The sequence below is a fragment of the Burkholderia sp. MS455 genome (assembly GCF_016899445.1).
In the GTDB taxonomy this organism is placed as follows: Bacteria; Pseudomonadota; Gammaproteobacteria; order Burkholderiales; family Burkholderiaceae; genus Burkholderia; species Burkholderia pyrrocinia_C.
This window is the reverse complement of record NZ_CP041777.1, coordinates 574,965-631,263: the sequence shown is the minus strand read 5'-3', so window position 1 is coordinate 631,263 and position 56,299 is coordinate 574,965. Positions and strand designations below refer to the sequence as shown.

General features: G+C 68.4%; 52 protein-coding genes and 1 pseudogene (2 of these 53 only partly in view). 27 read left to right on the top strand and 26 right to left on the bottom strand.

What is annotated here, in order from left to right; genetic code table 11:
- From FPJ27_RS02495 to FPJ27_RS02480, 4 genes are all read right to left on the bottom strand, one after another.
- Positions 1-430 carry the 5' portion of a GNAT family N-acetyltransferase gene (locus FPJ27_RS02495; protein ID WP_235212566.1) on the bottom strand. It extends 125 nt beyond the left edge of the window, so 430 of the gene's 555 nt are visible here — the first part of the coding sequence; its start codon is at positions 428-430; the stop codon falls past the left edge of the window.
- Positions 431-520: 90 nt separating this feature from the next.
- Positions 521-742: a hypothetical protein gene (locus tag FPJ27_RS02490; RefSeq protein WP_072437911.1), complete on the bottom strand. Its 222-nt coding sequence runs from the start codon at positions 740-742 to the stop codon at positions 521-523.
- 153 nt (positions 743-895) lie between these two features.
- Entirely contained in the window at positions 896-1,159 is a 264-nt protein-coding gene (locus tag FPJ27_RS02485; RefSeq protein ID WP_204420738.1) for an HPr family phosphocarrier protein, read from the bottom strand.
- Between the two features lie 6 nt (positions 1,160-1,165).
- The gene (locus FPJ27_RS02480) at positions 1,166-1,642 is read right to left on the bottom strand and encodes a hypothetical protein (RefSeq protein WP_204420737.1); all 477 of its coding nucleotides are present in this window, start codon (positions 1,640-1,642) and stop codon (positions 1,166-1,168) included.
- Positions 1,643-1,804: 162 nt separating this feature from the next.
- On the opposite strand from FPJ27_RS02480, the gene FPJ27_RS02475 reads away from it, so the two are divergent.
- Positions 1,805-2,149 carry a zinc ribbon domain-containing protein YjdM gene (locus FPJ27_RS02475; protein ID WP_034184663.1) on the top strand — a complete coding sequence of 115 codons (345 nt, stop codon included), beginning with the start codon at positions 1,805-1,807 and terminating at the stop codon, positions 2,147-2,149.
- Positions 2,150-2,246: 97 nt separating this feature from the next.
- Positions 2,247-3,083: a fused MFS/spermidine synthase gene (locus FPJ27_RS02470; protein WP_204420736.1), complete on the top strand. Its 837-nt coding sequence runs from the start codon at positions 2,247-2,249 to the stop codon at positions 3,081-3,083.
- 7 nt (positions 3,084-3,090) lie between these two features.
- On the opposite strand, the gene FPJ27_RS02465 is transcribed toward FPJ27_RS02470, so the two are convergent.
- On the bottom strand, positions 3,091-3,276 hold the full coding sequence (locus tag FPJ27_RS02465) for a ribbon-helix-helix protein, CopG family (protein WP_034184418.1): 186 nt from the start codon (positions 3,274-3,276) through the stop codon (positions 3,091-3,093).
- 157 nt (positions 3,277-3,433) lie between these two features.
- Complete coding sequence (locus tag FPJ27_RS02460; RefSeq protein WP_072437915.1) at positions 3,434-4,201, bottom strand: YoaK family protein; 768 nt, start codon at positions 4,199-4,201, stop codon at positions 3,434-3,436.
- 241 nt (positions 4,202-4,442) lie between these two features.
- Between FPJ27_RS02460 and hyfB the strand changes: the two genes are divergently transcribed.
- The 8 genes from hyfB (at position 4,443) to FPJ27_RS02420 (ending at position 12,327) form a co-directional block, all read left to right on the top strand.
- Positions 4,443-6,446 carry a hydrogenase 4 subunit B gene (gene hyfB / locus FPJ27_RS02455; RefSeq protein ID WP_204420735.1) on the top strand — a complete coding sequence of 668 codons (2,004 nt, stop codon included), beginning with the start codon at positions 4,443-4,445 and terminating at the stop codon, positions 6,444-6,446.
- Positions 6,440-7,390: an NADH-quinone oxidoreductase subunit H gene (locus FPJ27_RS02450; RefSeq protein WP_072437917.1), complete on the top strand. Its 951-nt coding sequence runs from the start codon at positions 6,440-6,442 to the stop codon at positions 7,388-7,390. Before hyfB ends, FPJ27_RS02450 begins: the two co-directional genes overlap by 7 nt.
- Complete coding sequence (locus tag FPJ27_RS02445; RefSeq protein ID WP_072437918.1) at positions 7,391-8,050, top strand: formate hydrogenlyase; 660 nt, start codon at positions 7,391-7,393, stop codon at positions 8,048-8,050. It abuts the gene before it with no gap.
- Positions 8,043-9,506: a hydrogenase 4 subunit F gene (locus FPJ27_RS02440; RefSeq protein ID WP_072437919.1), complete on the top strand. Its 1,464-nt coding sequence runs from the start codon at positions 8,043-8,045 to the stop codon at positions 9,504-9,506. Before FPJ27_RS02445 ends, FPJ27_RS02440 begins: the two co-directional genes overlap by 8 nt.
- Before the next feature lie 3 nt (positions 9,507-9,509).
- Entirely contained in the window at positions 9,510-11,072 is a 1,563-nt protein-coding gene (locus tag FPJ27_RS02435; RefSeq protein ID WP_204420734.1) for an NADH-quinone oxidoreductase subunit C, read from the top strand.
- Positions 11,072-11,587 (top strand): formate hydrogenlyase, encoded by a 516-nt coding sequence (locus FPJ27_RS02430; protein ID WP_072437921.1) that lies wholly within the window; start codon positions 11,072-11,074, stop codon positions 11,585-11,587. The genes FPJ27_RS02435 and FPJ27_RS02430 overlap by 1 nt, the downstream gene beginning before the upstream one ends.
- Positions 11,588-11,767: 180 nt before the next feature.
- A complete protein-coding gene (locus tag FPJ27_RS02425; protein ID WP_072437922.1) occupies positions 11,768-12,118 on the top strand; it encodes a hypothetical protein in 351 nt (116 codons plus the stop codon).
- The gene (locus FPJ27_RS02420) at positions 12,115-12,327 is read left to right on the top strand and encodes a twin transmembrane helix small protein (protein ID WP_006489184.1); all 213 of its coding nucleotides are present in this window, start codon (positions 12,115-12,117) and stop codon (positions 12,325-12,327) included. The genes FPJ27_RS02425 and FPJ27_RS02420 overlap by 4 nt, the downstream gene beginning before the upstream one ends.
- Before the next feature lie 195 nt (positions 12,328-12,522).
- Here the strand turns inward: FPJ27_RS02420 and FPJ27_RS02415 are convergent, their stop codons facing one another.
- Positions 12,523-13,443: an AraC family transcriptional regulator gene (locus FPJ27_RS02415; protein WP_204420733.1), complete on the bottom strand. Its 921-nt coding sequence runs from the start codon at positions 13,441-13,443 to the stop codon at positions 12,523-12,525.
- 139 nt (positions 13,444-13,582) lie between these two features.
- Between FPJ27_RS02415 and FPJ27_RS02410 the strand changes: the two genes are divergently transcribed.
- Positions 13,583-14,548, top strand: coding sequence for an SDR family NAD(P)-dependent oxidoreductase (locus tag FPJ27_RS02410; protein ID WP_072437924.1), 966 nt, complete (start codon positions 13,583-13,585; stop codon positions 14,546-14,548).
- 89 nt (positions 14,549-14,637) lie between these two features.
- Here FPJ27_RS02410 and FPJ27_RS02405 read toward each other — a convergent pair whose 3' ends face one another.
- Positions 14,638-15,942, bottom strand: coding sequence for a HipA domain-containing protein (locus tag FPJ27_RS02405; protein WP_204420732.1), 1,305 nt, complete (start codon positions 15,940-15,942; stop codon positions 14,638-14,640).
- Complete coding sequence (locus FPJ27_RS02400; protein ID WP_072437926.1) at positions 15,932-16,216, bottom strand: helix-turn-helix transcriptional regulator; 285 nt, start codon at positions 16,214-16,216, stop codon at positions 15,932-15,934. The genes FPJ27_RS02405 and FPJ27_RS02400 overlap by 11 nt, the downstream gene beginning before the upstream one ends.
- A 593-nt stretch (positions 16,217-16,809) precedes the next feature.
- Between FPJ27_RS02400 and FPJ27_RS02395 the strand changes: the two genes are divergently transcribed.
- From FPJ27_RS02395 to FPJ27_RS02370, 6 genes and pseudogenes are all read left to right on the top strand, one after another.
- On the top strand, positions 16,810-17,739 hold the full coding sequence (locus FPJ27_RS02395) for a TauD/TfdA family dioxygenase (RefSeq protein WP_072437927.1): 930 nt from the start codon (positions 16,810-16,812) through the stop codon (positions 17,737-17,739).
- Positions 17,740-17,785: 46 nt separating this feature from the next.
- Positions 17,786-18,817 carry an ABC transporter substrate-binding protein gene (locus tag FPJ27_RS02390; protein ID WP_204420731.1) on the top strand — a complete coding sequence of 344 codons (1,032 nt, stop codon included), beginning with the start codon at positions 17,786-17,788 and terminating at the stop codon, positions 18,815-18,817.
- A gap of 67 nt (positions 18,818-18,884) precedes the next feature.
- Positions 18,885-19,862, top strand: coding sequence for an ABC transporter ATP-binding protein (locus tag FPJ27_RS02385; protein ID WP_204420730.1), 978 nt, complete (start codon positions 18,885-18,887; stop codon positions 19,860-19,862).
- Positions 19,859-20,746 carry an ABC transporter permease gene (locus tag FPJ27_RS02380; RefSeq protein ID WP_175961694.1) on the top strand — a complete coding sequence of 296 codons (888 nt, stop codon included), beginning with the start codon at positions 19,859-19,861 and terminating at the stop codon, positions 20,744-20,746. Before FPJ27_RS02385 ends, FPJ27_RS02380 begins: the two co-directional genes overlap by 4 nt.
- Positions 20,747-20,918: 172 nt before the next feature.
- Complete coding sequence (locus FPJ27_RS02375) at positions 20,919-22,136, top strand: acyl-CoA dehydrogenase family protein (RefSeq protein WP_204420729.1); 1,218 nt, start codon at positions 20,919-20,921, stop codon at positions 22,134-22,136.
- A gap of 7 nt (positions 22,137-22,143) precedes the next feature.
- Positions 22,144-22,413 (top strand): annotated as a pseudogene (locus FPJ27_RS02370) (nitrilotriacetate monooxygenase); the annotation flags it as partial.
- A gap of 6 nt (positions 22,414-22,419) precedes the next feature.
- Here the strand turns inward: FPJ27_RS02370 and FPJ27_RS02365 are convergent.
- The 4 genes from FPJ27_RS02365 to FPJ27_RS02350 all read right to left on the bottom strand — a co-directional run bounded on the left by FPJ27_RS02365 (position 22,420) and on the right by FPJ27_RS02350 (position 26,822).
- Positions 22,420-23,607, bottom strand: a complete 1,188-nt coding sequence (locus tag FPJ27_RS02365; protein WP_204420728.1) for an LLM class flavin-dependent oxidoreductase — start codon at positions 23,605-23,607, stop codon at positions 22,420-22,422.
- A 115-nt stretch (positions 23,608-23,722) separates the two neighbouring features.
- The gene (locus FPJ27_RS02360) at positions 23,723-24,247 is read right to left on the bottom strand and encodes a cytochrome c (protein ID WP_204420727.1); all 525 of its coding nucleotides are present in this window, start codon (positions 24,245-24,247) and stop codon (positions 23,723-23,725) included.
- Entirely contained in the window at positions 24,240-25,505 is a 1,266-nt protein-coding gene (gene soxC / locus FPJ27_RS02355; protein WP_204420726.1) for a sulfite dehydrogenase, read from the bottom strand. The genes FPJ27_RS02360 and soxC overlap by 8 nt, the downstream gene beginning before the upstream one ends.
- A gap of 132 nt (positions 25,506-25,637) precedes the next feature.
- Positions 25,638-26,822, bottom strand: coding sequence for a porin (locus FPJ27_RS02350; protein WP_204420725.1), 1,185 nt, complete (start codon positions 26,820-26,822; stop codon positions 25,638-25,640).
- A 487-nt stretch (positions 26,823-27,309) separates the two neighbouring features.
- Here FPJ27_RS02350 and FPJ27_RS02345 point away from each other — a divergent pair, with 487 nt between their 5' ends.
- Both FPJ27_RS02345 and FPJ27_RS02340 read left to right on the top strand, forming a co-directional pair.
- Positions 27,310-27,654, top strand: coding sequence for a DUF3088 domain-containing protein (locus FPJ27_RS02345; RefSeq protein ID WP_072437935.1), 345 nt, complete (start codon positions 27,310-27,312; stop codon positions 27,652-27,654).
- Positions 27,655-27,707: 53 nt separating this feature from the next.
- Positions 27,708-28,718 carry an ABC transporter substrate-binding protein gene (locus FPJ27_RS02340; protein ID WP_204420724.1) on the top strand — a complete coding sequence of 337 codons (1,011 nt, stop codon included), beginning with the start codon at positions 27,708-27,710 and terminating at the stop codon, positions 28,716-28,718.
- A gap of 141 nt (positions 28,719-28,859) precedes the next feature.
- Here the strand turns inward: FPJ27_RS02340 and FPJ27_RS02335 are convergent, their stop codons facing one another.
- From FPJ27_RS02335 to FPJ27_RS02325, 3 genes are all read right to left on the bottom strand, one after another.
- Entirely contained in the window at positions 28,860-30,002 is a 1,143-nt protein-coding gene (locus tag FPJ27_RS02335) for an FAD binding domain-containing protein (RefSeq protein WP_204420723.1), read from the bottom strand.
- A gap of 37 nt (positions 30,003-30,039) precedes the next feature.
- Positions 30,040-30,915 (bottom strand): alpha/beta hydrolase, encoded by an 876-nt coding sequence (locus tag FPJ27_RS02330; RefSeq protein WP_072437938.1) that lies wholly within the window; start codon positions 30,913-30,915, stop codon positions 30,040-30,042.
- Between the two features lie 334 nt (positions 30,916-31,249).
- On the bottom strand, positions 31,250-31,969 hold the full coding sequence (locus FPJ27_RS02325) for a TetR/AcrR family transcriptional regulator (RefSeq protein WP_072437939.1): 720 nt from the start codon (positions 31,967-31,969) through the stop codon (positions 31,250-31,252).
- A gap of 366 nt (positions 31,970-32,335) precedes the next feature.
- Between FPJ27_RS02325 and FPJ27_RS02320 the strand changes: the two genes are divergently transcribed.
- Genes FPJ27_RS02320 through FPJ27_RS02310 form a run of 3 tightly spaced genes read left to right on the top strand, consistent with a single transcriptional unit; the run spans position 32,336 to position 35,535 of the window.
- Positions 32,336-33,073, top strand: a complete 738-nt coding sequence (locus tag FPJ27_RS02320; RefSeq protein ID WP_204420722.1) for a YoaK family protein — start codon at positions 32,336-32,338, stop codon at positions 33,071-33,073.
- Between the two features lie 48 nt (positions 33,074-33,121).
- Positions 33,122-34,063 carry a glyoxalase gene (locus FPJ27_RS02315; protein WP_204420721.1) on the top strand — a complete coding sequence of 314 codons (942 nt, stop codon included), beginning with the start codon at positions 33,122-33,124 and terminating at the stop codon, positions 34,061-34,063.
- 14 nt (positions 34,064-34,077) lie between these two features.
- Positions 34,078-35,535, top strand: coding sequence for an alginate export family protein (locus tag FPJ27_RS02310; RefSeq protein WP_204420720.1), 1,458 nt, complete (start codon positions 34,078-34,080; stop codon positions 35,533-35,535).
- A gap of 22 nt (positions 35,536-35,557) precedes the next feature.
- Here FPJ27_RS02310 and FPJ27_RS02305 read toward each other — a convergent pair whose 3' ends face one another.
- Positions 35,558-36,463 carry a LysR family transcriptional regulator gene (locus FPJ27_RS02305; RefSeq protein ID WP_204420719.1) on the bottom strand — a complete coding sequence of 302 codons (906 nt, stop codon included), beginning with the start codon at positions 36,461-36,463 and terminating at the stop codon, positions 35,558-35,560.
- A 132-nt stretch (positions 36,464-36,595) separates the two neighbouring features.
- Between FPJ27_RS02305 and FPJ27_RS02300 the strand changes: the two genes are divergently transcribed.
- Positions 36,596-37,246, top strand: a complete 651-nt coding sequence (locus FPJ27_RS02300) for a DsbA family oxidoreductase (RefSeq protein ID WP_204420718.1) — start codon at positions 36,596-36,598, stop codon at positions 37,244-37,246.
- 158 nt (positions 37,247-37,404) lie between these two features.
- Positions 37,405-38,391, top strand: coding sequence for an MBL fold metallo-hydrolase (locus tag FPJ27_RS02295; RefSeq protein WP_239483126.1), 987 nt, complete (start codon positions 37,405-37,407; stop codon positions 38,389-38,391).
- Positions 38,392-38,419: 28 nt separating this feature from the next.
- Here FPJ27_RS02295 and FPJ27_RS02290 read toward each other — a convergent pair whose 3' ends face one another.
- Positions 38,420-39,328 (bottom strand): AraC family transcriptional regulator, encoded by a 909-nt coding sequence (locus FPJ27_RS02290; RefSeq protein WP_204420717.1) that lies wholly within the window; start codon positions 39,326-39,328, stop codon positions 38,420-38,422.
- 398 nt (positions 39,329-39,726) lie between these two features.
- Here FPJ27_RS02290 and FPJ27_RS02285 point away from each other — a divergent pair, with 398 nt between their 5' ends.
- From FPJ27_RS02285 to FPJ27_RS02275, 3 genes are all read left to right on the top strand, one after another.
- Positions 39,727-42,618, top strand: a complete 2,892-nt coding sequence (locus FPJ27_RS02285; protein ID WP_204420716.1) for a winged helix-turn-helix domain-containing protein — start codon at positions 39,727-39,729, stop codon at positions 42,616-42,618.
- A 164-nt stretch (positions 42,619-42,782) separates the two neighbouring features.
- Positions 42,783-44,672 carry an amidohydrolase gene (locus tag FPJ27_RS02280; protein ID WP_239483125.1) on the top strand — a complete coding sequence of 630 codons (1,890 nt, stop codon included), beginning with the start codon at positions 42,783-42,785 and terminating at the stop codon, positions 44,670-44,672.
- A gap of 95 nt (positions 44,673-44,767) precedes the next feature.
- Positions 44,768-45,439 (top strand): phosphohydrolase, encoded by a 672-nt coding sequence (locus tag FPJ27_RS02275; RefSeq protein WP_204420715.1) that lies wholly within the window; start codon positions 44,768-44,770, stop codon positions 45,437-45,439.
- 78 nt (positions 45,440-45,517) lie between these two features.
- Here the strand turns inward: FPJ27_RS02275 and FPJ27_RS02270 are convergent, their stop codons facing one another.
- The 8 genes from FPJ27_RS02270 to FPJ27_RS02235 form a co-directional block, all read right to left on the bottom strand.
- Entirely contained in the window at positions 45,518-46,630 is a 1,113-nt protein-coding gene (locus FPJ27_RS02270; protein ID WP_204420714.1) for an alkene reductase, read from the bottom strand.
- Positions 46,631-46,811: 181 nt separating this feature from the next.
- Positions 46,812-48,029 (bottom strand): MFS transporter, encoded by a 1,218-nt coding sequence (locus FPJ27_RS02265; protein WP_072437946.1) that lies wholly within the window; start codon positions 48,027-48,029, stop codon positions 46,812-46,814.
- A gap of 481 nt (positions 48,030-48,510) precedes the next feature.
- Positions 48,511-49,428 carry a LysR family transcriptional regulator gene (locus tag FPJ27_RS02260; protein WP_204420713.1) on the bottom strand — a complete coding sequence of 306 codons (918 nt, stop codon included), beginning with the start codon at positions 49,426-49,428 and terminating at the stop codon, positions 48,511-48,513.
- A 71-nt stretch (positions 49,429-49,499) separates the two neighbouring features.
- Positions 49,500-51,761: a molybdopterin cofactor-binding domain-containing protein gene (locus FPJ27_RS02255; protein ID WP_072437948.1), complete on the bottom strand. Its 2,262-nt coding sequence runs from the start codon at positions 51,759-51,761 to the stop codon at positions 49,500-49,502.
- Positions 51,761-52,261, bottom strand: coding sequence for a (2Fe-2S)-binding protein (locus tag FPJ27_RS02250; protein ID WP_072437949.1), 501 nt, complete (start codon positions 52,259-52,261; stop codon positions 51,761-51,763). The genes FPJ27_RS02255 and FPJ27_RS02250 overlap by 1 nt, the downstream gene beginning before the upstream one ends.
- A complete protein-coding gene (locus tag FPJ27_RS02245) occupies positions 52,258-53,538 on the bottom strand; it encodes a cytochrome c (RefSeq protein WP_072437950.1) in 1,281 nt (426 codons plus the stop codon). The genes FPJ27_RS02250 and FPJ27_RS02245 overlap by 4 nt, the downstream gene beginning before the upstream one ends.
- Positions 53,539-53,937: 399 nt before the next feature.
- The gene (locus tag FPJ27_RS02240) at positions 53,938-55,062 is read right to left on the bottom strand and encodes an FAD binding domain-containing protein (protein ID WP_204420712.1); all 1,125 of its coding nucleotides are present in this window, start codon (positions 55,060-55,062) and stop codon (positions 53,938-53,940) included.
- A 169-nt stretch (positions 55,063-55,231) separates the two neighbouring features.
- A protein-coding gene (locus tag FPJ27_RS02235; protein ID WP_204420711.1) for an amidohydrolase family protein crosses the window boundary here: on the bottom strand, positions 55,232-56,299 show its 3' portion. It continues 66 nt past the right edge of the window; the window shows 1,068 of its 1,134 coding nt (coding positions 67-1,134); its start codon lies off the right edge, out of view; the stop codon is at positions 55,232-55,234.

Here is a 56,299-nt window from a genome sequence, read left to right as displayed (position 1 = left end):
CGCTGCGTTCGAACCGCTGCTGCGCATCGAGCCACGCGAGCGCGGCCGCGAGCGCCTCGGTCGCGTAGCCCTTGCCGTGCGCCCACGTCGCCAGCGCCCAGCCGGCTTCCGGCACACCGCGAATCGACGGCTCGACGAGCCGGTGGAAATCGGCGAAGCCGAGATCGCCGACGTAACGGCCCGACGCCTTTTCGCGAATCGCCCAGTAGCCGTAGCCCAGCAGCGGCCACAGTCCGCGATACGCGAGCAGGCGCATCCACGAGTCGCGCGGCGCGGACGGCTCGCCGTTGAAGATGTGCGCGACGACGTCCGGCTCGGTCCACATCGCGGCGAGCGCGTCGAAGTCGCCGAGCGGATGGCCCTCGAGGACGAGGCGCGGCGTGTCGAGGACGGGCGGGGAGGCGACGGGCGGCGGGACGTTCGACGTCATCGGGCATTCCATGGGCACGAAGGGGGAAGGCGCGCGGGCCGGCCGCGCGAACGTGCCGGTACGATACCGCGGAATCCGCCCGCGCGGCCGCTACTTCAGGCTTTTCAGGAAGGACCGTCCTGCGGACGTGATCGAAATGCCGGAACGGCCGTGCGGCGGATGGCTAGCGAAGCCCGCACCGACGAGTTCCCGCGCGATCGACCAGCCGAGCGCCGGCGCATCCCGGCCGTAGCGAACGTCGGCGAGGCGTTCGAGTGCCCAGACGGCGGACGCCGACAGATTGGGGGCGTTTGACGTGTGTTGGTCGCTCATGACTTCCTCCGGGAATGGGTGTGCGGTGTGGATCGCGGCAGCGCGGCTGCGGAATGCGGCGGCGGGCATTCCGTCATCGGGCGCGTGTCTCGCGGCGTGAGCGCATCGGCAGCAGCAGGTCGACGCGCGACGGGGCGGAGGGCGGCACGCGGGTCAGCCCTCCTGCAGCAACGGCAGCAGCGCCTGAAGCGCCGCTTCCTCATCGGGCCCGGCGGCCAGCACCTGGGCGGACGTGCCGCCGCGCAACTCCAGCGACGCGATCGCGGCGTCGTTTTTCGCGTTGCCGCGGCACCCGTTCACGATCAGCACGATGTCGCTTTCGAAGCGGCGTGCCGCCGCGACGACCGCGTCCCTGGCCGCGCCCGCGCGGGTCCGGTTCCACGCGGCGCCGATTTGAAGGTAGACGACGGTTGCCACGTTTTTTTACGAAAGCCTCTGGTTGAGTCGTCGGGGGCCGTGCGCGGCGCCAAGCCCGCAGTGCGCGAGAAACGCGCGAAACGCGGTTTCCCACGCGGCGTCGCGCAAGTCGATGTCGATGCCGGCGAGTCGTTCCATTTCCGGGTTGACGAACACGGCGCGCAGCGATCGAGGCGGCACGCCGCGCGCGAAGCAATGGTCGTCGGCATCGAGCAGCAGGTGCGGATGGCGCCGGAACCGCACGCAGGCGACCGAGATCGGGTCCGTCACGTGCCGGGCCGATTCCGCCGGATACACGAAAGCCAGGTGGATCTCGGCCGCCGCGAGCTGAGCGCCGACGTCGTGGAAGCGATGAATCAGCTGGAAGCCGCGTTCGACGCCGCGCCCGACGCCCACGACGACGATCGGCCGGTTTTCCGTGATTTCCCGAAGCGTAACGGGGCGCCGATCGGGCCGCAGCAGTGCACCATCCAGCTCGAACATGTCGACATCCTCAGCGAAACCGCCTGCAAGTCCGATGAACGGCGGAAAGCGAGGATTATAGTACAGCGATGAAGAACATGTGTATTGTATTATAATGCCGTGTGCAGCAAATGCTGCACACGCCCGTTTTTTCGACTCGAACCTTACCCGATGGATGCTGCAATGAACGCCGCCCCTGCCTGCCCGCAATGCGCGATGGAAAACACCTACCCGGACGGCACGCTCTACGTGTGCCCGGACTGCGGTCACGAATGGTCGGCGACGGCCGGTGCCGAAGCCGGCGATGAAGCGGCCGGCGACGTCGTCAGGGACGCGAACGGCAATGTGCTGTCGGACGGCGATTCGGTCGTGCTGATCAAGGACCTGCGCGTGAAGGGCTCGTCGATCACGCTGAAGATGGGCACCAAGGTCAAGAGCATCCGGATCGTCGGCGGCGATCACGAAGTCGACTGCAAGACGGACGCCGGCGGCTTCATGCTGAAGGCCTGTTTCCTGAAGAAGGTGTGATTGCGCGCGTGCGCCGCCGCGGCGGCGCTTCGTTCGCGCGGCCGGCCGCCCGTGCTTCGGGCGGCTTCGACTGTTTGACTACCCGGGCATAACAAGCATGGCAGAGGATCGAACCTCCTACGATGCGTTCGTCAGATTCCTGTCGACGCCGTTGCGCGATGGCCGGCCGTTCGTGCTGGAGACGCGCCATGCGGTGTCGCTGCACTTCGATCATCTCGCCACGCAGAGCTTCATGTCGCTGAAGAATCCGGCCGCGCTCGCGCTCGGCTATACGCGCGTGATGATGGGCTTCCTGCTGCTGCAGCCCGCGCCCGCGCGCATCTGCATGCTCGGGCTCGGCGGCGGCTCGTTGGCGAAATACTGCCACCGGCATCTGCCCGATACGGCGATCGATGCGGTCGAGATCAATCCCGAGGTGATCGCGCTGCGCGACGTGTTCAGGATTCCTGCGGACGATGCGCGCTTCAGGGTGGTGTGTGCCGACGGCGCGGACTACATGACGGAGGCGGACGTGCGCACGGACGTGATCCTGCACGACGCGTTCGTCGCCGAAGGCATGCCGGGCCGGTGCACGAGCGCCGCCTTCTTCGCGACGTGCCGCGAGCGGCTGAACGACGCGGGTGTGCTCGCGATCAACTTCACCGACGACGATCCGGCGCTGCCGCTGTACCTCGAGCGGCTGCGCGCCGTGTTCGGTGCGTCGTATGCGCTGGTCCCGTGCGGTGACGACAACAACTTCATCGCGTTCGCATGGAAGGGCGGCGATCGCTTGCCGTCGTTGCGCATCCTGCTCGAGCGCGCGCTTCAGTTCGCCGTTGCCGGCGAACTGAAGCTGGCTTCCACGGCCCGGCGGCTGAAGAGCGGCGCGGGCATCGATCCGGCGCGGCTGGTCTGGCGCGAGCAAGCGCCCGGGCGCTGGGAAATCGGGGCTTGACCCGCGGTTACTTCATGCGCTTGCCGAGCGGGCTCTTGGTCTTGTAGGTCACGCCGTGATGCTCGAGATACTCGCGGATCAACTGACGTACGACTTGCGACGGCGTGAGATCCTGCGCCGCGCAGAGCATCTCGAATGCTTCCTTCTTGGCGGGATCGATCAGGACGGTCAGGCGGGCGGTTTTCGTTTCCATTGCGCGGACAGGTCGGCGGATATGTTAATCAAATTATAATACATCTGCTTTCGGCGTCACGGCCGAAACGGGTTGTCCGGCCGGTTGCCGTGCGGTCCGGTCATCCATCCGGACGGCCCGCCGGGATGCGCCCGCACGGGTCGGGTTTTGCGCCGGCTCAGGGCCGGCGATCGAGCCGGCAGAACCAGGTCAGCACGTCGTCGGCCACGGGCACGATCGCGAGCATGACGAGCATGCCGGCGAGCGGTACCGTCGACACGTAGCCGACATACTTGAAGCCGATCGCGCCGGCCAGGCCGCCGACGAAGAACGACGCCAGCATCGTGGCGTGAATCCTCAGCTTCGCGCGGTTGGCGACAACCGCATGCATGTCCACGTCAATGGCCGAGCGGTTCCAGTAAAACAGCTTGCCCAGTTCGATGCCGAGGTCGGTCACGATGCCGGTCATGTGCGTCGTGCGGATCTCCGCGCCCGACAGCTTCGTGATCATCGCGTTTTGCAGCCCCATGATGAAGCACAGCAGGATCACGGTCACGGGCACGAAGAACGCCTCCCACAGCGCGAGGTGGCTGCCGAGCAGCCCGAACAGCAGGAGCAGCACGGCCTCGACCAGCAGCGGCAGCACGTACTGGCTGTGCAGGCCGCGGCGGCGCCCCCAGTTGACGAGCACCGCCGAGCAGCCGGCGCCGACGAGAAACGACGCCAGCGAACTGATGCCGGCCAGCGCGAGCGGTATGTCGCCGAGCGCCGCCTGGTCGGCGATCGCCGACACGATGCCGCTCATGTGCGACGTGTATTGCCTGACCGCAAGGAAGCCGCCCGCGTTGGTCGCGCCGGCGACGAACGCGAGCGAAAAGCCGAGCTGGCGGTTCGCGGTTGCGCTGCGGTGTTTACCCGTCAGGCTTCGAAAGTACTGCGCTGGCATAGGGGCTTCGCTCAATCGCCGGGATCGCGGGCGCGGACATGGCCGGACGGCGCCCTTCGGGCCGAACGGGCGGCCCGCGAAGGCGCCGGCTTCCTCGAATCATGTGGCTTGTATGATAATGCCATTATCATATCCTGTTAGCCAGCTTTGGCTTTCGATGCAATAATGCAAGTGGAGCCGGCGCGCCTGCCGTCGCCGTTTCATGCCCCCGTTCAACCCGAGCGTACTGGAGACAATCCGGATGGCACCCGTGCCGGTCGTCCATTTCGTGCTGCTGGTCGTGGCTGCCTGGCTCGCGATCGGCGCGCTGGGGCTCGGGGCGCTGCATCGCACGCGCGTCGTCGCGCACGGGCTGTTTCCGCTCGGTGCGCTGGGCGGGCTGCTGCTGGCGGCCGCGGGGCTCGCGGGCGTGTTTGCCGAGCCGTCCGTCGCGGTGCTGCCGATCGGGCTGCCCGACCTGCCGTTCCATCTGCGGCTCGACCGCCTGTCCGGCTATTTCCTGTTTGTGCTCGGCCTCGTCAGTGCCGGGATCGGCGCGTTTTCCGCCGGCTACTTCCGCAAGGGCGAGGGCGCCGCGCCCGGGCTCATCTGCTGCGAATATCACGTGTGCGTCGCGAGCATCGCGCTCGTGCTCGTCGCGGACGACGCGTATGCGTTCATGGTCGCGTGGGAAACGCTGACGCTGTCCGCGACCTTCCTCGTGATGACCAACCACCGGATCGGCGAAATCCGCCGTGCGGGCTACCTGTATTTCCTGATTTCGCATGTCGGCGCGCTCGCGCTGCTGCTGTGCTTCGGCATCCTGCAGGCGCGCACCGGCGATTACACGTTCGCGAACATGCGCACCCAGTCGCTCGATGCAACCTGGGCGTCGCTCGCGTTCCTGCTCGCGCTCGTCGGCTTCGGCGCGAAGGCGGGCGTATTTCCGCTGCATGTGTGGCTGCCCGATGCGCATCCGGCCGCACCGTCCCCCGTGTCGGCGCTCCTGAGCGGGTTCGTGCTGAAGGTGGGGCTCTACGGGCTGCTGCGCACCGTGTTCGACCTGCTGCACGTGCAGATCGCGTGGTGGGGCGTGCTGCTGCTCGTGCTCGGCGGCGGCACCGCGCTGCTCGGCGTGGTCTTCAGCACGATCCAGGTCGACATGAAGCGCCTGCTCGCCTATTCGTCGATCGACAACATCGGCCTGATGTTCGTGTCGCTCGGGCTCGCGGTGCTGTTTCGCGCGTTCGGCATGACGACCCTGGCGGCGCTCGCGCTGACCGCGATGCTCTATCAGGTCGTCGCGCATGCGGCATACAAGAGCCTGCTGTTCCTGGGGACGGGCGCCGTGCTGCACGCCACCGGCGAGCGCAATCTCGGCAAGCTCGGCGGGTTGATCCGTTTCATGCCGTGGACGGCCTGGGCCGTGCTCGCGGGCGTCGCGGCGAGCGCGGGCCTGCCGCCGCTGAGCGGTTTCGTCGCGGAGTGGCTGTTGCTGCAGGCGTTCCTGTTCACGCCCGGCCTGCCGGATTCGGTGCTGGCGATGACGGTGCCGATCGCGGCCGCGCTGGTGGCGATGTCGGCCGCGCTCGCCGGCTACACGATGGTCAAGTTCTTCGGCATCGTGTTTCTCGGGCAGCCGAGGGAAGCCAAGCTGAGCCGCGCCCGCGACGCGAATGCGTGGGAGCGGCTCGCGTTCTGCTGGTTCGCGGCGCTCAGCGTGCTGCTCGGGCTGATGCCCGCGCAGTTCGTCAAGCTGCTGGATCCGGTCACGCGCGGGCTCGTCGGCGCCGGCGTCGGCGCGGACAATCACGGCTGGCTGCTGCTCGTGCCGGTGTCGACCGCGCGCGCGAGCTACATGCCGGCCGTGTTCATGCTGTTTTTCGTCGCGTGCTGCGGGCTTGCGTGGCTGCTGGTGCGGCGCTTCTACCACGGCCGGCTGCGCCGCGCCGCGCCGTGGGGTTGCGGCTTCCCGTTTCCGACCACGCGGATGCAGGACACGGCCGAGGGGTTCGGGCAGCCGATCCGCGAGATCTTCGCGCCGCTGCTGCGCATCGAGCGGCAGGTGCCGTCGCCGTTCGACGCGCAGCCCGCGTACCGGGTGTCGGTCGCCGATCGCACCTGGCTGCTCTACGAGCGCATCGCGGCGATCACGCTGCGCGCGGCCGAATGGGCGGGCCGGCTGCAGACAGGCCGGATCGCCGTCTACCTGACCTACAGCTTCGCGGTGCTGATCCTGCTCCTGATGCTGGTGAGAAGATGGTGACCGTCTCCGGCGTGGCATCGCAGATCCTCGAGATCGTGGTGGCGCTCGCCGCCGCGCCGCTGCTGTCCGGCTGGATCAACCAATGCCGCGCGTGGCTGCAGAACCGGCGCGCGCCGTCGGTCTGGCAGCCGTACCGGATGCTCCACAAGCTTTTCAACAAGGAATCGGTCGTCGCGCATGGCGCGAGCGCGGTGTTCCGCGGCGCGCCCTACGTCGTCTGGGCCGCGATGACGCTCGCGTGCGCGATCGTGCCGACGCTGTCGACGGAGCTGCCGCTGTCGCCCGCCGCGGACGCGATCGCGCTCGTCGGCCTGTTCGCGCTCGCGCGCGTCGCGCTGTCGCTCGCCGCGATGGACATCGGCACGGCATTCGGCACGCTCGGTGCGCGGCGCGAGATGCTGATCGGCTTTCTCGCGGAGCCGGCGCTGCTGATGGTCCTGCTGTCCGCGTCGCTGATCACGCAGTCGACGCTGCTGACGAGCATCGTCGGCACGCTCGGGCGCGGCGAGCTCACGCTCTATCCGAGCCTGGCGTTTGCCGGCATCGCGTTCACGCTGGTGTCGCTCGCCGAAAACGCACGGCTGCCCGTCGACAATCCGACTACCCACCTCGAACTGACGATGATCCACGAGGCACTGCTGCTCGAATACTCGGGGCGTCATCTCGCGCTGATGGAATGGGCGGCGAGCCTCAAGCTGTTCGCCTATTCGTGCATCGGCCTCGCGCTGTTCGTCCCGTGGGGCATTGCCGAGGCGGGTAATCCGCTCGCGCTGCTGCTGGCGGTGCCGGTGCTGTTCGTCAAGCTGATGGCGGGCGGTGCGGCGCTCGCCGCGGTCGAGACCGTCAATGCGAAGATGCGGCTGTTCAGGGTGCCCGAGTTTCTCGCCACCGCGTTCCTGCTCGCGGTGATCGGCATGCTCGTGCACATCCTGCTGGGGGCGTGAATGCACGGCTACGCGACGCAACTGATCAACTTCCTGGCGGCGCTGCTGCTGATCCTGTCGTTCGCGATGCTGAGCCAGCGACGCACGCTGTCGCTGATCCATCTCTATACGCTGCAGGGCGTCGCGCTCGTGTCGGCCAACCTGATTCTCGGCGTGCTGACGGGCGACGCGCACCTGTTCGTGTCCGCCGGGCTGACGCTCGTGCTGAAGGTCGGCGTGATCCCGTGGCTCCTGTATCGGCTCGTGCGCCGGCTCGACGTGCGCGCCGACGTCGAACCGCTCATCAATATCCCGACCACGCAGCTGATCGGCATCGTGCTGGTGATCGTCGCGTTCAACGTCGCATCGCCGATCAGCCAGCTCGCGACCTCGGTCGCGCGCGGCGCGCTCGGTATCGCGCTCGCCTGCGTGCTGCTGTCGTTCATGGCGATGATCACGCGCGCCAAGGCGATTCCGCAGGTGATCGGCTTCCTGTCGATGGAGAACGGGCTGTTTTTCGCGGCGACGGCCGCGACCAACGGGATGCCGATGATCGTCGAGCTCGGCATCGGGCTCGACGTGCTGGTCGGCATCCTGATCCTGGGCGTGTTCATGTTCCAGATCCGCGAGCAGTTCGACAGCCTGGACATCCATCACCTCGAGACGCTCAAAGATGAATGAGGCCCATGTCGTGCTCGCCGTGCTCGGCCTGCCGCTCGCGGCCGCCGCGACGCTCGCGTGCGTGCGGTCCAGCCGCGTCGCGCGCAACCTGAACGCCGGCTTCAGTTTCGCGACGTTCGCGGCGACGCTCGCGCTCGCCGCGCACACCGTCGAAAACGGCCCGTCGAGCGTGTTCGACGGCGCGTTCTTCGTCGATCCGCTCAACGTCTACCTGGTCGCGCTGACCGCGTTCGTCGGCTGGACGACGTCGTTGTTCTCGCGTCCGTACATGCAGGTCGAGGAGGATCGCGGCCGGATGACGGCCGCGCGGATGCGGCTCTATCACGCGATGTATCAGCTCTTCATGTTCGCGATGCTGCTCGCGCTGCTGACCGACAACCTCGGCGTGCTGTGGGTCGCGATGGAGGCGGCGACGCTGGCGACCGTGCTGCTCGTCAGCGTCTACCGGACGGCCGCGAGCCTCGAGGCCGCGTGGAAGTATTTCATCCTGTGCGGCGTCGGCATCGCGCAGGCGCTGTTCGGCACGATCCTGCTGTACCTCGCCGCAAGCCGGCAGCTGGCCGGCGGAGATGCGCTGCTGTGGACGAGCCTCGTCGCGGTCAAGGCGCACCTCGACCCGACCATCGTGTCGATTGCCTTCGTGTTCCTGCTCGTCGGCTACGGCACGAAGATCGGCCTCGTGCCGATGCACAGCTGGCTGCCGGACGCGCATGCCGAAGGCCCGACGCCGATTTCGGCGGTGCTGTCCGGCTTGCTGCTGAACGTCGCGCTGTATGCGGTACTGCGCTGCAAGGTGCTGGCCGACGGCGCGCTCGGCAACGGGCTGCCGGGGCGGCTGCTGGTCGGGTTCGGGCTCGTGTCGGTGCTGGTCGCGTCGTTCTCGCTGTTCCGGCAGAAGGACGTGAAGCGGCTGTTCTCGTATTCGTCGATCGAGCACATGGGGCTGGTGACGTTCGCCTTCGGCCTCGGCGGCCCGGTCGCGACCTTCGCCGGATTGCTGCACATGACGGTGCACTCGCTCGTCAAGTCGGCGATCTTCTTCGCGGTCGGCCATGCGGCGCAGAAGGCCGGCACGCAGGCGATCGACGGCATTCGCGGGCTGCTGCAGGTCAGCCCGACCGTCGGCTGGGGGATGATGCTCGGCACGCTCGCGATTCTCGGCCTGCCGCCGTTCGGCGTGTTCGCGAGCGAATTCCTGATCCTGACGACCGCGATGAACACGCTGCCGTGGACCGCGCCGCTGCTGCTGCTCGGGCTCGCCGTCGCCTTCGCGGCGATCTTCGCGCGCGTGCAGCGGATGGTATTCGGCGGCACGACGACGGCGAAACCGCTCGGACACCGGCCGGCGCTGTTGCCGGTGTTCGTCCATCTGGCGCTCGGCCTGATGCTCGGCCTGTACGTGCCGCCTTATCTGGCGACCTGGTATCGCCAGGCCGCGACGATGCTGGCGGGGTGACGCATGCGACTCGAATCGATACCCAGGGAGGCCGCGGTCCCGCTCGAATGCCGGGCGGGCCAGGTGCGCGCGGCGCTGATGGAAGTCGACCCGGCGGGGTGGCTCGAGACGGCGCGCGTCGCACGGTCGGAGCGGAGCCGGCTCGTCGCGATGTGGGGCGGCGAAGCGCGCGACGCGGGTTTCGCGGTGAATGCCGCGTACGAATGCGACGACGGCATCCTGTGGGTGCGTCTCGCGACCGGGCGGCAGCCCGACGCCGGCGGGGATTTCCCCGACCTGGCGCCGCTGTTTCCGTCCGCCGCCCGGATGCAGCGGGCGATCTTCGACCTGACCGGCCTGAGCGCGCGCGGCGCGCAGGACGCGCGGCCGTGGCTCAATCACGGCAATTGGCCCGACGACTATTTTCCACTGCAACGATCGGCGACCGGTGTCGAGGCGTTCGAATCGAACGAGGCGAACTACCGGTTCGTGCCGGTGGCCGGCGACGGCGTGCACGAGATCGCGGTCGGGCCGATCCACGCCGGCATCATCGAGCCGGGACATTTCCGGTTTTCGGTCGTCGGAGAGAAGGTGCTGCGCCTCGAGGAACGCCTCGGCTACGCGCATCGCGGCGTCGAGCGACTGTTCGAGCGGACGGCCGCGTCGAACGGCCATCGGGTCGCGGGCCGGATCGCCGGCGATTCGACCGTCGCGTTCTCGTGGGCCTACTGCATGGCGCTCGAGCACGCGTGCCGCACCGCAGTGCCTAAGCGCGCGCTGTATCTGCGCGCGCTCCTGCTCGAACGCGAACGCGTGGCGAATCACCTGGGCGATCTCGGCGCGCTCGGCAACGATGCCGGGTTCGGGTTCGGTCTCGCGCAGTTTTCCCGGCTCAAGGAGGACTGGGTCCGGATGAACGATCGCGCGTTCGGGCATCGATACCTGATGGACCGGATCGTGCCCGGCGGCGTGGCGGTCGACGTCGGGCACGACAGCGTCGCGAGCCTGTCGGACGCGTGCGAACGCATCGAACATGACGTGCGCGTCATGCGGACAATCTACGAAGACCAGTCGGGGCTGCAGGACCGGTTCGTGGGCACCGGCAGATTGACCGCCGAGGTCGCTGCGCACTTCGGCGTGCGCGGCCTGGCCGCCCGTGCCAGCGCTCACGCGTTCGACGTGCGCGCGGCGATGCGGTCCGCGCCGTACGACGAGGTCGCCGTCAACGCGGCGAGCGATCCGCGCGGCGACGTCGCCGCACGCGTGGCCGTGCGGTTCGCCGAGATCGACGAATCGGTGCGCGTGATGCGCGTGCTGCTGGCGAATCTGCCGGCGGGCCCGGTCGTCGTCGAGGTGGCGCCCGCCGCGGCGCCTGCCCGCGGGATCGGCTGGGTCGAGGGATGGCGCGGCGATATCTTCGTCGCGCTCGAGACGGAAGCGGACGACGCGATCGCGCGGTGCCATTGCCACGATCCGTCGTGGCAGAACTGGCCGGCGCTCGAACATGCGATCATCGGCAATATCGTTGCCGATTTTCCGTTGATCAACAAATCGTTCAACCTGAATTACGCGGGGCACGACCTCTGATGTGGCAGCTTATCCGGCAATTTGCGCGCACCGATTTTCCCGACGAGCCCGTGCCGGCCGCGGAGGACGCGTGGCGTCGCGAGGAGGGGCGCATCCGGCAGGACATTCTCGATCTGCTCGGGCGGGCGCTCTGCATCCGGCAGATCGACGCGGGATCCTGCAACGGCTGCGAGCTGGAGATCCATGCGCTGAACAACGCCTACTACAACATCGAGGGGCTCGGCATCAAGTTCGTCGCGAGTCCCCGCCATGCGGACCTGCTGCTCGTGACCGGGCCCGTGACGCTGAACATGCGGGCAGCCGTGCTCGCCGCATACGACGCGACGCCGGCGCCGAAGCTCGTCGTCGCGGCCGGCGAGTGCGCGTGCACGGGCGGCATCTTTGCCGACAGCTATGCGGTGTGCGGCCCGGTTGCGTCGATCCTGCCGGTCGACGTGACGATTCCCGGCTGCCCGCCGCCGCCTCGCGACTTGCTGCGCGGGATCCTGACGGCCTGCCGGGCGCGCGGCGCTTGATGAGGCGGGCCGTGGCGATTTTCAGCGCGTTCGTTCGGGGATCCTGCGATCATCGTGCCGCGGCAGGGCGTGCGACGCGACGGGCGCCGGGAACGCGGCAGAATCCTGTTTTCATCCCCGCTTTTATCGGCTGGCGAGCCGGATATCCGGCTCGTTCGCCATGACTTCGACTCCTGCTTCATGACACCTGTCAAATTCATTCTTCGCTACACGGCGATCCCTTTCACGGCCATCGTGGCCGTGGTGATCTGGACCGTCATACCATCGTCGAAAGAGATCGATGCGAGACAATATGCGGCGCTGTCGCGTGCGTATGCAAGTTTCCCGCTGCCGTTCCGGCACGAGATCTCGGAAGCGATGGACCACGGCCGGATCAACGACCGGCGCTACCAGGCACTCGTGCGCGATTCGCTGGGCAACGGCGTCGCGCTGGACTGGCCGGCATCAGGCGTCGGCGGCATCGCGGACGAACGACAAAAACTGGCCGAACTGATTCAGGCCGATTCGGATCTTCAAAGGCAACACCCATGAAAACCCTGCTGGTCTCCGTGGCATTCGCGATGATCATCGCGAGCCTGATTTTCGCGCTGTATTTCATGAATCACGATCGCGGCAAGTCCAAGCGAATGGCGTGGTCGCTCGCGGCACGCGTCGGGCTGTCGGTCACGCTGTTTCTGTCGCTGCTGATCGCGTACAAGCTCGGCTGGATCGAACCGACCGGATTGCCGATCGGGCGTTGAGCGGGGCATGCCCCGCTGCATGCGGGGCATTTTCTCAAATGCAAGTTTGGTTCAGTAATCGAGGTGTTGTGATAAGAATACTTATCCCGATGCGATTGATGCGAATGAAGGCGATTGACGGAATTGCAGCAACGCTTGCGCGGCTGAAGCGGGTTTCGGGTTTCAACAGAAGCGGTAACGACCGGCGCAACGGCGCTAGCTGCCCGACTCGTTGGTCATGTCATGGCGATACGCGCGTGGCGAGCAGCCCACGATGCGCTTGAACGCATGGCCGAACGCGCTATCCGAGTCGTAGCCGAGCGTCTGCGCGATTGCCGATATCGATGCGCTGGAGCGTCTCAGCTCCCGCATCGCGAGCTGTATCCGCCAGCGCAGCACGTATTCGAGCGGCCCGAATCCCAGCCGCCGCTTGAAATGCAGCGCGAACGTCGAACGCGATATGTGGCAGCAGGTCGCGAGTTCGTCGACGGTCCAGCGTCGCGCGGGGGCCGCATGAATGGCGGCAAGCGCCGCGCTCACCCTCGAATCCGCGAACCCGGCGAGCCATCCGACATCGCCGTTCGCGCCGTCGTCCACGTAGCGCCGCAGGATCTGCACCAGCATCATGTGTCCGAGATGCCGAACCATCAACGACCCGCCCGGCGGCGACGCGACGAATTCATGCGCGAGTTGCTGCAGCGCCCAGCGCAGCACGGCCGCCTGCTCGGAGTCGCCGCTCACGACGACCACGGGCGGCAGGCTGCCGAGCAGCAACGGCATGCCCTCTTCGTACGAGAAGCGGCCGCCGATCAGGAAGCAATCCGCCGGCTCGCCATAGTGTGCGATACCGCGATCGACATGCCGGTACACGTCGGCGGCCGGCACCGGCGCGACCGACGGATCGCTCGCCAGCGAAAATGCCCGCGGCGCCGCCAGCAGGAAGCAGTCCCCCGTGCGCAGCCGGATGGGTGGCCCCGCGCCGTCGACGCTCAGCCAGCAGCTCCCTTCGACGACCGCGTTGAACTTGATTCCGTCGGGCGGCGGAATGGCGACCGCCCAATCGCCGCCGGCTCGCAAGCCGATGAAATACGAATCGCGCGTTTCCAGCAGCGACAGCACCTCGGATAGTGGATCCACGCGTTATCTCCGGACGATCTCGACGAAAAACCGGATTCTATTGCATTCACAGTCCGGGTGCGTGATCGGAGAATGACTTCGTGCAGCGACGTGACCGACGGGCGGTCGCGTGCTTCACGCATCGTTCCTGGAGCCTTCAATGACGAGCAGGCAGCAACCCCTTCATTCCGGATTCGGCGCCGCGTCGACGGCAAGCGACGTGCTGGCCGATCTCGACCTCAGCGGCAAAACCGCGATCGTCACGGGCGGCCATTCGGGCCTCGGCCTGGAAACGACGCGCGCGCTGGCGCAGGCCGGCGCGAACGTCGTCGTTGGCGCACGCAACCCCGCTGCCGCGCGCGAAGCGACGCGCGGCTTGCCCGGCGTGGAGATTGCGGCACTCGACCTCGCCGATCTCGCGAGCGTGGCCGCATTCGCCGCGCGGTTCGTCGATGCGCGGCGCGACGTGCATATCGTGATCAACAGCGCGGGCATCATGGCGTGTCCCGAGACGCGGGTCGGCAATGGCCGGGAAGCGCAGATGGCCGTCAATCATCTCGGTCATTACGCACTCGTCAACCGGCTGTGGCCTGCGCTCGCGCACGGCCACGGCGCCCGCGTGGTCGCGGTGTCGTCGCTCGGGCATCGGCTGTCGCCGATTCGCTGGGATGACATTCAGTTCGCGCACGGCTACGACAAATGGCTTGCGTACGGACAGTCGAAGACCGCAAACGCGCTGTTTGCGGTGCAACTCGATGTGCTCGGCGCCCGGTTCGGCGTCCGCGCCTATTCGCTGCATCCGGGCAAGATCGCGACGCCGCTGCAGCGACATCTGACACGCGAAGAGATGATGGCGCAAGGCTGGGTGGACGAGCACGGGGCACCCATCGATCCGACTTTCAAGACACCTGCGCAGGGTGCGGCGACGCAGGTATGGGCAGCAACGTCGCCGCGCCTCGCCGGTATCGGCGGCGTCTACTGCGAGGATTGCGACGTCGCGGTGGTCACGCGGGGAAACGAGGAAGCGGGCGTGCGGCCACATGCGATCGATCCCGAGGAGGCGGCACGTCTGTGGACATGGTCGGCGGAATTGACGGGCGTCGATGCCTTTGCGGTGCGCCGCTGACGCAAGTGTTCACGCGGATCAACGCGTTGAAACCGGACGCTGAGCGACACCTTCGGTCGTGCGGCCGATGCGCGAGAGCAGAAAGCCGCTTATCCGCGCGCCTGAAGAAGCGCGCGGCTCATCTCAGCGATCGGCATCGACGCAATCGAGTTCAGCAGGCGGATTTCCCCGGCATCGGGGCGGGCGATCTCGCGCACTTCGTCGAGCGTCTGCGCGACGCTGCGATCGAGCGGTTCGAGAAAGCGCCGGAGCTCGCTTTCGGCCGCCTTCTCCTTGAGCCCGAGCGCATTGCCGAACGCGATCAGCGCGCCCATGTCGATATCGGAGAACCGCGTCGCCGTGCCGAGCGGCATCGTCAGTTCGCAGTGCGGCCAGTGATCGCCGCGATGGTCGGGCCGGTGCGTGGGCGTGTGATAGACGACCGTGCTGACGATGTCGTAGAACGGCGCAAGCCGGTAGCCGCGCGCGTCGACGAAGAACGACAGGTTTTTCAGGTGCGCGTCGCCATTGCCGATCACCACGTTGAAGATCGTCCAGCGGAACACCGACAGGCGCGCGCGTGCGCGCGTGCTGGTCTGCCCGATCGCGCGGCCGAGCTCCTCCGCGTTCGCGCGCTGGTACTTGAAGCCGCGATCGTAGTTCAGCAACTGCATCGCATCGATCGTGTGCAGGCGACTGACCGGCTCCGACGCGGTATCGCGGTCGAAGCGGTCGATCACGTAGCACGCGGACGGCGCGCGAAGAAAATGCACGGCCGGGACGTCGAGGCCCATCCGCTTCGCGAGCTTCATGCAGAAGAACTCGTTGATCGCCGAATGCGGATAGCCGGCGGCGCGCATGTCCGGCTTCAGCAGATGCATCGACGGCTCGCTGCCGACCGGTTCGAACAGCGCGTAGTCCGGCGCGTCGCCGCGCAGGATCAGCAGCAGCTTCTGCTGCGCGCCGGCCGCCGACATGCGCTTGGGCGCGGTGGCCGTCAGCGCGTGCTCGGGCATCGCCTGGATGCGGCGCTCGAGTTCGTCGAGCCCAAGCGGCTGCATGCTGCCGGCCGCTTCCTGCTCGCCTTCGGCCAGCAGCGTGAGCGCACCGGCCGATTCGCGCCCGAAGTAGGCGAGCAGGCCCCACGCGTCGGCGGCATCGACCTGCGCCTCGCGCGCGAGCGACGTCCGCATGCCTTCTTCGGGCAGCAGGTTGTCGAAGAACCACTGGACCGGGCGATCGGTCGAGCTGTCGGTGAAGGTACCGGCGCGCAGCGCGAACGCGGGCGACAGCGGGTACGCGTGCGGCGAGGCGAGCCACTGCGCGTCGTACGTGAACGACCAGATGCCTTTGTCGTCGGTCAGCCTGCCCATGCGCAATCCGTTCGCGGATGCAATCAACGTTCTAGCCGCCATGGCTGCTCCTGCGGCGTCGAGCGGCCTTGAGCGCGTTTTCCGCCGAAATCTCGATCGACGATTGCGCGAGCAGGCTTACGCCGAGCTCGCCGAGCAGCAGCAGCACCTTGCCGATCTGGGCGGTCGGCTTCCCGGCTTCCACCTGGCTGATGAATTTCGGCGAAAGCCCCGTGGCGTTCGCGAGTTCGTCGCGCGTGAACCCCTGCTGGAGCCGCACGGCGCGAATGAGGTTGGCGAGGGCGCCGATCGTGTTGACGGACCGAGTCTCCGGCATGACGTTCTCCGTGCTTCGTATCTGAGCGGGAACAGTATTGCACAATTTGCGGGGTCGGGCATTGATTCGTATCCGTTCGGAAACGAAAGTGCTCCACAGGTGACTGGACAATTGTTTCGTTCCCGATCGGGAGCCGGATGGCACGGAATCGCGGGCGGCGGCACTTCCGTATCCGGGCGGATACGTGATTGGCGCGCACGACGGGGCCGGCCTGCCGCGCGTGCAACCCGGGCACGGGACGGCGTGCATCGACGCTGACGCGACGTTGTGTTCGTCCGGACCGACATGAGCGTGCACGCCGGTCCGACGATCGTACGGCGCGCGTCAACGCCGCCGTGCAGCGGTCGGCAGCGCGCGTCGACATCGTTGGAATGGCCGCGGCACGTCAGTCCATTCCGTGGCCCGTCACCCGATCGACATGACTGAAGGTCCCGATCGGACGGTTTCGCGCGCGGCGCAACCGCCCGTTGCCGCCCGTATGCCCGAGCAGCGATCTTTATGACCGCGGCAGATAAACGTATCCGAATCGCTTCGTTGACGCATCCCGGCACGCACTCGTAGATTCGCGTTTTGACCGAATCAGGGGCCGTGCCGTGACGACTACCGCCATCCGCGACGCTGCAACGCTTTCCGCCGGGCATCCGCCCGCATCGCGGCCAGGCGGTGCGGCGCAGCGCTTCGACATCGTTCCGTTCGACGCGCCGCTCGGCGCCGAAGTGGTCGGCCTCGACCTGTCGCGGCCGCTGGACGCCGACGGTTTCGCGCGTATCCATCGCGCGCATCTCGACCATCACGTGCTGGTGTTTCGCGACCAGCGCATCACGCCGGACGAGCACATCGCATTCAGCCGCCGCTTCGGCCCGCTGCAGATCCATGTGCTGCACCAGTTCGCGCTTGCCGGCCACCCGGAGGTGCTGATCGTGTCGAACATCGTCGAGAACGGCAAGCCGATCGGGCTCGGCGACGCGGGCCATTTCTGGCATTCCGACCTGTCGTACAAGGAGAAGCCGAGCCTCGGTTCGCTGCTGCACGCGCAGGAATTGCCGGCGGAGGGCGGCGACACGCTGTTCGCGAACATGCATCTCGCGTGGGACACGCTGCCGGCCCATCTGCGCCGCGCGATCGAAGGGCGGCGCGCCGAGCATACGTATCTCGCGCGCTATGCGGAACTGCAGGCGCGCAGCCCGTGGCGGCCGAACCTGTCGCCCGAGCAGATCGCACAGGTCGATGCGGTCGTCCATCCGGTCGTGCGCACGCATCCGGAAACGGGCCGCAACGCGCTGTTCGTCAGCGAGCATTTCACGACGCGCATCGTGGGCCTGCCCGACGACGAAAGCCGCGCGCTGCTCGACGAACTGTTCGAGCACAGCGTGCGCGCCGAACACCTGTACCGGCACCGGTGGCGCGAGCACGATCTCGTGTTCTGGGACAACCGTTCGCTGATGCATCTCGCCGCCGGCACGCCCGACCATCTGCGCCGCAAGCTGTACCGCACGACGATCGAAGGCGACGCGCCTTTCTGAGCCGCGTGCCGCGTCATTCTTCCGCCCCATTCCGACCGGAGTTCCGATGTCGTTTTCGTTTTTGCCGGCGCGCCGCGCGCTGGCGGCCACGCTCACCGCCGCGCTCGCGTTTGCGGGCACGCTCGCACCGCAAGCCGTGCACGCGGAAGGCCGCATCCGCATCGCCGAGCAGTTCGGCGTCGTCTACCTGATGCTGAACGTCGCGCGCGACCAGCAACTGATCGAAAAGGAAGGGCGCAAGGCCGGCATCGACATCAAGGTCGACTGGGTGCGGCTGTCGGGCGGCGCAGCCGTGAACGACGCGCTGCTGTCCGGCGCGGTCGATATCGCGGGCGCGGGCGTCGGGCCGCTGCTGACCGTGTGGGACCGCACGCGCGGCCGGCAGAACGTGAAGGGTGTCGCGTCGCTCGGCAATTTCCCGTATTACCTCGTCAGCAGCAATCCGAACGTGAAGACGATCGCCGACCTCGGCGCGAAGGACCGCATCGCGGTGCCGGCGGTCGGCGTGTCGGTGCAGTCGCGCGTGCTGCAGTACGCGGCCGCGAAGCAGTGGGGCGACAAGCAGTTCGACAAGCTCGACGCGCTCACGCAGGCGATTCCGCACCCCGACGCGACGGCCGCGATCCTCGCGAACAGCAGCGTGATTACCGGCCACTTCGGCAATCCGCCGTTCCAGGAGCAGGAACTTGCCGGCAACCCGAATGCGCATATCGTGCTGAACTCCTATGACGTGCTCGGCGGCCCGAGCTCGGCGACCGTGCTGTACGCCACCGAGAAATTCCGCGACGACAACCCGAAGACCTACCGCGCGTTCGTCGCCGCGCTGGCCGACGCCGCGCGGCAGATCGCGGCCGACCCCGAGCGCGCGGCCGATACCTATATCCGCGTGAACGCGTCGAAGATCGATCGTGCGCTGCTGTTGAAGATCCTGCGCAATCCGCAGGTGCAGTTCAAGACCGCGCCGCAGAACACGCTGCCGCTCGCGCAATTCATGCATCGCACCGGCGCGATCCGCAACGAGCCGAAGTCGTGGCGCGACTACTTCTTCGACGATCGGGCAACCGCCGGCGGCAGTTGAGCGGTGCCGCCGCTTCGACGCCGCGATCGACGCTTATGCGTCGGCACGGTTTCGATATGCGCAATCGTTGGTTGGTCCACGCGACGCCCGGCCGTATGTTGACGCTTTACCCGCAAGAGATTCGATCGTGAACGCCACCTCTCCCCGAACCTGGCTGCCGCCGTATGCGGCGCGCGGCGGCGCGTCGCCCGCCGCCCAGGCCGCGCCCGACGCGCGCGCGGCGATCCGGCCCGCGCAGGCCGGCGCGCACAGCGAACGCCTGCTCGCCATCGACCGCGTGAATCTCGAATACCGGAGCGGCGCGCGGATCGTTCGCGCGACGCACCAGGTGAGCTTCGACGTGTACGGCAGCGACCGCTTCGTGCTGCTCGGCCCGTCGGGTTGCGGGAAGTCGACGCTGCTGAAGGCGATTGCCGGCTTCATCGAGCCCGTGTCGGGTTCGATCGCGCTCGACGGCCGGCCCGTGCGCGGGCCGGGGCCCGACCGCATCGTGGTGTTCCAGGAGTTCGACCAGTTGCCGCCTTGGAAGACGGTCGTCGAGAACGTCGCGTTTCCGTTGCGCGCCGCCGCGAAGCTGTCGCGTGCCGAAGCACGCGAACGCGCGCTGCACTATCTCGACAAGGTCGGGCTGGGCGCATTCGCCGAAGCGTATCCGCACACGCTGTCGGGCGGCATGAAGCAGCGTGTCGCGATCGCGCGCGCACTGGCGATGCAGCCGCGCGTGCTGCTGATGGACGAACCGTTCGCCGCGCTCGACGCGCTCACGCGCCGCAAGATGCAGCAGGAACTGCTGCGGCTATGGGACGAGTTTCGCTTCACGCTGCTGTTCGTCACGCATTCGATCGAGGAAGCGCTCGTCGTCGGCAACCGGATCCTGCTGCTGTCGCCGCATCCGGGCCGCGTGCGCGCGGAACTCAACAGTCACGAGCATTCGCTCGACAGCGTCGACACCGGCGACTTCCGCGACAACGTCGCGCGGATCCATCGCCTGCTGTTCGATACCGATGCAACGAACGCGCCGACGACGGAGGATGCCGCATCATGAGCACGATCGATCCGGTCCTGCCGCCGCTGCCGCCCGTTCGCGCCGAATACGAACGCACGCTCGACACGCTGCCCGACGCCGAACGCGCGGCGCCGGCCCCGCTGTTGCGCCGCATCGCCGGCGCGGGCTGGTTTCGCCGCAGCGTCATCGCGCTCGTGCTGATCGCCGCATGGGAGATCGTCGCGCGCATCGTCGCGAACGATCTGCTCGTGCCGACCTTCGGCGCGACGCTGGCCGCGTTCGTGCAGGGCATCGAGTCGGGCGAACTGCTCGTGAAGACGGGCATCTCGATGTCGGTGCTGCTGCGCGGCTACGCGCTGGGTGTGTTCTTCGCGTTCGCGCTGACGTCGCTCGCGGTATCGACGCGCATCGGCCGCGACCTGCTGACGATGCTCACGTCGATGTTCAATCCGCTGCCGTCGATCGCGTTGCTGCCGATCGCGCTGCTGTGGTTCGGGCTCGGCACCGGCAGCCTGCTGTTCGTGCTCGTGCACGCGGTGCTGTGGCCGCTCGCGCTCAGCATGTACACGGGCTTCGCCGGCGTGCCGGCCACGCTGAGGATGGCCGGCCGCAACTACGGCCTCACGGGCCTGCGCCAGATCGCGCTGATCCTCGTGCCGGCCGCGCTGCCGTCGATCCTGTCGGGCCTGCGCGTCGGCTGGGCGTTCGCGTGGCGCACGCTGATCGCGGCCGAGCTCGTGTTCGGCGCGAGCGCGGGGCAGGGCGGGCTCGGCTGGTACATCTTCCAGAACCGCAACGAGTTGTATACCGACCGAGTGTTCGCGGGTCTCGCGGCCGTCATCGTGATCGGCCTGCTCGTCGAGAACCTCGTGTTCGACACGCTCGAACGCGCGACCGTGCGGCGCTGGGGCATCCAGCACTGACGCGATGGTGCGCCGCCATTCCCGGCGCGTGCATAACAAAAGCTGAAATCGGTTTTTCGCGCGCGTCGGGTGCGTCCCTATACTTTGCGGTGCCGCGCGTGCACCGTGTCGCGAATGCCTCGACCACGCGACGCAGCGACGCTCCCGATCTTCTCGCATAAGGAACCGCCGAATGACTGCCCGTGATGCCGTCGACCCGCGCGACGCGTTGCGCGACGCGCTTGCCGCACTGCCCGATCTCGCGAACGCGATCGGGCAGGATGCCGCGCAACGCGAGGCGCGTCGCGAGCTGCCGTTCGAAGGCTTCGCGATCTTCCGGCGCTCGGCGCTGGGCGTGCTGCGGATTCCTGTGGCGCGCGGCGGCCTCGGCGGCACGCTGGTCGATCTGTTCGACACGATCGCGACGCTGGCCGCGGCCGATTCGAATCTCGCGCACGCGCTGCGCATCCACTACGACATGACCGAGACGCTGCGGCTGTCGCCGCGCACGCCGTTCAACGACGTGCAGCTCGAACGCGCGCTGGCCGGCGCGATCTTCGGCGGCGCGTCGACCGAGCGCGGCACGTCGCGGCCCGGCGAGAACACGACCGTACTGCGCCGGGACGGCGCTCATCATCGCGTGACGGGGCGCAAATACTATTCGACGGGCACCGCGTTTGCCGATTTCGCGCGTATCAACGTGGAGAACGAGCGGGGTGATGCGCTTGCCGTGATCATTCCGGTGGCGCGCGACGGCGTGCAGGTGCTCGACGACTGGGACGGGATGGGGCAGCGCATGACCGCGAGCGGCAGCCTGCTGCTCGACGACGTGCAGGTGTTCGCGGACGAAGTGGCCGCGCGCGACGGTGCGTCGCTCGTCGGCCGCCATTGCGGCGCGCTGCGTCAGCTTCATCTCGTCGCGACGGGTGCGGGCATCGTGCGCAACGTGGTCGCCGATGCGCGCCGCTACGTGCTCGCGCACGGCCGCCCGGCGCTGCACAGCCCGGCGCCGACCGCGCGCGACGATCATTTCATCCAGCAGATCGTCGGTGAACTGTCCGCGCACAGTCACGCGATCGATGGGCTCGTGCGCGAAAACGCGCGGGCGCTCGACCGCTCCGCCGACGCGATCGAGGCCGGCGACGCCGATGCGCATGTGCTCGTGCTCGACAGCGCGCTCGCGACCGCGCGCACGCAGTTGATCGTCAGCAAGCTCGCGTTGCATGCGGCCGAGCGGCTGTTCGAAGTCGGCGGCGCGTCGGCGACGGCGCGCGAACACAACCTCGATCGGCACTGGCGCAACCTGCGCACGATCTTCAGCCACAACCCGTTGCTGCACAAGGCGCGCGTGATCGGCGACTACGAACTGAACGGCGTGACGACGCACCTGACCGAAGGGCGCGTGTTCTGATCCTGCCGCACGCGGCCATTGGCAGCTCGTCGGCACGGCGGAGCAGATCGTCGACCAGCTCGAGGAGCGGTTCGTGTGCTACGGCGCCGACGGCTACAACGTGATGGCGCCGACGCTACCCGGCGGGCTCGACGGTTTCATCGCGCTGGTGCTGCCCGAACTGCGCCGCCGCCGGTTGTTTCGCAGCGACTATGCGGGTCGCACGCTGCGTGACCGCTTCGGGTTGCAGCGGCCAGTGCGTCGCGCTGCAGCGGCGCGCGAGGTGTCCGGCGCCTGACTGACTTCAGCGCCGCAACCCGGCGTCGCGCAGCAGCGGCAGCACGCGCTCGCCGAAGAAGTCGAGATCGGGCTTGAAGTCGTAGAAGCTCAACTGGATCCCGTCGATGCCCGCGCGGTGCAGTCGCACGATGGTGTCGGCGACTTCGTCGGGCGAGCCCGTGATCGAGATATTGCCGCCGATCGCGCGTGCCGCTGCCTGCGAGCGCTGCTCGAAGCCGCCGCGCCACGCATGCGCGTCGCTGTCGAAGCGGTGGAAGCTGCCTTCGTCCGCATGCGCGACGATCGCGTCACGGTACGCGCGCGCTTCGGCCGCCGTCTCGCGGCAGATCACGAGCGGATTGAGCAGCGTGCGGATCGTCCGGCCGCGTGCCGCGGCGGCGGCCTTCACGCGTGCGGTATGCGCAGGCAGCGCGTCGAGCGCGAGGGCGACGTCGGGGCCGGCCGGGCTCGTGACGAACACGATGTCCGAATAGCGCGCCGCGAAATCGATGCCGGCGTCGGAGCCGGTCGCGTTGATCAGCAGCGGGCGGCCGTAGCGCGGCTTCGGCGTCACGAATGCGCCGCCCAGGCGCCAGCTCGACAGTGCGGGCGCGTAGCTGAAATTGTCCGGTTGCGCCCACAACTGCTGGACCGCGTCGAGGAATTCGGCGGCCATCTCGTAGCGCCGGTCGTGCTCGATCCGGTTCCATCCGAACATCTCGTGCTCGACCGCGCGATGGCCGGTCACGACGTTGATGCCCCAGCGCCCGCGCGAGATGTGATCGAGCGTCGCGGTGAATTTCGCGAAATGCAGCGGATGCCACGGCCCGTAGAGCACATGGCTCGTTGCGACGAGGATGATCCGCTCGGTGCGCGCGGTCAGCGCGGCCAGCGTCATGAACGAGTCGAGTGCCTGGCCGTCGAACACGCCGCCGTAGCCGCCTTTCGGCAGCCACTGCGACAGCGCGAACACGAGATCGAAACCGAGCGCTTCGGCGCGCGCGACCAGGTCGGCGTTGTAGTCGAAGGTCCAGTCGGTCGAGCGCGGCAGCGTCGATGCGCTCCATCCGCCGGCCTGGATCGGCAGGAACAGCCCGAGCATCAGCGGCTGCGCGAGCGTGCGCGACACGGGGCTGTCGGGGAAGTCCGCCGGCGAGCGGACGTCGACGAACGGCGACGATGCGGCGGGGGCGGCGAGGGAGATGTCGCTCATGATGGGTTCCTTGCGGGGTGTGTGCGCGCTGAAGCCGAACGAAGACGATACGCACGCGCTGCGGCAGTTCGCGCGGGAACGACTGCGGATTGCACGGCGAGCGGATCGCGCCGCGTCATAACCGGCCCGGCCTCGGATCGGGCACGAAGCCGTCGCGGTTCGGCATCTTCACGCGCGGCAGCGTGCGCGCATCGAGCCGCGCGTCATCGGGCACGATGCCGTTCAGGTGCAGCACGTATGCGGTGACCGCGTAGACGTCGTCCGCGCTCAGCGATTGCGGCGCGTTGTACGGCATCGCACGGCGGATGTAGTCGAACAGCGTCGTCGCATACGGCCAGTAGCTGCCGACGGTCTTTTTCGGCTTGGTGCCCGCGAGCGAGCCGAGGCCGCCGACGAGCGGATCGCCGACGCCGCCTTCGCCGCCGGCGCCGTGGCACATCGCGCACTTGTCCGCGAACACATGACCGCCGCGCGCAACCGTGCCCGAGCCGGGCGGCAGGCCGCTGCCGTCGGGCGCGACGTCGATGTCCCACGCGGCGAGCGCCGCGCGGTCGACCGGCTGCCCGAGGCCGAAGCCGGCACCGAATGCGTTCGACACGACCACGGACGCAGCGAGCAGGCAGGCGAGCGGCTTACGCATTGCGCACCTCGCCGTCCGTGCCGACGCGCCAGTTCTGGATGCCGTTGTAGTGATACTGCGAATTGAGCCCGCGCGCGGCGACGAGCGCGTCGCGGGTCGGCTGCACGTAGCCCGTGTCGTCGGTCGCGCGGCTTTGCAGGTCGGCCGGCTCGCCGTTCCAGACCCAGTCGGCCTCGAAGCGCGTCAATGCGCGATCGCGCACGTCGCCGGCGAGCCGCGCGGGTCGCCATGTGCGGCCGCCGTCGGTCGATACGTCGACCGCGCGAATCCGGCCGCGGCCCGACCACGCGTAGCCGCCGATCGGGTGATAGCCGTGCGCAGCGAGACGATGGCCGGCCGACGGCCGCGTGATCACCGACTTCGCGTCCATCTCGAACACGAACTGGCGCGCGCAGCCGCCGGGCAGCAGGTTCGTGTATTTCGACGTTTCCTCGCGCGTCATCTCCGGCGCGCGAACCAGCTTCAGCCGCCGCAGCCACTTGATGTTCGTGTTGCCTTCGAAGCCCGGCACGATCAGCCGCACCGGGTAGCCGTTCTCGGGGCGCAGCCGCTCGCCGTTCTGCGCATAGACGACGAGCGCGCGTTCGAGGATCCGGTCGAGCGGCAGGCTGCGCGTCATCGCCGCGCCATCGGCGCCTTCGGCGAGCAGCCAGCGCGCGGACGGGTCGACGCCGGTTTCGTCGAGCAGCGTCGACAGCCGGACGCCGGTCCATTCGCAGCACGACAGCAGCCCGTGCGTGAACTGGACGGGCAGCCCGCTCGGGCCGTTCCATTCGCTGCCGGTGTTGCCCGAGCATTCGAGGAAGTGGATTCGTGATTCGGACGGGAAGCGCAGCAGGTCGTCGATCGTGAACACGCGCGGCTCGCGCACGAGGCCGTGCACGACGACGCGATGGCGTTGCGCATCGATCTCGGGCACCCCGGCGTGATGACGTTCGTACACGAGGCCGTTCGGCGTGAGGTCGCCGAACAGGTCGGCGAGCGGCGTCATCGACGAGCCGGAGCCGGGCAGCGCAGGCGTGCGGGCGCTGCGGCGGATCACGTCGCGTTCGTGCGGGCCCGGCACGCCGTACGGCGGCGACAGCAGCGGCGCGCCCGGCGAACGGGTCCACGGCGGCACGTCCAGCGGGGAGAGCGGCTGGCTTGCGAGCGCGCCGCCGGCAGGCAGCAGCGCGGCGGCCCATCCGCCGGCGAGCTGGCGCAGCGCCGCGCGCCGGCCGGTGCGCGGCGGGCGGGAAGGAAAACGGGAATCGGTCATGGTCGAACGCGTATCGCGTGCGGCGGCCGCACGCGGGGAAACGGACATTCTCGGCAACCGGGCGCGACGCGGCAAACAACGATTCCCGCTTTGCTTATCGTGCTTATCGCGCCGCGCCCGATGCGCGTGCCGTCAGAACTTCACGCGCAGCCCGCTGACGATCGCGACCTGGCGGTTCGTCGACGACGCGCTGCCGATGTTCGAGATCGCCGCGACCTTGCGATAGCCGCCCGACGTTGCCGTGCTCGGATCGCCGGCCGCGAGCTGGTAGATGCCGGACAGGTAGAGATCGGTGCGCTTCGACAACGCGTAGTCGAACCCGAGCGTGAACTGGTGCCAGCGCGGCTTCAGCGTCTGGCCGCCGGTGCCCGGCAAGCCGCTCGCTCGCCCGTCGGTGAACGTATAGACGCCGATCAGCGTGGCCGCCGGCGTGATCTGGTAACGCGCGTTCGCGTCGTAGTTGTTGAACTTGCGCGACGAGCCGTCGACATAGTCGAGCTGCGTGTGGCTCCATGCGAAGCCGAGCGTCGCTCGGCCGAGCGCGTAGTTCGCGCCCACGGCGCCGATCTGCTGCTTGAGCACGCCGCCGTTCAGCCCGTTGAAGAACGCGCCGCTGTAGTCGTTGCCGGTGGTCGAGGTCGCGCCGCCCACCGCGCCGCTCGTATTCGACGTCGCGTTCGGATGATTGAGCCGCACGTAGCCGCCGCCGACCGACAGCGGGCCGTTCACGTAGTTCGCCGACACGCCCCACGCGTTATTGTTCGAGAAACCGGTGCCCGCGCCGCCGTTCGCCTGGTTGCTGAACGCATAGAGCAGGTCGGCCGTGAAGCCGGCGATCGTTTCGCTGCGGAACTTCACCGCGTTGTTGAGCCGGAAGCTCTGGTTCAGGTTGTCGTTGTCGCCTACGTGCGTGGCCGGCGACCAGAAGCCGGACCCCGAGTACTGCGCGACGAGATCGGTGATCGGCTCGTACTGGCGGCCGAACGTCAGCGTGCCGAGCCCCTTCTTCGCGAGGCCCACGTATGCGGAGCGGCCGAACAGGCGGCCGCCCTGGCCGAGCCCGCCGTCGCTCGGCCGGAACCCGCTTTCGAGCGTGAAGACCGCCTGCAGGCCGCCGCCGAGATCCTCCGCGCCTTTCAGGCCCCAGCGGCTACCGCTCAGCTTGCCGCTCGTCTGCTGGATGTTGCTCGCGCCGCCCTGGTTGTTCGTATAGGCGATACCGGCATCGACGACGCCGTACAACGTCACCGAACTCTGCGCATGCGCGCCGACCGAACCGATCGAAACCAAACCCAGGACTACCGATTTTTTAATCATGACCATCCTCTGCTTTTATGACTACGTCTGCGAGGATCACGATGCTATTGCCGACGGGCGCCGCGCTGAACGGTCGATCCGTGGTTTGTAAATCGCTGCGCGGCGGATTTGCAATGTGCGTTGCCGCACGCTCGACACGTGCGTCGCGATCGCGTCCGGCGCAAATGCTGCGGCGAACGCATCGCACCGACGGCGAACGTCGAGCGCTGCAAACGTGCGGCTGCCGTCATATCGATCGATGAAATCGTTCGATGTCCGCAATGCATGCGGTTCGGCATCGCGATGCTTTTATGCAATGCCCCCTGTGCGGCGAATGGCCGATGCGCTATGCGCGGCCGCATATCGATTTCGCAAAACGTTGGTAGGGCAGTGCGATGCGTGACGGTAGAGTCGGGCATCCGGTCGCGGGCCGGCATGCTCCGGGAACACGAGGGCGCCGATACGCGCGTTCGTCCCGGTCGTACAACGAACACGGGAGCCGTTTGACATGAGTCGCGATGTGCTGTTTTTGCTGGAACCGGGCTTTAGCGATCCGAAGCATCCGGGCCGACGCTTCGTCTGTCCGCATGGACTGTCGATCGAAGGGCTGCTGGCGAGCGCGCCCGACCGCGCCGGCCGCATCGACGTGAAGCGAATCGGTTTCGAGCGGCCGCGGCACGCGGTGATCGACGCGCTCGACGACGCGCACCAGGGCCTGCCGGTGCTCGTGCTCGGCCGCGACCAGCCGGCGCCCGACGACGCGCAGACGCTCGGCGACGTGCGCTTCGTCACCGACGCGCGGCGCATCCTCGAACTGCTGGCCGAACGCCACGGGTTTCCGGTGCTTCATTGATGCGGTGGTTTTCACTTCTGATCCGATTCCGATCCGACTGACAGGAGCATCCGATGTCGTCAATTTCGGCGGCGCGCCGCCGCCTGCTGCTCGCCGGTGCCGCGGTCGTGTCGGCCCCGTTGGCCCCGTTTTCCTCAAGGGCCGTGTTCGCCGCGCCGGCCGTCAATGCCGATCTCGCCGGCACGACGTTGCGCGTCGCGACCTACAAGGGCGGCTGGCGCGCGCTGCTGCAGGCGGCCGGCCTCGGCGACACGCCGTACCGGATCGAATGGCGCGAGCTGAACAACGGCGTGCTGCACATCGAGGCGCTCAATGCGGATGCGCTCGATATCGGTTCGGGTAGCGAAATTCCGGCGGTGTTCGCCGCGCGGCAGAAGGCCAATGTGCGGTTCATCTCCCGCGCACGCGAAGACCTGAACAACCAGGTCACGCTCGCGCGCAAGGACACGCCGATCCGCAGCATCGCGGAACTGAAGGGCAAGCGCGTCGGCTACGTGCGCGCGACGACGTCGCACTATTTCCTGTATCGACAGCTGGCGGAGGCCGGCCTGAGCTTCGACGACATCCAGCCGATCAACCTGTCGCCGACGGATGGTCTGTCCGCATACGATCGCGGCGACATCGACGCGTGGGCGATCTACGGCTACAACGGCCAGCTCGCGCGTAATCGCTACGGCGCGCGCGTGCTGAAGACGGGGAAGGGTTATCTGTCGGGCAATTTTCCTGTCTACGCGAACCCGCGCACGCTCGACGATGCGCGCCGTCGTGCCGCGACGGGCGATCTGCTGCTGCGGTTCCGGCACGCGTATGCGTGGGCGAACGGGCATTTCCGCGACTATGCGCTCGTGCAGAATCGCGAGACGCGCGTGCCGGTTGCCGATCTCGTCGCGATGTTCGAGCAGCGCAGCGACGACTATGCGCTGCTGCCGGTGACGCCCGACGTGGTGGCGCAGCATCAGCAGGTCGCGGATGTGTTCGCTCGCATCGGCGTGCTGGACGGGCCGGCGAATGTCGCGCCGTTCTGGGATACGTCGTTTAATTCGCTGCTTGCGGCGGGTACATGACCGGTCCCGGCGCTCGAATGAAACGGGCGCCTGATTCAAGCACTTGAAAAATAAAAGGTTGCGCCGCCGCTTCGCCAGTCGACGGCAACGTGGCGGAGACCATCGCATGATCGAACGATGCACCGCGCATCCGATGGCCGGTCACGCGCGCCCCATGATCCGGGTGCCGAGCGAGATGCCGAGTTCGGACAGCGACGCATTGGCGGCAAGCTGACGGGCCTCCCAGCGCGACAGCGCGGCGTCGAACGCGGGGCCGTGCACGACGCCGCGCAGCGCATCGGCGAGACCGACCGCATTCTCAGCCGCTTTCGCGACGCCGGCGGCCGTGTGCGGCCGGACGAGGCAGGCCGCGTCGCCGAGCAACACCGCGCGGCCGAAAGCCATGCGGTCGACCGCGAGATCCAGGATCGCCTGCGCGAACGGCGCTTGCGTCGCATCGACGAGCGCGGCGAGCGTCGGCGCAAGCATCCGGCGGCCGGCATCCACGAGTTCGAGCCGGTTGTCGTCCCGCATCGCGCCGGGCGGCAGCGACCCGTCGCGCTGCGTGCCGTCCTGCGCGAGGAACAGCGACGGCAGGCGATCCGCTGCGAGCCGCCGGTACCAGACCCAGTTCACGCGCCGCTTGCCCGGCTCGATCGCGCCGTCGCGGCCGGGCACCAGATAGGTCAGGAACAGATGCGCGTCGCCTTGCTGAAACGTGAAGCGGTCGCGCAGCACCCGCAGCACCGTGTCGGGAAGCAGGTGCTCGTCGACGAGCCCGCGCCACGCGACATAACCCGCGTACGCGGGCCGCGTTTCGGGAAGCAGTTGCGCGCGGACGTTCGAGCGGCCGCCGTCGGCGCCGACCAGCAGGTCGGCCTGCTCGACGCGGCCGTCCGCGAAATGCGCGATCACGCGGTCGCCTTCCTGCGCGAACCGCTCGAACGATACGCCGGCGTGCACGACGCCGGCCGGCAGCGCGCGCTTCAGGGCCGTGTAGATCACGTTCCACGCGGTCTGCGTTTGCGGCATGTGCAGGCGTTGCACGATCCGGTTGTGCTCGTCGAGATAGATCCGGTCGACCGAATCGACGCCCGCGTCGCGCGGCACGGGCACGCCGCCGAACGTGAATGCGCGTTCGATCGGCGCTTGCAGCACGATGCCGCCGCCGCGGCTGTCGAGGTCGTTCGGCGATTGCTCGAAGACCTTGACGCGCCATCCGGCCGCGCGCAGCGCGGTGGCCGTGAAAAGGCCGCCCACCGATCCGCCGATGACGACCGCCAGCGGGCCCGAAACGTCGCTCATGGTTCCTTCCTCCCGATGATCCGTCGCGCGCGGCGGTTCAGCCTTCCCAGTGCTTCAGGAAGTCGAGCAGCAGCGCGTTCACGCGCTCCGGCTGCTCCTCCTGCGGCAAGTGCCCGCACTGCGCGATCGGCTCGGCACGCAGGTTCGTCGCCATGCTCTCCCACACGGATTTCATGTCGAACATCTTGCCGACCGCATAAAAATCCTCGCCCCAGATGGCCATGGTCGGGCATGCGATCCGGACGTCCGCATCGACGAGATCCTGCTTCACGTCCTCCGCGTTCGCGCGATAGTCGGCCAGCGCGCCGCGCACGGCGCCCGGACGCCGATACGCACGCACGTACGTGTCGAACGCGTCGCCGGAGATCGCGTGCGGGTTGTAGCACCAGTCGGAGAAGAAATAGCTCAGCCATTCGGCCTCTTTGCCGGCGATCAACGCCTCGGGCAAATCCGGCACCTGGTGGAACAGGAAGAACCAGTACGCGCGCGCCGTTTGCGCGGTCATGTTCTGCGCGACGATGCGCGTCGGCACGTTGTCCATCACGACGAGCCGCTCGACGCGCTCGGGGAAGTCTTTCGAGAAACGCGTCGCGACGCGCGCGCCGCGATCGTGCCCGACGAGCGCGATGCGGCCGATGCCGAGCGTGTCGAGCAGTTCGGCGAGGTCGCGCGCCATGTTGCGTTTGTCGTAACCGGCGGCCGGCTTGTCGGTTTCGCCGTAGCCGCGCAGGTCGGGCGCGATCACGCGGTAGCGCTGCGCCAGCGCGGGGATCTGGAAGCGCCACGCGAAGCTGGTTTCCGGGAAGCCGTGCAGCAGGACGACGACGGGCCCGCTGCCGGCATCGATGTAGTGCTGGCGGATGCCGTTCGCGGTGACGGTGTGATGGGTGATCGAAGGCGTGGCGATGGTCATGTGACGGTCCCTGTTCGGTTCGTCCCGCGCACGGCAGGCGTGGGCGCGAATGCCTGTCGAGGATAGGCGAAGCGCGCGGTGCGCCGGATAAATTGTTCTGAATTCGTCTGGTGGCGCGTACCGCCGGCATCGACCGCTTCGTCACGATCGCGCCCTGGCCGGGTGGCCGGTGTCCGCTGACCCTCGCGTGAATCGTGCCGCAAACGGCGGTCCGACGATCGGCACGACCCACGAAGGCGCCAGCGCGTAAAAATGCCGGATACCAATTCGACCGTCGTCGAGCGTCGCGCCGCGATTGCACGCGATCCGAGCGCGATCGCCGGCCGACGCCGCGTCACGCGCGCCGGCGGCGCCGGCCGGTCGCGCCCGACGCGAGCTGCTTCAGCGCGGCGGGTGTGCCGTGCAGGAATGCGTCGATCAGCCGTTCGATTTCGGTGTCGAGATCGTCGGGCACCGGCAGGCCGTAGACCCATTTGCGGACGCCGAAATAGAAGATGCTCGCGTGCAGGCTCCAGACCAGTTCGATTTCCGCATTGCGCTGGGCCTCCGTCGCAGGCGTGGCGATGTCGTATTCGTACCGCAGCTCGCGCAGCACCGGCAGGAATACGCGTTCGCGCAGCCGCGACAGGTAGCGCGTGTTGAACCCCTCGCGGCTGAGCCCCGCGAAGATGAAGGTGCGGATCCATTCGCGCCGCAGGATGGTTTGCGCGTACGCGCGGTAGAACGCGACGAGCCGCTCCTGCAGCGGCACCGCGCGATCGGAGATCAGCTTTTCCCAGTCGGGATCCCACGTGTAGATCTCGTCGTAGACACGGTCGATCAGCGCTTCCTTGCTCGGAAAGTACCGGTACAGCAGCGGCTGGGTGACACCGATCTGCCGCGCGAGCTCGCGCGTGCTGCCGGAGAAGCCGTGCGTCGCGAAGTGCTCGATCGCCTTCTCGACGATCTGACGCTCGCGCGCTTCCGGCGCGAGCCGGCGGCCCGGCGCGACGGCGTTGCCGTCGGTATCGGTCCCGGGCTCGCGGGCCGGCGTGCTGCGTTTTCTTTCGGTCATTCCTCGGCTCCTGATGGCGCGCATGCCTAAACTATCGATCGAAAAATAGCACGATCGGGGCCGCGAATACGGTTTGCGGCGCGGCTTTTGTTGCGGCGCTGAATTCCTTGCGGGATCTCCCTGCGTCGAACCGGACCGGCGCCCCCGTCCTCCGCTCGAGCCGGCGGATTCAGAAAATTTCAGGCCGCCGCCAAGACATTTAGGCCGGCCTTCACTACTCTAGCTTCCGAACCGCCGCACGGGCCGGATGCCAGTCGGCAAGCCGGACCGGTCGGCGAAACCGGAGCGGAACATGCTTTATCTGATCTCGTCGGGCGCCGGCATTGCGGGCGCCGGCGCAGCCGACACATTCCAGGAAACCGGCTCATGCCTTCGCAGCAAGTAACCGCGGGCGCCGCCGCCGCGCCCGATCACGTGCGCGGCGAGGACGTGTTTCTCGCGTCGATCGCCGGTTATGTCGACACGCTCGGCTTCGTCGCGCTGTTCGGCCTGTTCACCGCGCACGTCACCGGCAACTTCATCCTGATCGGTTCGGGGCTGGCCGGCGTCGGGCAAGGGCTCGTGATCAAGTGGCTCGCGTTTCCGGCCTTCATCGCCGGCATCGTCGGCGCGCGCGTGCTCGACCATCGGATGCGCGCGCTGGGCCATGGCGTGCGCGCACGTTCGCTGTATGCGCTGCAGGCCGTGCTGCTGGCCGGGTTCATGCTGGCCGGCGTGATGGCATCGCCGATCGCCGACGCCGACGCGCCGAGGACGATCCTGTGCGGCCTGCTCGGCGCCGCGGCGATGGGCGTCCAGAACGCGCACGGCCGGCTGACGGCCCGCTCGGTCGTCGCCAACACGGTGATGACGGGCAATGTCACGCAGGCGGTGATCGATGCGTTCGACTGGCTCGTGCCGCTCGCAGCTCCTGCCGAACGGGACGCCGCGCGGGCACGGCTGCGGCGCACGCTGCCGCCGGTCGCGGGCTTTGCGCTCGGGGCCGGCGCGGGGGCGGCGGCTTATGTGTTCGCCGCCTTCTGGGCGCTGGCGCTGCCGCTCGCGGCGCTGTGCTTCCTCGCCTATCAATCCGGTCGGCCCGACGCGGGGCCGACGTCACGCTGAATGCGCGCGCAGCATACGGCTGCGCTTGCCACTTTCAAGGAGAATTCGATGATTGCACTGAAGTTGCGACAGGTATTGCGGATGACGGCCGCGTCGACGGCCGTGCTCGGCGCTTTGCTGGCGACCGCGCCGGCCCATGCCGACGAGACGCGCCTGCTCCAGTCCTCGTCCGCGCGTGTGCCGGCCGTCGCGGTCGGCCCGCAATACGACACGACGCACGTGTGCGTCGCGCCGGAAGATTTCGACCGCTTCACCGACAGCTTCGTCGCGACGTTCGGCGGCAAGAAGTCGCAGCAGGGTGTGTTCCAGGTCACGCCGACGCCGAGCCAGACGATGTCGCAGCTGGTGCTGACGCCGGTCGGCACGGTCTCGGTGTTCGGCTTCAAGACGCCGATCCCGTATCCGTTCTGCGAGGAGCGCACCGGCTATCTCGTCACCGACATGGACGTCGCGGTGAAGTCGGCGCGCGCGCACGGCGCGGACGTGATCGTCGACACGTTCCCCGACCCGATCGGCCGCGACGCGATCGTCCGCTGGCCGGGCGGCGTGAACATGCAGCTGTACTGGCACACCCAGGCGCCGAAGTATGACCCGCTGCAGACGGTGCCGGAAAACCGCGTGTACGTGTCGCCGGAAAGCGCGAGCAAGCTGGTGCACGACTTCGTCGCGTTCTCGCGCGGCAAGGTCGTGTCCGACGTGCGCAAGGCGCCGGGCGTCGAGATCGGCCGGCCGAACGACACGTATCGCCGCATCCGCATCGAGTCGGGCTTCGGCAAGATGACCGTGCTGGCTACTGACGGCCATCTGCCTTACCCGTTCGGCCGCGAGATGACCGGCTACGAAGTGCAGGATCTGGCCGCGACATTGAAGCAGGCGCAGGCCGCGGGCGTGACCGTGCTGGTGCCGACCTTCACGTCGGACGGGCGCGATGCGGCGCTCGTGCAGTTCCCGGGCGGCTACGTCGCCGAGATCCACGCGCGGTCGAAATGATGGACCGCCGGCCGATGAGACGGGCGTGGCGGCGCGTGCTGCCGGCCGCCGTGCTGGCGGGCGGCGTCGCGACGTACGCCGGGACGGCGGCCGGCGCCGAGGAAGCCGCGGCGGCCGATGCCGCGGCGCCGGCCTCGACCGCCGGCGCGACGTGCACCGCAAAGCGTCCCACGTTGTTGTTCAACCGCTGGCAGGAAGACTGGTCGGTACTCGCGGATCCGTGCGTGCCGCGCAAGCCGCTCGATGCGCTGAAGTACATCCCGCTGGGCGGCGACCCGTCGACCTACCTGTCGCTCGGCGCGAACCTGCGCGAGCGCTTCGAGCTGAACAATGCGCCGCTGTTCGGGCTCGGCGCCGCGCATGACGACAATTACGTGATCCAGCGCGCGACGGTGCACGCGGATCTGCGTTATGCCGGGCATTTCCAGGCGTTCGTCCAGTTCGTCGATGCGCGGCCGTTCGGCAAGGATACGGTCGGCCCCGTCGACAAGGATCAGCTCGATATCGAGCAGGCGTTCGTTGCGTATGTCGACCAGGTGGGCGGCGGCACGTTCAAGGCGCGCATCGGCCGGCAGGAGATGGCGTTCGACTTGCAGCGGTTCGTGTCGGTGCGCGACGGGCCGAACGTGCGCCAGGCGTTCGACGCGCTGTGGGCAAACTACGAAATCGGCAAATGGCGGCTGATCGGCTATGTGACGCGCCCGGTGCAATATCGCAACGACGCGGTGTTCGACGACGTGTCGAACCGGCACCTGAGATTCGACGGCGTGCGCGTCGAGCGCAGCGGCACGGGCCCCGGCGACCTGTCGGCCTACTGGTCGCGCTATACGCGCGACAACGCGCGTTATCTCGCCGGAGCCGGCACCGAGCGGCGCGACGTGTTCGACATGCGCTACGCGGGCAAATCCGGCCGGCTCGACTGGGACGTCGAGGCGATGCTCCAGACGGGGCACATCGGACAGGACACGATCGGTGCGTGGGCGTTCGGCGCGCTGGGCGGCTACACGTTCACGAAGACGGCGGGCACGCCGCGCATCGGCATCCAGGTCGACGGCGCGTCGGGCGACAAGCATCCCGGCGACGGGCGCATGGGCACCTTCAACCCGCTGTTTCCGAACGGCTATTACTTCACGCTCGCCGGCTACACCGGCTACAGCAACCTGATTCACGTGAAGCCTTCGCTGACGTTCAAGCCGGCCAGCACCGTGACGGTGCTGACCGCGGTCGGTTTCCAGTGGCGCGAGACGACGGCCGACGCGATCTACGGGCAAGGGATGTCGGCGGTGCCGGGCACGGCCGGCAAGGGCGGTTCGTGGACGGGTATGTATGCGCAGGCCCGCGTGGACTGGCTCGTCAATGCGAACGTGGCGCTGGCCGTCGAGGCCGTGCACTTCCAGGTCGCCAACTCGATTCGCGCGCTCGGTGCGCGCAATGCCGACTATGTCGGCATGGAAGCGAAGTTCGGCTGGTAATGCGGCGCGGCGCGCCGCCGGCTCACTGCTGCGTGCGCGCCAGCGCCTCGACAAAATCGATGAACGCCGTGACGCGCTTCGAGCCGCGCTGATTCGGCAGGTAGAGCGCGGTGACGACCGAGCGCGCCGCATCGGGCGTGACGTCGTACTGTTCGAAGAGCCTGCGCAGGCGGCCCGACTGGACGTCGGCGTCGACCAGCCAGTCGGGCAGCAGCGCGATGCCGGCGCCGTCGAGCACGGCATCGCGCAACACCTCGCTGTGATTCGACTTCAGGCGCCCGGCGACCAGCACTTTCGTCGTGCCGTGCGCATCGGCAAACGTCCACGCCTGCTGGTCGCCGCCGAAGTGAAAGCGCAGACACCCGTGATCGACCAGCTCGCCCGGCACCGATGGCGTGCCGTGCGCGTCGAGGTAGTCGTGGCTCGCGACGACATAGCGCTGGAACGTGCCGAGCTGCCGCGCGACGACTTCCGCGGACGGCGCCGCTTCACCGAGCCGGATCGCGACGTCGATCCGGCCGGCGACGAGATCGACGCGTTCGTCGGTGAGCTGCAGGTCGAGGTCGAGCTTCGGATAGCGTGCGAGAAATGCCGCGACGTGCGGCGCGATGCGGCGCACGCCGTACGCGACCGGCACCGACACGCGCAGCGGTCCGGACGGTTCGTCGCCGCGATCGGAAACCAGTGCGTCGGCTTCCGCGAGTTCCTCGAGCAGCCGCTTCGCGCGTGCGTAGTACACGGAGCCGGCATCGGACAGCGTGACCTGTCGCGTCGTGCGGTTCAGCAGCACGGTGCCGAGCGACGCCTCGAGCGCATCCACCGCGCGCACCACCGACGACGCCGCGAGTTCGAGACGCCGTCCCGCGCTCGAGAAGCCGCCGGCTTCCGCTACTTCCACGAACGCGCGCAGCGCGGAGAATTTGTCCATGTCGTCGCCTTTGTGACTTCGTGTCTTCGTGCCTTTGTGCGTATCGCAACGATGCATTGCGTGCCGTTCGCATTCTATCGTCGGCCCGCACGCGCTATCTTCCGGACTGCAATGTACAGGAAGGAGCCTGCGATGAAACCCCTCGAAGTAACGGTGACCTACGACCTCATCTGCCCGTGGTGCTGGATCGCGGAGCACCGGCTCGCGGAGGCGCTTGACGAAGCCGGCGTGACCGGCAACGTGAGCGTCCGGTTCGTGCCGTTCGAACTGAACCCGTCGATGCCGGCCGGCGGCATGGACCGCAAGGCGTACCGGAGCGCGAAGTTCGGCAGCTGGGCGCGCTCGCAGGCACTCGACGCGCATGTGGCCGAAGCCGGCCGGGCGGCCGGCCTCGTGTTCGATCATGCGCGGATCGCACGCACGCCGAACACGCGGCTTGCACACCGGCTCGTCTGGTTCGCTCAACAACGCGGCAGTGCGGTCGCGCTCGTCGACGCGCTGTTTGCCGCGTATTTCCGCGACGGCCGCGATATCGGCGACGCGGACGTGCTGGTCGAGATAGCGGCCGGCGCCGGTTTGCCGGGCGACGCGGTGCGTGCGTTCCTGGCGTCCGGCGAAGGGCTCGATGCGGTGGTCGCGCTCGAGGCGCAGGCGGTGCGCGAAGGCGTCGCGTCGGTGCCGTCGACGCGCATCGGGCTGTCGGTCGTCAGCGGCGCGCAGCCGGCCGCCGTCTTTCGCGATGCGTTGATTGCCGCGCAGCACGCGCGTGACCGGGCCGCCTGAATCCGGGCCGGCGCCGCCGAGGGCCGGCCTTCAGAACGATTCATGTCCCGCTCAGGACTATTGCGAATCCGGCCGGTAAGCTCGGTGTCGCGCGCATCCATGCCGGCTGGACCGGCAAGCCGGCGCGCGCCACGTCGATACGCAACCGGGGAGCGGACATGAAGAACTTGAACTGGCGCACGCGCGCGGCGCGCTCGGGCCGCATGCTGCTCATCGCGTGGTGCGCCGGCATCGTCGCATCGGTCGCGTTGGCCGGCGAGCCGGGCGGCGGGAACCAGGCCCCCGGCTTCTATCGGCAGAAGCTCGGCAACCTTCGGATCGTCGCGCTGTCCGACGGCACGCATCCGTTTCCGGTCGATACGGTCTTCCGCGATGTGTCGAAGGACGACATCCGGCGCGATCTCGATCGCGAGTTTCTGGAGCCGCCCGTCCAAGGTTCGATCAACGCGTTCCTGGTCGATACGGGATCGAAGCGGATTCTCGTCGATACGGGCGCCGGCGTGCTGTATGGCGACTGCTGCGGCAAGCTGCTCGCGAACCTGCGCGCGGCAGGCTATGCGCCGGAGCAGATCGACGAAGTGTTGCTCACGCACCTGCACAAGGATCACGTCGGCGGCATTGCGTCGAACGGCAGGATGACCTTTCCGAACGCGGTCGTTCGCGTGAACGAGATCGAAGCGAATTACTGGCTCGATCCGGACAACAAGGCACAGGCGCCGGCGTTCCTGGCGTCGTTTTTCGATGCGGCGGCCGCGTCGGTCGCGCCGTACGTCGCGGCCGGACGCTTCAAGACGTTTCGCGGCGAAGCGACGCTCGCCCCCGGCATTCGCGCGGTGCCGATGCCCGGCCATACGCCGGGCCATACGGCCTATCTGATCGAGAGCGGCGACGCCGGACTGCTCGCGTGGGGCGACATCGTGCACGTCGCGGCGATCCAGTTGCAGGATCCGGACGCGACCGTCCAGTACGACAGCGATGCCGACGCGGCGCGCCGCACCCGGCGCGATACGCTGAAGCGCGTCGCGGACAAGCGTTATCTGGTCGGTGCCGCGCACATCGCGTTTCCCGGGCTCGGGCATCTGCGCAGGGACGGGGAGCAGTACGACTGGGTGCCGGTCAATTACGACGCGACGCCGCTTCAATGACGAGCATGGCGCGCGCGCGGCGGCCGTTTCAGCGCGACAGTTCGCGCCGCCATGCGCCCGGCGGATGGCCGACGATGCGCACGAACACGCGGTTCAGGTGGCTCTGGTCCGCGAAGCCGCAGGCGGCCGCGATTTCCGCGAGCGTCATGTCGGTCGTCTCGATCAGTTGCCGGGCGCGGATCACGCGCTGTTCGAGCAGCCATTGATGCGGCGTGCGCCCCGTCGTGCGCGAGAACGCGCGGATGAAATAGCCGCGCGACAGATCGCATTCGGTGGCCACTTCCTCGATCGACACGCCGAGGTTCGCCTTTTCCATCAGGAGTTCCTTGGCGAGCGCCGCCTTGGCCGGCGACAGCAGGCCCTTGCGCTGCAGGTCGCGCGCGTGCGCATTGCCGTAGCGGCATGCGAGATGCGTGCCGATCGCGAGCCCCATCTGCTCGACGAACAGCGTGTTCAGCGCGCCCGGCGCGTCGAGGCTGTTGGCGACGGCGTGCGCGAGATGGCCCAGCACCGCGTCCTGCACGTCGGGCGCGCAGGTCAGGCCGCCGATTTCCGTTCCGCCGTGCTCGCGGCCGAGGCGATCGAGGTAGCTGCGCGACAGCTCGACGAGCACGAAGTCGAATTTGCCGTACAGGTCGGCGCGGAAATTCCGGGAAAAGTCGCGAATGTAGATCGAGTTGTGCTGAAACCGCCGCTCGGATTTGCCGGCCCCGCCGTAGATCGTGCGCCGGTGCCCGCCATTCAGCGACACGCCGATCAGGAAGCCGCGATCGCTGGCCGCCATCTCGATGCGCTCGAATTGCTCGTCGCGCATGCATTTGCGGTGGAGCGTCAGGCCGCCGACCGACCTTTCAATATCCTTGGATAGCAGGCTCGAGATGCATCCGAGCGTGTCTTTCGGCGGCGTCGCGGGTGGTGCGACGTGGAGATCTGGCATGGCGGAACAATCCTTCGGTTGGGGGCGGCGCGCGAGCATTTTTACGCGCAGTTTATACGGTGCGCGCCCGGCAGCCCCAAGATAACTTGAATAAATGTCCACTGGCTGACGAAATGCTTGCCGGGACCGATCCGTGCCGCACAGGCCGGGCCAGCACGCGAAGGCGCTATTCCGATTGATGCCGCCCTATTTGTAATCGTGCGGCGTGCGGTCGATTGTGTGTCGCCGCGGCAAGGGCCAGTGCATTTTCCTTCAAGATTTTTGTTTATACGGCGTTTACACTCGGCCCACTTTTTGAGATTTTGCGCCCGGCCTGCAGGGCTGGCCGGGTGTGCGCTCCCGCCCCGGTGAACTGCCGTGTTCACATGGCGGTCATCGTGGGGAACCTGGAGGCGGCCATGATCCAGATCGGGAATTTGTCGGTGGATTTCGAGCAGCGCGACATTCGCCATCACGGCGCGTCGCTGCGTATCGGCGCACGCGCGCTCGACATCCTTGAAGTACTGCATCGCGCGAACGGTTCCGTCGTGTCGAAGGACGACATCATGGATGCCGTCTGGCCGGGCCTGATCGTCGAGGAAAACCGGCTGCAGGTTCATGTCGCGACGTTGCGCAAGGCACTGGGCGCGAATCGCGACCTGATCAAGACGGTGCCGGGCCGCGGCTACCTGCTGATCGCGCAGCCGCCGGTCGCGCACTCGGCGGCGCCGCGCGCGGCCGAATGTCCGCCCGAGGTTGCCGCTGCCTTTCATCCGGTTCCGCTGGTCGGGCGTCAGGCCGAGATCGAGCAGATCGTCGACATGATCGGACGTGCGCCGGTCGTCACGCTGGTCGGCGCGGGCGGCATCGGCAAGACCAGCCTGGCCAACCGCGTCGCGCACGAGCTGCGCGGCCGGTCCGGCGAGCGTGGCCTGTTCGTGGAACTGGCCAGTGCCGCGACGCGCGACGACGTGCTGCTCGCGATTGCCGCGGAACTCGGGCTCGAGACGGACGGCGTGCCTGCCGCCGACCGTATCGGCGACGCATGCGCCGCTTCACGCGGCCTGCTCGTGCTCGACAACGCGGAGCACGTCGTCGACCTGGTGGCCGACCTCGTCGAAACGCTGACGTCGCGCGCCGCGCCGCTGCGCGTGCTGGTGACGAGCCGCGAGCCGCTTCATATCTCGGTCGAAGCCGTGTTTCGCGTGGCCCCGCTGGCGGTGCCGGACGGCAGTGAGTCGGTCGACGAGATCGTGCGCCATTCGGCCGTCGAGCTGTTTCTGGCGCGGATTCGCGCCGCCACGCCCGATTGCGAGGTCGACGCGGCCGGCGTCAGGCTGATCGGCGACATCTGCCGGCGTCTCGACGGGCTGCCGCTGGCGATCGAGCTGGCCGCCGCGCGCGTCGCGACGCTCGGGCTCGAGGTCGTCGCGTCGCGACTCGACGACCGGCTGAACCTGCTGACGGGCGGGCTGCGCTCGGCGCTGCCGCGCCACCAGACGCTGCGAGCGACGTTCGACTGGAGCTACGTGCTGCTGGATGCGGCCGCCCGGTCGCTGTTTCGTCGCATGGCGTGCTTCATCGGCCCGTTTAAGTTCGATGCGGCCCGCGAGGTGGCGATGGATCCCGGCATGTCGGCCGCCGCGATGATCGCGGTGCTCGGCGAACTGGTCGCGAAGTCGCTGGTGACCGTCGAGTTCGACGGCGCGCAGGCGCGCTACCGGTTGACGGAATCGACGCGCGCGTATGCGCTCGAGAAACTGCACAACGAGGGCGAATTCGAAGCCGTCGCCGAGCGTCATGCGCGCTACGAACGCGAGCAGGGGGAAGCGCGGATGCTGACGCACGCACAAGCCGCGGACCTCGCGAGCCTGCGTCTCGCCGCGGGCGAGCCGGCGCCGCGCGAACCCGCGGCGGCCGAGCCGCACGCGCTGGAAGTGGACGCGCTGACGCTCGCGTTGCGGGAGCCGGCGCGGATGCGCGAATGTTCGATACCGGCGAGGCGAGCGCTCGACGCAATCGAGGCCGGGGCGGCCGAGGGCATCGATGCGGCGCGCGAAATGCGCTTGCGCGCGGCCTATGCGGCGGCGCTGCTGCATACCGATGGCGATACGCACACGGCCGCGGCGATGTGGGACCGGACGCTCGGTCTCGCGGGCCGGATCGGCGACGAGGCGTTCGACGCGCGCGCGCTGGTCGGGCTGTGGAACACGATGCTGACGCGCTCCGACATCCACGAATCGCTGCGCTACGCGACGCGCTTCGAGCGCGCCGCGGAGCGGCGGGGCGACCGGTCGCAGCGGCTGCTGGCGAACGCGATGGTCGCGACCTCGCTGCATTACTTCGGCGAGCATGCGCAGGCGCGCGAGCGGCTGGAGGCGGCGATGGCCGAACTGGCCGAGGTCGGCGAACCGTCCTGCGCAGAAGCGGCGCTGGGGGTCGACGTCGCGACGCTCGGCCGGACGATGCTGACGCGGCTCGTGTGGATGCAGGGCGACCCGGAATATGCGATGCGGCTGGCGGCGCAGGCGGTCGAATGCGCGCGCCGCAGCGGTTCGGCGCCGGCATTGTGCGTGGTGCTCGGCGCCGCGGCCGTGCCGATTGCATTGCGCTATGGCGATCACGACGTGATTTCCGATTATCTCGGGACGCTGCGATCGACCGCAGAGGCGAACGGGTTCGACATCTGGCTCAGCCATGCGGAATGCCTTGCCGGGCAGTTCGACATGCAGACCGGGCACCCCGGTGCCGGTCTCGCGCGGCTCGAGCCCGCGCTGCGGCGCATCGAAGCGAGCGGCTTTCAGCGCGCGCTCGCGCCGCTGATCGTCGCGTACGCGGAAGCGCTGACGCGCACGGGCCGCGCGGCCGAGGCATGCACGAAGCTCGATGCGACGCTCGCGCGCTGCCGCACGCACGGCGAGCATCTGTTCGTGCCCGAGCTGCTGCGCGCCAGGGGGCTGGCGATGCTCGAACAGGCACGCACCGCCGATGCGGACCTCGCGATCGCGTGCGAAGCCGACGGGCACCGTCATCTGCTGATGGGGATTCATACCGCGAACGGGCAAGGGGCAGCCATGTGGGCGCTGCGCGGCACGCTCGATCTCGCGGATCACCTGATCGAGCGCGGACGGACCGGGCAGGCTTCGTCGCTGCTGGCCGGTCTGTCAGGGCATTTCGATCCGCAATCGCGTGCGTTCGACGTGCGCCGGCTGGCGCGCGTGCAGAACTTCGTCCGGCCGGAGACGACGCCGTCGACGGGCCGTACGCGGATGCGGCATGAGGCGGCGGATGCGATGCAGCAGGTGGCGTAACGGCGCGCCCGGCCCGCGCAGGACGCAGCCGCGCCATCGCGCCGCCGCCTGCCGGTCCGATCGATCAACGTTCAAGGGGAAGTGGATGGTCCGTGTATCGTCAATCCGGGTGCATGCCGCGTGCGGCCGTGTGCCGGCTTTCGGCGCAAACAGGAGGCCGGACGGTGCTTAAGGCGACGGAATCCGCCGAAACGGCGGACCTCATCGTATGCAACGGCAAGATCGCGACGCAGGACGACCGGCAGTCGTTCGTGACCGCGCTCGCGGTGAAGGACGGCCGGATCCTCGCGACCGGCAGCGGGCACGAGGTGATGCGCCATGCGCGCGCCGACACGCTGCGCATCGACCTGAACGGCCGCACCGTGATCCCGGGGCTGAACGATTCGCACCTGCACGTGATCCGCGGCGGCCTGAACTTCAACCTGGAACTGCGCTGGGACGGCGTGCCGACGCTCGCCGATGCGCTCTGCATGCTGCGTCGCCAGGTGCTGCGCACGCCTGCGCCGCAGTGGGTGCGCGTCGTCGGCGGCTGGACCGAATTCCAGTTCGCGGAAAAGCGCGGGCCGACGGCGGCCGAACTCAACGCGATCGCGCCCGACACGCCGGTCTTCATCATGCACCTGGGCGACAGCGCGCTGCTGAACGCGGCCGCGCTGCGCGCGATCGGCTATGGCCGCGATACGTCCGATCCGCCCGGCGGCGAGATCCAGCGCGATCGCCTCGGCAGGCCGACCGGCATGCTGATCGCGCGCCCGGACATGGGCATCCTGCATGCGGCGCTCGAGAAGGGCCCGAAGCTCGGCTACGACGAGCAGATGAATTCGATGCGGCACTTCCTGCGCGAACTGAACCGCCTCGGCGTGACGAGCGCGATCGACGCGGGCGGCGATTTCCAGGCCTATCCGGACGACTATGGCGCGATCATGGCGCTCGCGAAGCGCGGCGAACTGACGGTGCGCATCGCCTACAGCCTGTTCGTGCAGCATGCCGGACAGGAACTCGACGACTACGCGCGATGGGTGACGCTGGCGCGGCCCGGCGACGGCGACGGGTTCCTGCGGATGAACGGCGCCGGCGAACTGCTGGTGTATTCGGCAGCCGATTTCGGGAATTTTCTCGAACCGCGCCCCGATCTGCCCGCGGCGCTCGAGGCCGAACTGGCCGCGGTGGTCCGGCTGCTGGTGCGGCACCGCTGGCCGTTCCGGCTACACGCGACCTACGACGAATCGATCGGCCGTTTCCTGAACGTGCTCGAAGCCGTGAACCGCGACATCCCGTTCGACGGGCTGCGCTGGTTCTTCGATCACTGCGAGACGATTTCGGATGCGAACATCGCGCGCATCGCCGCGCTCGGCGGCGGCGTGACGGTCCAGCACCGGATGGCGTTCCAGGGCGAGTACTTCATTGCACGCTACGGCGCGGAAGCGGCCGCGCGCACGCCGCCGATCCGCGCGATGCTGGCGGCCGGGCTGCCGGTCGGCGCGGGCACCGATGCGACGCGCATCGCGAGCTACAACCCGTTCGTGTCGCTGTACTGGATGGTGTCCGGGCGCACGGTCGGCGGCACGGCGCTCTATCCCGAACGCAACCGGCTCAGCCGGATGGAAGCGCTGCGCCGCTACACGGTCGGCAGCGCATGGTTCTCGAACGAGGACGACCGCAAGGGCGCGCTGGTGCCCGGCCAGTACGCGGATTTCGCGGTGCTGACGGACGACTACTTCACGATCGACGAGGCGCGGATCAAGTTCCTTTCGTCGGTGCTGACGGTCGTCGGCGGCAAGGTCGTGCATGCTGACGACGAGTTCGCGCCGCTTGCGCCGCCGCCGCTGGCGGTCCGCCCCGCGTGGTCGCCGGTGGCCGAATTCGGCGGTGTCGGCGGATTCGGCCAGCGTCGTCCGGCCGCGCCGGCACAGCCGCGTGCGGCGGCCGACGCTGGCCCGGATGCCGGTTCCGTGCGCGGTTACGGGCGTCGTTTCGCGCAGTGCCTGCATGCGGCCGCGACAGAGTCCGTCAAGCAGTGCGAAGCATTCGGTCAACCCGGTGTCGTCTTTTAGGATGGCGTCGCTCAGCGGGCAGGCCGGCGACCCCGGCGCGTGCCGCGCGATGAATGGACAATTTCCCGCCCCGGCGCGGGGCAGAAGGAGACGAGATGAATTCTGCGCACACGTGCGCATCGGCCCATGACGAAGTCGCCGGCGTCCGCATTCCCCGGACGCCGATGGCGATCGAAGCCGCCGAAGCGGCATGCGCGTCGCTGCCGCGGGTGATTACCGACCACGCGCGCCGGGTGTTCGTTCTCGCGTCGCTTGCCGCGCGACGTGCAAGCGAGACCTGCGATGCCGATACGCTGTACGTGGCCGCGATGTACGCGAACATGGGCTTGAGCACCGCGTATTGCCGCTCGACCGAGCGCTACGAGATCGACAGCGCCGATGCCGCGCAGGCGTTCCTGCTGCGCCATCGGACGCCGCAGCGCATGCGCGACGACGTGTGGCACGCGATCGCGCTGCACACGACGCCCGGTGTGGCCGCGCGCGTGTCGCCGCTTGCGCGCGTGCTGGCGTCCGCCATATCGACCGACCTGATGGCAACCGGCGTCGATGCGTATTCGGTCGACGCGCGGCGGGCGCTGCTCGCCGCGTACCCGCGCGGCGACGGGTTCGGCGACGCGTTCCTCGATGCGATCGCCCGCGGGGTCGCGCACCGGCCGGCGTCGACGTTCGGCACGTGGAGCGCCGACGTGCTCGAGCGCGCCGATCCGGATTTTCACCGGCCGAACTTCTGCGGACGCGTGCTGGGCGCGCGCTGGAACGACGCGTGAGCGGGTCCGACCGACGGGTTCGACCACGATCGGCGACGGCCTGAGCGAGGCTGCATCGGGCCGCCGCCGGAGCGAGGCTCAGGCCGCCCGGCTGGCCGCGTCGTGACGCGCATAGTCGACGTATCCCGCGCGGTCGCCGCCATACCAGCCGACCGGCTTCGGCGCGGCGAGCGGCGCATTCGCCGCGATGCGCTCGACGAGATCGGGGTTCGCGATGTACGCGCGCGCAAACGCGACGAGATCGGCGTCGCCGGCATCGATCAGCGCGTTCGCGGCGTCCGGCGCGATGCCGCCGTTGACGATCAGCGTGCCGCCGAAGGTCTTGCGCGTGTTTTCGACGATGCGCGGCAGGTCGGGCTCGCCGCTCCAGCCGTTGGTGTCGGCCGCGTGCAGATAGGCGACGCCGGCTTCGTCGAGCATGCGGCCGACATACGCGTACGTCGCGTCCGGATCCGCGTCGCGCACGTTGTTGTACTTCGCGTACGGCGAGATGCGCACGCCCACGCGGTCGAGCGGCATCACGCCGCCGACCGCGTCGACGATTTCCTCGAGGAAGCGCGCGCGGTTCGCGACCGAACCGCCGTAACGGTCGTCGCGGCGGTTCAGCGTCGACGACAGGAACTGGTGCGGCAGGTAGCCGTTGGCCGCGTGGATCTCGACGCCGTCGAAGCCGGCCGCCATCGCGCGGATGGCCGCCTGGCGGAATTCGTCGACCGTCCCGGCGACTTCGTCCGTCGTCATCGCGCGCGACGGTGTCGCGTGAATCTTCGTGTAATAGCCGTTCTGCAACTGCGCCCACACCTGCAATTGCTCGAGATCGTCGTTGACGCCGGACGGCGACAGCGGCGCATCGCCGCCGAGCAGCGTCAGCGAGCTGACCCGGCCGCCGTGCCACAGCTGCGCGAAGATCCGGCCGCCGTTCGCGTGGACCGCGTCCGTGATCTGCTTCCAGCCGGCCGCCTGTTCGTCGGTGACGAGCCCCGGCGTCAGTTCGAACGACGCGGAGGCCGGGCTGACGTTGGTCGCTTCGGTCACGATCAGGCCGGCGGACGCGCGCTGCGCGTAGTACTCGGCCATGAGCTCGGTCGGCTGGCCGCGCGACGGCGCGCGCGAACGCGTCATCGGCCCCATCACGACACGGTTGGGAAGCGGCAGGCCGCGCAGATCGTAGTGGCTGAGCAGGGAAGACATGATGGATTCCTTTTGCGTGGAGCAGGGCGGCGCCGCTTATCGTGCGATAGCGTCCGGTTGCGACCGGCGCAACGGCGGGCCCTGCGGAAAGTTCGGGAGTGACGCGGGTGACGTGCCGGCAGCGTTCCGGCGCGCGAACGGCCCGGGCGGGATTCGCGCGTGAACCGGTGCCGGCGCCGGTTCAGGTCCGTGCGTGGCGTTCCGCGTGCGGACGCCCGATCGCGAGGTAGTGTGCGAGCGCGACGATCGGGAACGCGCCGGCGACGGCGGCGACGAGCGGCCAGCCGCCATGCTCGTACAGCGGGCTCGCGAGCGCGGAGCCGATGGCGCCGCCGACGAAGATGCTCGTCATGTACAGCGCGTTCAGGCGGTTGCGGCTCGCCGCGTGCAGCGCGTAGATCTCGCGCTGGCCGAGCACCATGTTCATCTGCACCGCGAAATCGAGCACGATACCCGTGACGACCAGCCCATACAGGCCGGCGCCATGGATCAGCGCGACCGCGTACGACAGGGCGCCGGCGACCAGCGCGATCAGCGTCGCCCGCACGGTATGGCCGGCATCCGCGAGGCGGCCCGCGACCGGTGCCGACGTCGCGCCGATTGCGCCGACGAGCGCGAACAGGCCGATGGCCGACTGCGACAGCCCGAAGTGACGCGTCAGCTCGACCGGCACGGCGGTCCAGAACAGGCTGAACGACGCGAACATCAGGCCCTGGTAGAACGCGCGATGGCGCAGCACCGGCATCGTGCGGACCAGATGCAGCAGCGAGCCGATCAGCTCGAAGTAGGTCGCGCGATGATCGGGCTGGCGCGACGGAATCGTCAGCGCGAGCACGGCCGTCACGAGCGTCATCAGCACGGCGGCGGCCGCGAACACGAAGCGCCAGCCGAACGCGTCGGCCACCACGCTCGACAGCGGGCGCGCGAGCAGGATGCCGAGCAGCAGCCCGCTCATGATCGTGCCGACCACGCGGCCGCGCGAATGATCCGGCGCGAGGTGCGCGGCGAGCGGCACCAGGATCTGCACGGCAACCGAGCTGAAGCCGACCAGCAGCGAAATCGCGAGGAACAGCCCGGGCGTCTGGACGACCGCGGCGGCAGCGAGGCTCGCGATCGACACGACGGCCGTGACGATCATCAGCTTGCGGTTCTCGAGCAGGTCGCCGAGCGGCACGATGAAGAACAGGCCGAGCGCGTAGCCGATCTGGGTCAGCGATACGATGAGGCTCGCGGTTTCGCCGGACATGTGCAGGCTCGGCGCGATGAGTTCGGTGATCGGTTGCGCGTAGTACAGGTTCGCGACGATCGCGCCGCAACTGAACGCGAACAGCAGGATGAGGCCCTGCGTAAGCTTGGCCGTGTGCCCGTGGGGCGCGAGCGGGGTGGATTCTGCTGACATGGTCGACTCCTTGGAAAGAGATGTCGGGTGCCCGTTCGTCGGGCGGGCGTTGCGATTGCCGTCGCGGCGAAACGGAAGCCGCCGCATTGCCGTCAAGATTATTGATCGATCGATAACAAGGGAATACGTCCGGGGCGCAATCAAGCATTGCGCGCCACGCAAAGGGGTGGATCGTGCGCGGGTTCATGCGCGTCGGGCGGCCGCGCCCGCGCGAGGAGGGGCCGCGTCGGCGACTAGCGCGATGCGGCCGCTGGCGAAGGCGGGGCTGGGGACATCGAAAACGGCCAGGACGGACCGCGCGGCGGTCACGATTTTCATGATGTGCGTCTCGAAACGGGCCTCCGGCGCGGATATCGCGAATCGCGAAGCCCGATGAGGCCAGTCTGGATCGGCAGGACGGAATAGTCCTGAACGCCGTCTTAAATCATGTGATTCATGCTGCGCGCGCGGCGGCGCGGACGATCAGTTGCAACTGCGGGTTTCAACAGCGCTTGCCCTGCAGCGTCGGAATCTCCGCGAACAGCCCCGCGAGCCAGTCGACGAAGACCTTGAGCTTGACGGGCGTATGCCGATTGGGCGGATACAGGATCGAGATCGGCCGGGGCGGCGTGTTGAAATCGGTCAGCACCTCGCGCAGGCGCCCCGATTTCAGATACGGCTCGACCAGGTACAGCGAGGTCTTGATCAGGCCGATCCCCGCGACGCCGCACTCGATGTAGGTGTCGGCGTCGTTGACCGCGACCGTGCCGCACATCTGCACGATGCGCGTTTCGCCGTCGACGACGTAGTCCCAGGGGCGCGGGCGGCCCGTATCGGCCGAGATGTGGCTGACCGCGACATGCTGGGCGAGATCGTCCACCGTGTCGGGCGCGCCGCATCGGTCGAGATACGTGGGGGACGCGCAGGTGCAGGTCGTCAGGCTGCCGATCCGTTTCGCGACCATCCCCGAATCGTCGAGCGCGCCGATCCGCACCACGCAGTCGACGCCTTCGCCGACGAGGTCGATCTGGCGATCGGTCACGCCGAGCTCGACCATGATGCCCGGATGGGCGGCGAGAAATTCGGGCAGCGCGGGCACCATGATCTGCTTCGCCATGGCCGGCGGCAGGTTCACTTTCAGACGGCCGCGCGGCACGTTGCGCGCTTGCGATACCGATGCCTCCATGTCGTCGATCTCGCGCAGCACCGCGACCGAGCGTTCGTAGTACGCCTGCCCGTCCTCGGTGAGCGAGATCCGGCGCGTGGTGCGGTTCAGCAGCCGGCAGCCGAGATGCTGTTCGAGTGCGCTCAGCAGCGCGGACACGCGCGGCGTCGTGAGACCGGTCGTGTCGGACGCGCGCGTGAAGCTGCCTGTCTCGACGATGCGCGTAAACACGCGCATTGAAAGCAAGGTATCCATCGTTCCGAAATCTCCAGCCTGTTCGTTGTCCGCGCCGGTTCATGCCGGCGCGATGTGTCGTGCCGTGCACGCTATGCGTCGATGCGTTTCCTGAGCGCGTCGCCCGCAAACGGCATTTCGCGCAGGCGCTGGCCGGTCGCGTCGAAGATCGCGTTGGCGAGCGCGCCGGCGGTCGGTCCCATCGACGCCTCGGCCGCGCCGAGGAACGGCGCGCCGGGGCGATTGATCAGGTTGACCCGCACGCTTTGCGGCGCCGCCGAGAAACGCAGGATCGGATAGCTGCTCCAGTCGAAGCTGCGCACGCGCTGCGTATCGTATTTCAGCGCCTCGTACAGCGTCCAGCTCGCGGACTGGATGATACCGCCCTCGATCTGGTTGCGAATGCCGTCCGGCGACACGATCTGGCCCGCGTCGACGGCCGCTTCCGCATGTTCGAGCGTCACCTGGCCGGTTTCAGGCACGACCGACACCTCGACCGCGATCGCGACGTAGGCCATCAGGTTCTTGTATTTGCCGAATGCGAAGCCGACGCCGCGGTTGCGTTCGCGCGGCGGCCGCGGCCAGCCGAATTTCGTCGCGGCGAGCTTGATCACCTGGCTCGCGCGGTGATCCTGCATGTGACGCAGCCTGAATTCGACAGGATCGACGCCGGCCGCGTGCGCGAGCTCGTCCATGAAGCTTTCGATCGACCAGACGTTCGTGTGCGCGCCGAGCGAGCGCATCGCCGACGTCTGCAGCGGCATCGTCGGCGAGAAGTTGTTGACGATGTGCATGTTCGGCAGCGCATACAGCGGGATCGCGTTGCGGTCGCCGCCGCCCTCGGGCTGCAGCATCGGCGTCGACGGTGCGGGCACGAACGGCGGCTCGAGCATGCGCGCGGGCAGCAGCCGGCCGGCGTTGACGATCCGCTCGTTGTGCGAACTGCTCCACAGCGCGTATTTCCAGTCGACGATGCGGCCGCTCGCGTCGAGCGACGCGCTGAGCTCGGTGACCATAGCCGGCGTGAAGTGGTCCCACGTATGTTCCTGTTCGCGCATCCACTGGACGCGGATCGGCTTGCCGGGCATCGCGGCGGCGATCAGCGCCGCATGCGCGGCCGCGTCATCCGCGCCGTTGTGCCCGTAGCAGCCGGAGCCCTCGGTGTGAATGCAGCGGACGTTCGCCTTCGGCATCGACAGCATCTCGGCGAGCGCGTCGCGCAGCGGGTAGACGCCTTGCGAGTGGGTCCACACGGTCAGCATGCCGTTCTCGAGATGCGCGACCGAGCAGGACGGCCCGATCGAGCCGTGCAGCAGGTAGTTCTTCAGGAACGTGGCGGACAGCGTCTTCGTCGCCGGCGCGGTTTGCGCATGCGTATCGGCGATCTCGATGCGCTGCGTCGAGATTCGTTTCAGGTCCTCGTGAACCGTGTCGCGATCGGGCAGCGCCCGGCCGGGCGACCAGCGGCAGCCGGCGGCCAGTGCGCGCTGCGCGACGACCGCCTGCCATTCGCCCTGTGCGACCACCGCGAGCATGCTGCCGTTGCGCACGATCCGCACGACACCCGGCATCTTCAGGATCGCGGCTTCGTCGAACGACAGCAGCTTCGCGTCGTACACCGGCGGCATCACGGCGCGCGCATGCAGCATGCCGGGCAGCGTCATGTCCTGCACGTAGCTGACGCCGCCCGTGACCTTGTTCGGAATGTCGACGCGCGGCAGCGACGTGCCGATCACGGCGAACGTGCCCGGACTCTTCAACGGCGACGTCGGCGTCGCGCGGCGATGCAGGTCGACGGTGCGGACCGCGTCGCCGTAGCGCATCGTGCGGCCGTCCGGCGCCTTGATGACCGCGTCGGCGACGGTGAGCAGGCGCGCCTCGACGCCGAACTGCTTCGCCGCGCCGTCGACCAGCAGCCCGCGCACCTGCGCGGCGGCGTTCAGCAGCGCGGAGCCGCTGTCCGCCATCGTGTGGCTGCCGGCCGTCAAGCCCTCGTCCGGCGACGCGCCGGTGTCGGCGGTCAAGAACGTGATCAGCGAGGGCTTCATGTTCAGCTCCTCGGCGGCCACCTGCAGCAACGCGGTGCGCACGCCGGTGCCGAGCTCGACCTTGCCCGTGAACACGGTGACCTTGCCGTCGGGCGTGATCTTGATCCACGCGTCCAGCAGCGGATTGGTCTTCAGGCTGCCGGCCAGCGTTTCGGTGGCCCCGGACACGTGGACGGCCGCACCTTCGTCCGCGATCACGACCTCGGCGGCGGCGCGCGCGGCCGGTGCGAGGCTGAACGCGACGAAGAGCGCGCCGGAAACCATGAAGTGCCGGCGGCCTTCGTCGATATCGTCGGGTGGGTTCATCAGAGTCCCTTGCTGATCGTGACGGGAGCGGCGGCCGGTTCCGGGTCCGGCAGGCCCGCGACCTGGCGCACGGCCGCCAGGATCCGCATGTGCGTGCCGCAACGGCACAGATTCGGTTCCATGTGCGTGCGCAGCTCGTGTTCGGTGGGTTTCGGCTTGCGTTCCAGCAGCGCCTGCGCGCGCATGATCATGCCCGCGATGCAATAACCGCACTGCGCCGCCTGATGATCGATGAACGCTTGCTGAAGCTTGCCCGGATGCTCGGCGGTGCCGAGGCTCTCGAGGGTCCTGACGCGGCGCTCGCCGACCGCGGCGACCGGAATCAGGCACGAGAACATCGGCTTGTCGTCGACGATCACGGTGCACGCGCCGCATTGCCCGAGGCCGCAGCCGAACTTCGCGCCGTGCAGGTGCAGGTCGTTGCGCAGCGCGTAAAGGAGCGGCGTGGACGGATCGATGTCGAGCGTGTGCCGCACGCCATTCACGGTGAGGGTGATCATCGCGCGCTGTCCTCCTTTCTGAGTTTCGCGGCCAGGGTGTCGATGCCGCTCCACGCGGGGCGATCGGTGTACGTTTCGCGGAGGTACGCGGCGAGGTCCGCGATCTGCGCGTCGTCGTACTGGTCGAGGTAAGACGGCATGTAGTTCAGCGTGTCCTCGCCGTGCCAGCCGATCCCGTTGAACATCATCTGGATCGCGTTGCGCGGCGTGTCGGCGGCGACTGCCGTGCCGAACGCGAGCGTCGGCCGTTCGCCGATCGACTGCATCGGCGATGCAGGCCCGTGGCACTGCGCGCACGATGCCTGGAACAGCACCGCGCCGCGCTGGCCGGCTGGCGTCGTCGCATGGCGTTCGGCGGCGGTCGTCGCAGGCCGCGGGGCAGCCGGCTTCTGGATCGACAGGATGTAGGCCGCGATGGCCTCGACATCCTCGGCCGGCACGGTCGCGAGATCGCGCGTGACGGGCAGCATCGGTCCGGCGGCCGCGCCGTGCTCGCTCGCGCGGCCGGTGCGCAGGTACGTGACGAGTTGCGCCTGCGTCCACGGCCGCACCGCGTTGCCGAGCGTATTGAGCGGCGGTGCTTCCCAGCCGTCGACGATGCCGCCGTCGAATGCCTTGCCCGACTGTTCGCCGCCGATCGCATTCAGCGGCGAATGGCAGGACGCGCAGTGGCCGAGGCCGTCGACGAGCGCCTTGCCGCGATTCCATTGCGCGGATTGCGACGGGTCCGGCCGGTATGCGCCTTCGCGCAGGAACAGCACGTTCCAGAACGCGACCAGCGGCCGGAAGTTGAGCGGGAAGATCAGGTCGTTCGCCGGCGTCTTCGTTCGAACCGGCTCGCGGGTCATCAGGTACGCGTAAGCGGCTGCGATGTCGTCGTCGGACATCCGCGTGAAGTGAATGTACGGAAAGGCCGGGTAGAGCGGATGGCCGTCGCGGGCGATGCCGCTGCGCAGCGCGCGCGCGAACGCGTCACGCGACCAGCGGCCGATACCGGTGTCGGCATCCGGCGTGATGTTGGTCGCGTAGATCGTGCCGAACGGCGTCGCGAGCGGCAGCCCGCCCGCGAACGGCTTGCCGTCCTTCGCGGTGTGGCAGACGACGCAATCGCCCAGCGCGACCACGCGCGCACCGGCCTTGATCAGTTGTGGATCGAACGATGCGCGGGCAGGCGGATCGATCGGCGCGATCGACGGCCGAACCATGATGCCGATCGCGACCGCCAGGCCGGCGATCGCGACGCCTGCGGCGCCCAACCAGAGTCGCTTGTGCTTCATGCGCGCTCCACGCGAACCGGTTCGTCCGGCGTCATTCGACAGGCGGGGCAATAGACGGCGCGTCGGCCGCGCACGTCCGCATGACGATCGCGCGCGGCAGCGCGGATCCGGTTGTCGCGACAGGCGGGCCCACGAGCGTGGCCCGGCTTGCGCGTGTTCGCGACGGATGTTCGGCGGCACAGCATTGCCGATCGATTCGGCGATGACAAGCCTGCCCGGCGACAGCGATTCGCGGCGGAGATCATGTCGTTACTCCATGGGTGAGGGCCGCGCGTGGGCTGTTTGCCCGCGCGGTGGATGATGGGAGGCAGTCTACGCGGGCGCCGACGCCATTTCCTGAAGCTGCGCTGAAACGTTCTGAACGCGCGCATGCTGCATCCCGGCGCCAGCGCACATGCGTCAGCGCGGCGTGCCGAGGCCGAACGACGCGGCAAGTTGCGGACCCTTGTCGAGCAGCGACGTCACTTCCTCCCGCCGCCGGACAGACCATTGCGCGAGGCGCTCGACGACATCGGTCGCATCGGCCGGCAGCGCTTCGGCGAGCGATACGGCATCGCTCGCCGCCTTCGACGTGCCGGATGCCGTATGGGGGCGCACGGTGCAGGCGGCGTCGCCGATCAGCGCGACGCGGCCGTCGACGAAGCCGGGGCTCAGTGCGTCGAAAATCGCCTGGTTGAACGGCGCGCGCGTCGCAAGCACCAGTTGCGACAGGGAAGCAGGCAAGCGTTCGCCCGCGAGCTGCCGCAGCGTCGCAACGGTGTCGTCGGAAAGCTGCCCCGGATGCACGGACGCGTGATGGAGCTGGCCGTCCCGATCCGTCAGGTGCCGGCGCAGCGCATCCGGATCGGCTTCGTTGCGATACCACAGCCAGTTGAACCGGCGCGTGCCCGGCACGAGCGAGCCGTCGAGCGCGGGAATCAGGAACGCCATGAACAGCTCGCCCGGCGCCTTGTGAAGCGTCATGTTCTCGACCAGCGATGCGATCGACGCGGCGTCGAATTCGGCTTCGTCGACGATGCCGCGCCATGCGAGGTAGCCGGCAAACGACGGCGTATAGCCGGGGAAGAGGTGCGCGCGCAGGTTCGAGCCGGAGCCGTCGGCTGCAATCAGCACATCCGCGCGGATGCGTTCGTCTGCGAGGTATACGTCGACACCGTCCGCGTCCTGGTCGAGGCCGGTGACCGTGCGGCCGTAATGGATGCGCCCGCGCGGCAGCGTCTCGCACAGCGAGCGGTAGACGGCGTCCCATGACGAAAACGGCAGCATTTCGGGTTCGTCCCGCGTGACGACGCCGTCGCGATCGATCCAGCGCCGCCGATGCGTCGGCACGCTGATCGTCTGGCGGCAATGCCGGCCATGCCGTTCGAGAAACGCCATCATCCGGCGCAACACGGCCACGCCGCCGCCCTGGCCGCGCAGCGGCGTCGGCGAGCGCTCGCAGACCATGACGTCGTGTCCGATGCAATCGAGCGTCAGCGCGGCCGCGAGACCCGCGATCGATCCGCCTGCAATGACTATCTTCATCGTGCGTGATTCCCGTGTTCGGCCGGCGGCGTGTGTCGCCGGCCGTCCGTCGTGATGCGTGGCGTTGCATGCCGGCACGCACCGGTTCGCCGGATGATGCCAGGTCCGGCAACGGCCTGCGCCGACGGTGCAGGCGCGGGTCGAAAGTTTCCATATGGCTGCTTGCCCGCTAGATCCCGAGCAGCTTGCCCGCATTGCCGCCGAGTATCATCGAACGCTGTTCCGCCGTCAGGTCGAGCCGGTCGAGAAAGCGGACCGGCTGCTCGTAGCCCATGTCGAAGCAGTAGTCGCTGCCGAGTACGAGCCGGTCGACCCCGACGCTCTCCATCAGGAACTTCAGCACGGGCCCCGAATGGGACACCGTGTCGTAGCTGAAGCGCCGCAGATAGCTGCTGGGCTTGTGCGCGAGCCGGCGCGTTTCGGGGCGCACGGTCCAGCCCGCGTCCAGGCGCCCGACGAGGATCGGCAGCGCGCCGCCCGCATGCGGCAACGTGACGTGCAGGTTCGGGTGGCGGTCGAGCACGCCGCCCAGGATCAGGTGCGAGCCCGCGATCGCCGTATCGAACGGATTGCCGAGCAGGTTGCTCAAGTAGAAATCGCCGAGCCGCGCGCCGCCGACGGTTTGCTGCGGATGCAGGAACACGGGCAGGCCCAGTTGCTCGATGCGCGCGAACACCGGCGCGAACAGCGGATCGTCGAGATCGCGGTTGTCGATGTTGGTGCCCATGTACACGCCGCGCACGCCCGGCAACTGCGCAGCGCGCTCGAGTTCGTCGATCGCGTCGGTCGCGTTCAGCATCGGCAGCGTCGCGAGTACGACGAACCGCGTCGGGTGCCGCCGGTAGACGCGCGACGCGGCCGAATTCCAGTCGCGCGCGAGCTTCGCATTGAACGGCCGGTCGCCCCAGTACGCCATCGGCACGCTGAGCGACAGCGCCTGGACGTCGACGCCGGATGCATCCATGTCCTTGAGCCGCGCGTCGACGTCGATGAACTTCATCGGCAGCGGCCCGAGGCCGCCGGCGGGCGTCCGGAACGTGAACGACGCATCGTCGCACGCGAACGACCCGCCAAAGCGCTTGCCTTCGCCGCCGACCAGATCGCAAAAGCTTTCAGGGTAGTAGTGCGCGTGGATGTCGATCGAGCGCGGCCGGTGCCGCGGCACGGCGGCCGAGGCGGCCGGTGCGCTCGCGGTGTCGGCTGCGGATGCGGTGCGTCCGGCGACGGCCGTGCCGGC

Coding starts and splice junctions, on each gene's coding strand:
- hyfB (WP_204420735.1), top strand. CDS start 4,443: ATGGCACCCGTGCCGGTCGTCCATTTCGTGCTGCTGGTCGTGGCTGCC.
- FPJ27_RS02490 (WP_072437911.1), bottom strand. CDS start 742: ATGAGCGACCAACACACGTCAAACGCCCCCAATCTGTCGGCGTCCGCC.
- FPJ27_RS02265 (WP_072437946.1), bottom strand. CDS start 48,029: ATGTCAGCAGAATCCACCCCGCTCGCGCCCCACGGGCACACGGCCAAG.
- FPJ27_RS02380 (WP_175961694.1), top strand. CDS start 19,859: ATGAGCACGATCGATCCGGTCCTGCCGCCGCTGCCGCCCGTTCGCGCC.
- FPJ27_RS02440 (WP_072437919.1), top strand. CDS start 8,043: ATGAATGAGGCCCATGTCGTGCTCGCCGTGCTCGGCCTGCCGCTCGCG.
- soxC (WP_204420726.1), bottom strand. CDS start 25,505: ATGACCGATTCCCGTTTTCCTTCCCGCCCGCCGCGCACCGGCCGGCGC.
- FPJ27_RS02310 (WP_204420720.1), top strand. CDS start 34,078: ATGAGACGGGCGTGGCGGCGCGTGCTGCCGGCCGCCGTGCTGGCGGGC.
- FPJ27_RS02420 (WP_006489184.1), top strand. CDS start 12,115: ATGAAAACCCTGCTGGTCTCCGTGGCATTCGCGATGATCATCGCGAGC.
- FPJ27_RS02470 (WP_204420736.1), top strand. CDS start 2,247: ATGGCAGAGGATCGAACCTCCTACGATGCGTTCGTCAGATTCCTGTCG.
- FPJ27_RS02305 (WP_204420719.1), bottom strand. CDS start 36,463: ATGGACAAATTCTCCGCGCTGCGCGCGTTCGTGGAAGTAGCGGAAGCC.
- FPJ27_RS02340 (WP_204420724.1), top strand. CDS start 27,708: ATGTCGTCAATTTCGGCGGCGCGCCGCCGCCTGCTGCTCGCCGGTGCC.
- FPJ27_RS02270 (WP_204420714.1), bottom strand. CDS start 46,630: ATGTCTTCCCTGCTCAGCCACTACGATCTGCGCGGCCTGCCGCTTCCC.
- FPJ27_RS02320 (WP_204420722.1), top strand. CDS start 32,336: ATGCCTTCGCAGCAAGTAACCGCGGGCGCCGCCGCCGCGCCCGATCAC.
- FPJ27_RS02410 (WP_072437924.1), top strand. CDS start 13,583: ATGACGAGCAGGCAGCAACCCCTTCATTCCGGATTCGGCGCCGCGTCG.
- FPJ27_RS02435 (WP_204420734.1), top strand. CDS start 9,510: ATGCGACTCGAATCGATACCCAGGGAGGCCGCGGTCCCGCTCGAATGC.
- FPJ27_RS02405 (WP_204420732.1), bottom strand. CDS start 15,942: ATGGCGGCTAGAACGTTGATTGCATCCGCGAACGGATTGCGCATGGGC.
- FPJ27_RS02245 (WP_072437950.1), bottom strand. CDS start 53,538: ATGAAGCACAAGCGACTCTGGTTGGGCGCCGCAGGCGTCGCGATCGCC.
- FPJ27_RS02315 (WP_204420721.1), top strand. CDS start 33,122: ATGATTGCACTGAAGTTGCGACAGGTATTGCGGATGACGGCCGCGTCG.
- FPJ27_RS02365 (WP_204420728.1), bottom strand. CDS start 23,607: ATGAGCGACATCTCCCTCGCCGCCCCCGCCGCATCGTCGCCGTTCGTC.
- FPJ27_RS02460 (WP_072437915.1), bottom strand. CDS start 4,201: ATGCCAGCGCAGTACTTTCGAAGCCTGACGGGTAAACACCGCAGCGCA.
- FPJ27_RS02275 (WP_204420715.1), top strand. CDS start 44,768: ATGAATTCTGCGCACACGTGCGCATCGGCCCATGACGAAGTCGCCGGC.
- FPJ27_RS02400 (WP_072437926.1), bottom strand. CDS start 16,216: ATGCCGGAGACTCGGTCCGTCAACACGATCGGCGCCCTCGCCAACCTC.
- FPJ27_RS02350 (WP_204420725.1), bottom strand. CDS start 26,822: ATGATTAAAAAATCGGTAGTCCTGGGTTTGGTTTCGATCGGTTCGGTC.
- FPJ27_RS02240 (WP_204420712.1), bottom strand. CDS start 55,062: ATGAAGATAGTCATTGCAGGCGGATCGATCGCGGGTCTCGCGGCCGCG.
- FPJ27_RS02465 (WP_034184418.1), bottom strand. CDS start 3,276: ATGGAAACGAAAACCGCCCGCCTGACCGTCCTGATCGATCCCGCCAAG.
- FPJ27_RS02450 (WP_072437917.1), top strand. CDS start 6,440: ATGGTGACCGTCTCCGGCGTGGCATCGCAGATCCTCGAGATCGTGGTG.
- FPJ27_RS02300 (WP_204420718.1), top strand. CDS start 36,596: ATGAAACCCCTCGAAGTAACGGTGACCTACGACCTCATCTGCCCGTGG.
- FPJ27_RS02360 (WP_204420727.1), bottom strand. CDS start 24,247: ATGCGTAAGCCGCTCGCCTGCCTGCTCGCTGCGTCCGTGGTCGTGTCG.
- FPJ27_RS02255 (WP_072437948.1), bottom strand. CDS start 51,761: ATGAACCCACCCGACGATATCGACGAAGGCCGCCGGCACTTCATGGTT.
- FPJ27_RS02250 (WP_072437949.1), bottom strand. CDS start 52,261: ATGATCACCCTCACCGTGAATGGCGTGCGGCACACGCTCGACATCGAT.
- FPJ27_RS02445 (WP_072437918.1), top strand. CDS start 7,391: ATGCACGGCTACGCGACGCAACTGATCAACTTCCTGGCGGCGCTGCTG.
- FPJ27_RS02425 (WP_072437922.1), top strand. CDS start 11,768: ATGACACCTGTCAAATTCATTCTTCGCTACACGGCGATCCCTTTCACG.
- FPJ27_RS02290 (WP_204420717.1), bottom strand. CDS start 39,328: ATGCCAGATCTCCACGTCGCACCACCCGCGACGCCGCCGAAAGACACG.
- FPJ27_RS02375 (WP_204420729.1), top strand. CDS start 20,919: ATGACTGCCCGTGATGCCGTCGACCCGCGCGACGCGTTGCGCGACGCG.
- FPJ27_RS02330 (WP_072437938.1), bottom strand. CDS start 30,915: ATGACCATCGCCACGCCTTCGATCACCCATCACACCGTCACCGCGAAC.
- FPJ27_RS02430 (WP_072437921.1), top strand. CDS start 11,072: ATGTGGCAGCTTATCCGGCAATTTGCGCGCACCGATTTTCCCGACGAG.
- FPJ27_RS02285 (WP_204420716.1), top strand. CDS start 39,727: ATGATCCAGATCGGGAATTTGTCGGTGGATTTCGAGCAGCGCGACATT.
- FPJ27_RS02475 (WP_034184663.1), top strand. CDS start 1,805: ATGAACGCCGCCCCTGCCTGCCCGCAATGCGCGATGGAAAACACCTAC.
- FPJ27_RS02345 (WP_072437935.1), top strand. CDS start 27,310: ATGAGTCGCGATGTGCTGTTTTTGCTGGAACCGGGCTTTAGCGATCCG.
- FPJ27_RS02335 (WP_204420723.1), bottom strand. CDS start 30,002: ATGAGCGACGTTTCGGGCCCGCTGGCGGTCGTCATCGGCGGATCGGTG.
- FPJ27_RS02390 (WP_204420731.1), top strand. CDS start 17,786: ATGTCGTTTTCGTTTTTGCCGGCGCGCCGCGCGCTGGCGGCCACGCTC.
- FPJ27_RS02260 (WP_204420713.1), bottom strand. CDS start 49,428: ATGGATACCTTGCTTTCAATGCGCGTGTTTACGCGCATCGTCGAGACA.
- FPJ27_RS02325 (WP_072437939.1), bottom strand. CDS start 31,969: ATGACCGAAAGAAAACGCAGCACGCCGGCCCGCGAGCCCGGGACCGAT.
- FPJ27_RS02480 (WP_204420737.1), bottom strand. CDS start 1,642: ATGTTCGAGCTGGATGGTGCACTGCTGCGGCCCGATCGGCGCCCCGTT.
- FPJ27_RS02295 (WP_239483126.1), top strand. CDS start 37,405: ATGAAGAACTTGAACTGGCGCACGCGCGCGGCGCGCTCGGGCCGCATG.